This is a genomic window from Archangium sp. Cb G35, assembly GCF_001896145.1.
Taxonomy (GTDB): Bacteria; Myxococcota; Myxococcia; order Myxococcales; family Myxococcaceae; genus Archangium; species Archangium violaceum.
The window spans coordinates 227,659-285,329 of sequence record NZ_MPOI01000013.1 but is presented as its reverse complement, the minus strand read 5'-3'; the positions used below and the strand labels follow the sequence as shown (position 1 = coordinate 285,329).

The 57,671-nt window shown below is 69.6% G+C and carries 48 protein-coding genes and 1 pseudogene (2 of these 49 only partly in view); 28 read left to right on the top strand and 21 right to left on the bottom strand.

The window, feature by feature from the left end; translation table 11 throughout:
* The 12 genes from BO221_RS35895 to BO221_RS35840 all read left to right on the top strand — a co-directional run.
* A protein-coding gene (locus BO221_RS35895) for a pentapeptide repeat-containing protein (protein ID WP_073565531.1) crosses the window boundary here: on the top strand, positions 1-112 show its 3' portion. 524 nt of this gene lie to the left of the window's left edge; only the last 112 of its 636 coding nucleotides appear in the window; its start codon lies beyond the left edge, outside the window; its stop codon occupies positions 110-112.
* An 11-nt stretch (positions 113-123) separates the two neighbouring features.
* Positions 124-798, top strand: coding sequence for a YdeI family protein (locus tag BO221_RS35890; RefSeq protein ID WP_083681869.1), 675 nt, complete (start codon positions 124-126; stop codon positions 796-798).
* Between the two features lie 157 nt (positions 799-955).
* Complete coding sequence (locus tag BO221_RS35885; protein ID WP_073565362.1) at positions 956-1,462, top strand: DUF1993 family protein; 507 nt, start codon at positions 956-958, stop codon at positions 1,460-1,462.
* Positions 1,463-1,885: 423 nt separating this feature from the next.
* Positions 1,886-5,599 carry an FG-GAP-like repeat-containing protein gene (locus BO221_RS35880; protein ID WP_158079971.1) on the top strand — a complete coding sequence of 1,238 codons (3,714 nt, stop codon included), beginning with the start codon at positions 1,886-1,888 and terminating at the stop codon, positions 5,597-5,599.
* Positions 5,600-5,698: 99 nt separating this feature from the next.
* Positions 5,699-6,340: an RNA polymerase sigma factor gene (locus BO221_RS35875; RefSeq protein WP_083681865.1), complete on the top strand. Its 642-nt coding sequence runs from the start codon at positions 5,699-5,701 to the stop codon at positions 6,338-6,340.
* The gene (locus BO221_RS35870; protein WP_073565359.1) at positions 6,337-7,095 is read left to right on the top strand and encodes a hypothetical protein; all 759 of its coding nucleotides are present in this window, start codon (positions 6,337-6,339) and stop codon (positions 7,093-7,095) included. The genes BO221_RS35875 and BO221_RS35870 overlap by 4 nt, the downstream gene beginning before the upstream one ends.
* Positions 7,092-8,792 (top strand): caspase family protein, encoded by a 1,701-nt coding sequence (locus BO221_RS35865; protein ID WP_073565358.1) that lies wholly within the window; start codon positions 7,092-7,094, stop codon positions 8,790-8,792. The genes BO221_RS35870 and BO221_RS35865 overlap by 4 nt, the downstream gene beginning before the upstream one ends.
* Positions 8,793-8,896: 104 nt before the next feature.
* Positions 8,897-12,592 (top strand): FG-GAP-like repeat-containing protein, encoded by a 3,696-nt coding sequence (locus BO221_RS35860; protein ID WP_158079970.1) that lies wholly within the window; start codon positions 8,897-8,899, stop codon positions 12,590-12,592.
* 68 nt (positions 12,593-12,660) lie between these two features.
* The gene (locus BO221_RS35855; protein WP_233166404.1) at positions 12,661-13,449 is read left to right on the top strand and encodes a hypothetical protein; all 789 of its coding nucleotides are present in this window, start codon (positions 12,661-12,663) and stop codon (positions 13,447-13,449) included.
* Between the two features lie 232 nt (positions 13,450-13,681).
* A complete protein-coding gene (locus BO221_RS35850; RefSeq protein WP_073565355.1) occupies positions 13,682-14,347 on the top strand; it encodes a Tfp pilus assembly protein FimT/FimU in 666 nt (221 codons plus the stop codon).
* A gap of 15 nt (positions 14,348-14,362) precedes the next feature.
* Entirely contained in the window at positions 14,363-14,932 is a 570-nt protein-coding gene (locus BO221_RS35845) for a prepilin-type N-terminal cleavage/methylation domain-containing protein (RefSeq protein ID WP_073565354.1), read from the top strand.
* Between the two features lie 2 nt (positions 14,933-14,934).
* Positions 14,935-16,164 (top strand): PilW family protein, encoded by a 1,230-nt coding sequence (locus BO221_RS35840; protein ID WP_073565353.1) that lies wholly within the window; start codon positions 14,935-14,937, stop codon positions 16,162-16,164.
* 12 nt (positions 16,165-16,176) lie between these two features.
* On the opposite strand, the gene BO221_RS35835 is transcribed toward BO221_RS35840, so the two are convergent.
* The 3 genes from BO221_RS35835 to BO221_RS35830 are packed head-to-tail and all read right to left on the bottom strand — an operon-like array spanning position 16,177 to position 17,749.
* A complete protein-coding gene (locus BO221_RS35835; RefSeq protein ID WP_073565352.1) occupies positions 16,177-16,647 on the bottom strand; it encodes an NUDIX hydrolase in 471 nt (156 codons plus the stop codon).
* A gap of 3 nt (positions 16,648-16,650) precedes the next feature.
* A complete protein-coding gene (locus tag BO221_RS56615) occupies positions 16,651-17,043 on the bottom strand; it encodes a hypothetical protein (RefSeq protein WP_233166403.1) in 393 nt (130 codons plus the stop codon).
* Positions 17,024-17,749, bottom strand: coding sequence for a hypothetical protein (locus BO221_RS35830; RefSeq protein WP_233166402.1), 726 nt, complete (start codon positions 17,747-17,749; stop codon positions 17,024-17,026). Before BO221_RS35830 ends, BO221_RS56615 begins: the two co-directional genes overlap by 20 nt.
* A gap of 246 nt (positions 17,750-17,995) precedes the next feature.
* Here BO221_RS35830 and BO221_RS35825 point away from each other — a divergent pair, with 246 nt between their 5' ends.
* The 5 genes from BO221_RS35825 to BO221_RS35805 all read left to right on the top strand — a co-directional run bounded on the left by BO221_RS35825 (position 17,996) and on the right by BO221_RS35805 (position 26,419).
* Positions 17,996-18,523: a hypothetical protein gene (locus BO221_RS35825; protein WP_143195882.1), complete on the top strand. Its 528-nt coding sequence runs from the start codon at positions 17,996-17,998 to the stop codon at positions 18,521-18,523.
* 25 nt (positions 18,524-18,548) lie between these two features.
* A complete protein-coding gene (locus BO221_RS35820) occupies positions 18,549-22,799 on the top strand; it encodes a hypothetical protein (RefSeq protein ID WP_073565351.1) in 4,251 nt (1,416 codons plus the stop codon).
* A gap of 74 nt (positions 22,800-22,873) precedes the next feature.
* Entirely contained in the window at positions 22,874-24,307 is a 1,434-nt protein-coding gene (gene proS, locus BO221_RS35815; RefSeq protein WP_073565350.1) for a proline--tRNA ligase, read from the top strand.
* Positions 24,308-24,448: 141 nt separating this feature from the next.
* A complete protein-coding gene (locus BO221_RS35810) occupies positions 24,449-25,834 on the top strand; it encodes an AHH domain-containing protein (RefSeq protein WP_073565349.1) in 1,386 nt (461 codons plus the stop codon).
* A 21-nt stretch (positions 25,835-25,855) separates the two neighbouring features.
* On the top strand, positions 25,856-26,419 hold the full coding sequence (locus tag BO221_RS35805; protein WP_233166401.1) for an imm11 family protein: 564 nt from the start codon (positions 25,856-25,858) through the stop codon (positions 26,417-26,419).
* Between the two features lie 12 nt (positions 26,420-26,431).
* On the opposite strand, the gene BO221_RS35800 is transcribed toward BO221_RS35805, so the two are convergent.
* Positions 26,432-27,388, bottom strand: a complete 957-nt coding sequence (locus BO221_RS35800; RefSeq protein ID WP_073565348.1) for a YafY family protein — start codon at positions 27,386-27,388, stop codon at positions 26,432-26,434.
* Positions 27,389-27,497: 109 nt separating this feature from the next.
* Between BO221_RS35800 and BO221_RS35795 the strand changes: the two genes are divergently transcribed.
* Entirely contained in the window at positions 27,498-27,953 is a 456-nt protein-coding gene (locus BO221_RS35795; protein WP_073565347.1) for a GFA family protein, read from the top strand.
* Positions 27,954-27,968: 15 nt separating this feature from the next.
* Here the strand turns inward: BO221_RS35795 and BO221_RS35790 are convergent, their stop codons facing one another.
* Positions 27,969-29,198 (bottom strand): adenylate/guanylate cyclase domain-containing protein, encoded by a 1,230-nt coding sequence (locus BO221_RS35790; protein ID WP_073565527.1) that lies wholly within the window; start codon positions 29,196-29,198, stop codon positions 27,969-27,971.
* A gap of 4 nt (positions 29,199-29,202) precedes the next feature.
* Positions 29,203-30,453 carry an adenylate/guanylate cyclase domain-containing protein gene (locus BO221_RS35785; protein WP_073565346.1) on the bottom strand — a complete coding sequence of 417 codons (1,251 nt, stop codon included), beginning with the start codon at positions 30,451-30,453 and terminating at the stop codon, positions 29,203-29,205.
* Positions 30,454-30,526: 73 nt separating this feature from the next.
* On the opposite strand from BO221_RS35785, the gene BO221_RS35780 reads away from it, so the two are divergent.
* The 4 genes from BO221_RS35780 (at position 30,527) to BO221_RS35765 (ending at position 34,643) form a co-directional block, all read left to right on the top strand.
* Complete coding sequence (locus BO221_RS35780) at positions 30,527-31,060, top strand: metal-dependent hydrolase (RefSeq protein ID WP_073565345.1); 534 nt, start codon at positions 30,527-30,529, stop codon at positions 31,058-31,060.
* 4 nt (positions 31,061-31,064) lie between these two features.
* Positions 31,065-31,613, top strand: coding sequence for an RNA 2',3'-cyclic phosphodiesterase (gene thpR / locus BO221_RS35775; RefSeq protein WP_073565344.1), 549 nt, complete (start codon positions 31,065-31,067; stop codon positions 31,611-31,613).
* Positions 31,614-31,683: 70 nt separating this feature from the next.
* Entirely contained in the window at positions 31,684-32,304 is a 621-nt protein-coding gene (locus BO221_RS35770) for a YiiX/YebB-like N1pC/P60 family cysteine hydrolase (protein WP_073565343.1), read from the top strand.
* A gap of 29 nt (positions 32,305-32,333) precedes the next feature.
* Positions 32,334-34,643, top strand: a complete 2,310-nt coding sequence (locus tag BO221_RS35765) for a MopE-related protein (protein WP_083681855.1) — start codon at positions 32,334-32,336, stop codon at positions 34,641-34,643.
* A 10-nt stretch (positions 34,644-34,653) separates the two neighbouring features.
* On the opposite strand, the gene BO221_RS35760 is transcribed toward BO221_RS35765, so the two are convergent.
* The 4 genes and pseudogenes from BO221_RS35760 to BO221_RS57700 form a co-directional block, all read right to left on the bottom strand.
* Positions 34,654-35,421, bottom strand: a complete 768-nt coding sequence (locus BO221_RS35760) for a methyltransferase domain-containing protein (protein ID WP_073565342.1) — start codon at positions 35,419-35,421, stop codon at positions 34,654-34,656.
* A gap of 112 nt (positions 35,422-35,533) precedes the next feature.
* On the bottom strand, positions 35,534-36,277 hold the full coding sequence (locus tag BO221_RS35755) for a hypothetical protein (protein ID WP_073565341.1): 744 nt from the start codon (positions 36,275-36,277) through the stop codon (positions 35,534-35,536).
* Between the two features lie 124 nt (positions 36,278-36,401).
* Positions 36,402-36,851, bottom strand: coding sequence for a hypothetical protein (locus BO221_RS56610; RefSeq protein WP_233166400.1), 450 nt, complete (start codon positions 36,849-36,851; stop codon positions 36,402-36,404).
* A 534-nt stretch (positions 36,852-37,385) separates the two neighbouring features.
* Positions 37,386-37,571: pseudogene (locus BO221_RS57700) on the bottom strand (PQQ-binding-like beta-propeller repeat protein); the annotation flags it as partial.
* Between the two features lie 1,106 nt (positions 37,572-38,677).
* Here BO221_RS57700 and BO221_RS35745 point away from each other — a divergent pair.
* Positions 38,678-39,673, top strand: coding sequence for a hypothetical protein (locus BO221_RS35745; protein ID WP_073565339.1), 996 nt, complete (start codon positions 38,678-38,680; stop codon positions 39,671-39,673).
* A 49-nt stretch (positions 39,674-39,722) separates the two neighbouring features.
* Here BO221_RS35745 and BO221_RS35740 read toward each other — a convergent pair whose 3' ends face one another.
* The 5 genes from BO221_RS35740 to BO221_RS35720 are packed head-to-tail and all read right to left on the bottom strand — an operon-like array spanning position 39,723 to position 44,534.
* Positions 39,723-40,478: an ABC transporter ATP-binding protein gene (locus BO221_RS35740; protein WP_073565338.1), complete on the bottom strand. Its 756-nt coding sequence runs from the start codon at positions 40,476-40,478 to the stop codon at positions 39,723-39,725.
* Positions 40,475-41,326 (bottom strand): ABC transporter ATP-binding protein, encoded by an 852-nt coding sequence (locus tag BO221_RS35735; protein ID WP_369865926.1) that lies wholly within the window; start codon positions 41,324-41,326, stop codon positions 40,475-40,477. Before BO221_RS35735 ends, BO221_RS35740 begins: the two co-directional genes overlap by 4 nt.
* The gene (locus BO221_RS35730; protein WP_073565336.1) at positions 41,326-42,390 is read right to left on the bottom strand and encodes a branched-chain amino acid ABC transporter permease; all 1,065 of its coding nucleotides are present in this window, start codon (positions 42,388-42,390) and stop codon (positions 41,326-41,328) included. The genes BO221_RS35735 and BO221_RS35730 overlap by 1 nt, the downstream gene beginning before the upstream one ends.
* A gap of 8 nt (positions 42,391-42,398) precedes the next feature.
* Complete coding sequence (locus BO221_RS35725) at positions 42,399-43,328, bottom strand: branched-chain amino acid ABC transporter permease (protein ID WP_043412982.1); 930 nt, start codon at positions 43,326-43,328, stop codon at positions 42,399-42,401.
* Positions 43,329-44,534, bottom strand: coding sequence for an ABC transporter substrate-binding protein (locus tag BO221_RS35720; RefSeq protein WP_073565335.1), 1,206 nt, complete (start codon positions 44,532-44,534; stop codon positions 43,329-43,331). It abuts the gene before it with no gap.
* A gap of 246 nt (positions 44,535-44,780) precedes the next feature.
* Between BO221_RS35720 and BO221_RS56605 the strand changes: the two genes are divergently transcribed.
* Positions 44,781-45,497, top strand: a complete 717-nt coding sequence (locus tag BO221_RS56605) for a hypothetical protein (protein ID WP_073565334.1) — start codon at positions 44,781-44,783, stop codon at positions 45,495-45,497.
* On the opposite strand, the gene BO221_RS35710 is transcribed toward BO221_RS56605, so the two are convergent.
* The 4 genes from BO221_RS35710 to BO221_RS35695 form a co-directional block, all read right to left on the bottom strand.
* Positions 45,494-46,990: a serine/threonine-protein kinase gene (locus BO221_RS35710; RefSeq protein WP_198956255.1), complete on the bottom strand. Its 1,497-nt coding sequence runs from the start codon at positions 46,988-46,990 to the stop codon at positions 45,494-45,496. The genes BO221_RS56605 and BO221_RS35710 overlap by 4 nt on opposite strands.
* A gap of 64 nt (positions 46,991-47,054) precedes the next feature.
* Complete coding sequence (gene dnaK, locus BO221_RS35705) at positions 47,055-48,887, bottom strand: molecular chaperone DnaK (protein WP_073565332.1); 1,833 nt, start codon at positions 48,885-48,887, stop codon at positions 47,055-47,057.
* 6 nt (positions 48,888-48,893) lie between these two features.
* Positions 48,894-49,904, bottom strand: coding sequence for a nucleotide exchange factor GrpE (gene grpE / locus BO221_RS35700; RefSeq protein ID WP_073565331.1), 1,011 nt, complete (start codon positions 49,902-49,904; stop codon positions 48,894-48,896).
* A gap of 103 nt (positions 49,905-50,007) precedes the next feature.
* A complete protein-coding gene (locus BO221_RS35695; RefSeq protein ID WP_073565330.1) occupies positions 50,008-50,499 on the bottom strand; it encodes a transcriptional regulator in 492 nt (163 codons plus the stop codon).
* A 112-nt stretch (positions 50,500-50,611) separates the two neighbouring features.
* Here BO221_RS35695 and BO221_RS55070 point away from each other — a divergent pair, with 112 nt between their 5' ends.
* The 4 genes from BO221_RS55070 (at position 50,612) to BO221_RS35680 (ending at position 55,094) form a co-directional block, all read left to right on the top strand.
* Complete coding sequence (locus BO221_RS55070; RefSeq protein ID WP_158079968.1) at positions 50,612-50,767, top strand: hypothetical protein; 156 nt, start codon at positions 50,612-50,614, stop codon at positions 50,765-50,767.
* A 54-nt stretch (positions 50,768-50,821) separates the two neighbouring features.
* Positions 50,822-53,173, top strand: coding sequence for a putative Ig domain-containing protein (locus BO221_RS35690; RefSeq protein WP_073565329.1), 2,352 nt, complete (start codon positions 50,822-50,824; stop codon positions 53,171-53,173).
* Positions 53,174-53,304: 131 nt separating this feature from the next.
* The gene (locus tag BO221_RS35685; protein WP_083681853.1) at positions 53,305-54,174 is read left to right on the top strand and encodes a DUF1206 domain-containing protein; all 870 of its coding nucleotides are present in this window, start codon (positions 53,305-53,307) and stop codon (positions 54,172-54,174) included.
* 71 nt (positions 54,175-54,245) lie between these two features.
* Positions 54,246-55,094 carry a DMT family transporter gene (locus BO221_RS35680; protein WP_073565328.1) on the top strand — a complete coding sequence of 283 codons (849 nt, stop codon included), beginning with the start codon at positions 54,246-54,248 and terminating at the stop codon, positions 55,092-55,094.
* A 342-nt stretch (positions 55,095-55,436) separates the two neighbouring features.
* On the opposite strand, the gene BO221_RS35675 is transcribed toward BO221_RS35680, so the two are convergent.
* Positions 55,437-57,116: an FAD-dependent monooxygenase gene (locus tag BO221_RS35675; RefSeq protein ID WP_073565327.1), complete on the bottom strand. Its 1,680-nt coding sequence runs from the start codon at positions 57,114-57,116 to the stop codon at positions 55,437-55,439.
* Between the two features lie 64 nt (positions 57,117-57,180).
* Positions 57,181-57,671 carry the 3' end of a dipeptide epimerase gene (locus tag BO221_RS35670; RefSeq protein ID WP_073565326.1) on the bottom strand. The gene runs 586 nt beyond the window's last position, so the window shows 491 of its 1,077 coding nt (coding positions 587-1,077); its start codon lies off the right edge, out of view; it ends in the stop codon at positions 57,181-57,183.

Genomic DNA, 57,671 nt, shown 5'->3' with positions numbered 1-57,671 from the left:
CACCCACGTCCCCGTCGAGACCGCCGTGCTCCTGGCCCAGTCGCTCGGCATGCGCGTCACGGGGTTCAACGGTGACGCGGGCGAACGCACCAGCCGCAAGAAGTCCCGATAGCGAGCCCAGCCATGAGCCCGATGAAGAAGGCCGCGCCGAAGAAGGCCGCTGCGAAGAAGGCCGCGAAGACGCCGGCACCGAAGACGAAGACGCCGGCCACGAAGGCGGCCCCCGCGGAGGAACCGCCGATCATCCCCTTCGCGAAACCACGCGACTGGGCGGACTGGCTCGCCAGGAACCATGCGTCCTCGCGCGGCCTGTGGGTGAAGCTCGCCAAGAAGGACTCCGGCATCGAGTCCATCACCTACGCGCAGGCGCTCGAGGTGGCGCTCGCGTGGGGGTGGATCGACGGACTGAAGCGCAGCTTCGACGACACCGCGTGGATCCAGAAGTTCACCCCGCGCGGCCCCAGGAGCATCTGGTCGAAAATCAATCGCGACAAGGCACTGGCACTCATCGAGTCGGGAGAGATGAAGCCACCCGGGCTCGAACAGGTCGAGCGCGCGAAGCAGGACGGACGCTGGGAAGCGGCCTATGACTCGCAGAGCCGCGCGACCGTGCCCGAGGACCTGACGGCCGCCCTCGCCGCCAACCCCCGCGCGGCCGCGTTCTTCGCCACGCTCAACTCGGCCAACCGCTACGCCGTGCTGTTCCGCATCCACACCGCGAAGAAGGCCGAGACCCGCGCCAGGCGCATCGCCCAGTTCGTCGAGATGCTCGCCCGGAACGAGAAGCTGCATCCCTGAGCGGCACGGACCGCGGGTGCGCGGCTGGGACCGAACGGGACAATTTGCCCCAGGGCCACCAGGAACAACGCCATCCGGCGCGTCTCCTTCTGTTGACAGGCACCGGTCCGGCTCACATACCAGGGCGGCATTTTCCTTCCCCTGCCGGAGCCAACCCATGTCCCTGTCCATGTATCAGGCCTCCATCCCCGTCTTCATCCGCATGTTGGGCAACCTGTCGGCCATCCTCGAGAAGGCCGCCGCCTACGCCGCCGCGAAGAAGATCGAGCCGTCCGTGCTCATCAACTCCCGGCTGGCCCCCGACATGCGCCCGCTGTCCTTCCAGATCCAGATCGCCAGCGACATGGCCAAGGGCTGTGCCGCGCGGCTGGCGGGAATCGATCCTCCGAGCATGGCCGACACGGAGAGCACCTTCCCCGAGCTGCAGGAGCGCATCAAGAAGACGATCGACTTCCTGCAGACCGTGAGCGCGGCGCAGGTGGACGGCAGCGAGGAGCGCGAGGTCATCCTCAAGATGCGCGGCACCGAGATGCAGTTCAAGGGGCAGCCCTACCTGCTCGGCTTCGTGCTGCCCAACTTCTACTTCCACGTCACCACCGCCTACGCCATCCTGCGCCACAACGGGCTGGACATCGGCAAGGCGGACTTCCTCGGCGTGCGCTGAGGCACGGAGGACCTCAGGCTCCGGGCGTGTCTTCCAGCGCCACGGAGCCTCCGGGAAGCGGCCCCTCCACACGGTGCAACTCCAGCTCCCCGCGCCGCGCTCGCGTTCAGCGCCTCCCCCCTCGATGGAACGGTTCACGGGAGGTAATCCCGCGTCCCGAACAAAGTCCGTTCAGGGGTGAGTGAGTCCGCCTTCCGGGCGCGCTCTTCATGAACTTGTCCAACAGTTGGACAAGTCTGGCGAGACCGCGCCCGGAGGGTCCCTCCTGCTTTCGAGCTGAGGACAGACCCCTGAACGGACCTGCTTCGGCTGGCTCAGGCCGCCATGGGACAAAAATAAATACCCCACAACCAGACTCGCGGGCTCGCTCCGTATCCAGGGCAACCGATGCCGTCCTTTCGATTCGCCCCGAGGGGGGGAGCCGTGTCCCGTCGTGCGTCCCATCGACTGATTCCGTTGTTCCTCGCCCTGCTGGTGGGCACGGGCGGTTGTGAGGGCCTGGAGCCCATCACCACCGAGCCCCCCACCCCAGAGCCCACTGCGCCCTCGGCCCCCGGGCCGGTGGAGGCGCTCGCCGAGCCGGGCGCGGTGACGCTCTCGTGGAGCCCTCCAGAGAATGACGGAGGCAGTGCCCTCACCGGCTACCGGGTGCACGGCGAGCCGCAAGAGGCCACCCTGGCCATCAAGCTGGACGGCGCCACCGCCCGCGTCACCGGCCTGCGCGCGGGCGCCTCCTACCGCTTCTCCGTCACCGCGGTGAACAAGGCGGGTGAAGGACCAGCCAGTCTCTCGGAATCCATCACCCTGCCCGACGTCCCCGGGGCTCCGCCCCAGCCGTCCGTGGTGCGCGGCGATGGCCTGGTGCGGGTGAGCTGGACGGAGCCCGGCTCCGATGGGCGCTCGCCCATCATCGGCTACCTCGTCACGACTCATCCCAAGGGCACGCACGTGACGATGGATTCCAGCGCGCGCTCCGCCGTGGTGGGGGGGCTGAGCAATGGCGAGCCTTACACCTTCACCGTGCGCGCCCTCAACGCCGTGGGCCTGGGCCCCGACTCACTGGCTTCGGAATCCGTGGTGCCAGCCACCGTGCCCTCGGCCCCCGCCAGCGTCGAGGCCACCGCCGGCATCCGCCAGGCCACCGTCACCTGGAGCGCCCCCGCGAGCACCGGCGGCCTGTCCGTGCAGGGCTACGTGGTGACGGCCACGCCGGGCGGGGCTTCTCGCGAGGTGGACGCCGGCTCCCGCGGCGTCACCCTCGGCGGGCTGGAGAACGGCACCGCGTACACCTTCTCCGTTTCGGCGCGCAACGAGGTGGGCACGGGCCCGGGACTTCTCTCCGCCTCCGTGCGCACCCCCGGCGTGCCCTCGCAGCCCGTCTCGGTGGGCGTCACGGCGGGCCCCCGCATGGCCACGGTGACGTGGGAGGCTCCGGCCGATGACGGCGGCAGTCCCCTCACCGGCTACGTGGTGGAGACCCTTCCCTCCGGCGCCCGCGTGACTCTGGACGCCTCGGCGCGCACGGCCACCTTCACCAACCTGAGCAGCACCCGGGCGCACACCTTCACCGTGTCCGCCACCAACACCACCGGCAACGGCCCCGCCACTCCTCCGGCCTCCGTGCTTCCCCGTCCCGCTCCCGCCGAGGTGACGGACCTCCAACTCGACACCTCGGACGAGGGCTGCCTCACCGTCTCCTACGCCCTGCGCCAGCCGGATGGCGTGCGTGCCCATGTCTCCGTGGAGATCGACTCCACCGGCAGCGGCACCTTCGCTCCCGCCACCCAGGCCAGCGCCCTCGCCGAGGACGGCTCGTTCACGCATGAAGGCACACGCGCCCGCTCCTCCTCTCCGGAGGGCCTCCCCCACCTCTTCCGCTGGAACCGGAGCCTCGACGTTCCCGGCGCCGCCACCGTCCGTGTGCGCCTGAGCGCCCGCGTCCCCGGCACCACACCCGGCTCGGCGATGATCGAGCGCACCCTGCCCGCCCCCGCCCGCCGCTGCGAGCTCCGCCTGCCCACCAGCACCGTCCAGTCCCTGACCGCCACGCCCTCCAAGAGCGTGAGCGGAGACCTCGACGGGGATGGCAGGCTGGACCTGGTGGCCGTCCCCGACTCCGGCGAGACCGTCTCCGTCATGCTGGGGCTCGGCAACGGAAGCTTCCAGTCTCCCTTCGAGCTGAAGCTCCGCGGCAGCCCCAAGCGCCTGATCACCGGGGACATGGATCGCGATGGCCTGGACGAGCTGCTCTGGATGGACACGTCCGGGTACCTGTGGGTCATGCGACGGTTCGGCGAGCCCGTCTCCTACCCCCTCGGGTCCGCCAGTTTGAGCGACACCTCGACCCGGCCGATCGCCATCGCCGACTTCGACGGAAACGGCAGCCCCGACGTGGCCACCCTGGGCGGGTCCAGCTCCTCCTTCCCCTTGCTGGGCATCCTCGCCAACGCGGGGGACGGCACGCTGGGCAGCTTCACCCCCAAGGCGTACGTGCCGAGGGATGCCATCCTCGAAGTGGCCGACCTCGACGAGGATGGCCGGATGGATCTGCTGGCCATCGGGCGGAACTGGTTTGGAAGCTCCGCCCTGCTGTCCAAGGGGGATGGGACCTTCCGCCAACAGGCCATCCGTCTTCCCGCTCCCCCCACCACCTCCGTGGCCCACGCCCTCGCGGTGGGAGATCTCGACGGCGACGGCAACACGGACCTGGCGCTCGCCTGGAAGGACGACTCCGCCGGCCGCGTCCAGGTCCACGTGCTCCGCGGAGATGACAAGGGAAGCTTCTCCGCGGCGGAGCTCGTGGCCTCGCTCACGGACATCAGCCTCGCCACGTCGCCGCTGGCCCTGGCGGTGGTGGACATGGACCACGACGGCCTGAAGGACCTGGCCGTGGGGCTGTACGACATGGAGTCCATGCACAACCTCGCCGTGCTGAAGAGCCGGGGCGCGGAGGGCTTCGCGCCCTCGACGAGGCTGCCCTCGGGACGCGGCTCCATCTCCGCCACGACGGCTGACTTCGACGGGGATGGCAGGGAGGACCTGGCAACGGTCCAGTCCTCCAGCCGGGACCTGCGCGTCTGGCGCAGCAACCCCGAGGCCCTGTCGCTGCCCGAGGGTCCCACCGGCGCCATCTCCCAGGGAGACTTCAACGGGGATGGGAAGATGGACCTCATCAGCGTCCCGGCGCCGGAGACCGTCCAGGTGCACCTCGCCGGTGGCCCGGACGGCCTGAGTGCCCTGCCGCCCATGCCGGCGGGAAGCTGGGTGCACCGGCTGGTGGTGGGCCACGTGGACGAGGACGCGTCCCTGGATGTGGTGGTGCTGAGCGGCGAGAGCGCCAACAAGACCATCGGGCTCCTGCTGGGCAATGGCGACGGCTCCTTCCGCCTCACCTCCCCCGTCTCCGTGGGAGGGCAGACCCGCCACGCGGTCCTCGGCGATGTGAACGGGGATGGACGGATGGACCTCGTCTGTCAGGTGAGCCGCTCCATCGAGCCCGGCTTCTCCTCGGAAGAGGTGCGCGTGCTGCTCGGCCAGGGCTCGGGAACCTTCGGCCCCGCCACGCTCGTGACCACGAGCCCCAGTCCGGGCGCCCTCGCGTTGGGAGACCTCAACAAGGACGGCGTCCTGGACCTGGCCGTGGCACAGACTTCCTCCGGGGGCGGGGTGCTGACGCTCAAGGGACAGGGGGATGGCACCTTCCTGCCCCCCGTCCTCACCACGGACAACGCGGGCCAGCGTGGCGGCCACATCGCCCTGGCGGACATGAGCGGGGACGGCGTCCCGGACATCGTGCGCAGCAGCGATGGCAACGTCTACGTGCTGACCACGTACACCGCCACGACCTGGGGACGCTGGGAGGGCTGGAGCTACCCCGCGGGCGGCGACTGCTCCTCCTTCTCCGTGCTGGACTTCGATGGGGACGGGCGAAAGGACGTGGTGTGCGCCAACCCGGGCTCGGACTCGGTGTCGCTGCTGAGGGGCAAGCCCTACGGTCAGCTCGCCGGGCCCCAACTCTTCGGGGTGCGCCCCGGCGTCATCGGGCTCGGGGTGCTCGACGTGAACGCGGATGGACGCCCGGACATCGTCCTGGGGGCCGCCTCGGATTCACGGAGCACCCTGCTGCTCCAGCGCTGACCCGGGCCCTCCTCCAGAGGGCGGGGCGATTTTTCTTCACACCGGACGACCAGACTGGCGGGCTCGCTCCGTATCGAAGGAAAAGGGAGTGGGAGACACGTGCTGCCAGGAGACGACCGGAGCGTGCTGCAGGCCTTCCGGGAGGGGGATCGCGCCACCCTCACGCGCGTGTATCGCACCTACTCGCCCCAGGTGGCCCGCTACCTCGCCCGGCGCTTCTCCGTCCGCTCCGGCTCGAGCGTCCACAGTGTCTCCCTCGGCGCCCTGGACCTCGACGCGGCGCATCAGGAGACCTTCGTCCGCGCCTTCCGGCCCGCCATGCGCCAGGCCTATGACGGGATACGGCCCTACCTCGGCTTCCTCCTGACGCTCGCGCGCTCCACCGCCGTGGACCTCCTGCGCGCCTCGGGCCGCATCGCCCGCGAGGCCGTGCCCCTGGATGACGCGCCCGAGCTGGCCCACGCCCCCACCGAGGAGCACGGCCCCGAGGAGCAGGCACTGCGGGCCGAGGTGCGCACCCTCGTGCGTCAGTTCCTCGATGGGCTGCCCGAGGAGGCCCGGGCCCTCGCCCAATTGCGCTTCATGGAGGGCCTCTCCCAGGAGGCCGCCGCCGCGCGCCTCCAGCTCACCCGCGGAGAAGTCCGCGTCCGGGAGCGTCACCTGCGCACGCAGTTCACCGAGCACCTGTTGGCCCGGGGTTGGTTGGACGTCCCCCTGGGTGGAATGGAGAAACTCCCATGAGCTGGTTCGACCCCCACGTGGACGGTCTGCTGGCGCGGTGGGCCGAGGGCACCCTGTCCCCGCGCCAATCCGCCCGCCTGCTCCGCCATGCCCACGCCTGCGAGCGGTGTGGCGCGTCCTACGAGCGGCTCGTCCGGGCCTCGCGGCTGCTGGAGCACGCCGACCCGTACGTCCCCACCGGCACCGAGCTCGCGGCCCTGGCGGACACCGGGCTCGCGGCGGCCCTCGCGGCGGCGGAGCCGGAGGCCTCGCGCATCCGCTGGCCCTCGCTCTCCCTCGCCGGAGGCGCGCTCGCCGCCGTGAGCCTCGCGGTGCTGGTGGTGCTCGTCCAGCCCCAGGAGGAGACCGGCTCGTTGCAGGCCCGGGGAGGCTCGGGCCGTCCCGCCCGTGCCGCGCTGCGCGTGTTCTGCGCCGCGAAACAACAGCCCCTGCGCGAGCTGGAGCCCTCCCAGGCGTGTCCTCCGGGCGCGCAGCTGGCCTTCGCCGTGGGTGCGGATGCACCGCTCTCCCATGTCGCGGTGGGCCTGCACACCCGGAGCCTCCAGTCCATCGAGGGCCCCTTCTCCGTCACCGGCCGCCCCGGCGCCGAGCATCCCCTGGAGACGACCCTCCCCCTCCAGGTGCCCGCCGGTGAGGTGGAAGTCCTCGCCGCCTTCGCGGACTCGCCCCGGGAGGCGCTCGCGGCCCTGCGCGGCGAGACGCACCAGGGGGCCGTGGTCCTCCGGCTGCCCCTTCGGGTAGAGGAGACGCCATGAGACTCCGCCTCTCCGGCGTGGTGCTCGCGACCACCCTGCTGCTCGCCACCCTCGCCTCGGCCGCCCCTCCCGTTCGCCGGGCGCTCGTCATCGCCCACAACACCAGCGATGACCCGTCCCTCCCCGCCCTCCGCTACGCGGACGATGATGGCGTGCTGTGGACGGAGACGCTGCGGCGGCTCGGCGTGGAAACCACCCTCCTGGTGGACGCGGACGAGGAGACACTCCGGACGGACGCCGCGGTGCTGAGTGGGACAAGGCCTCCCACCCTCGAGGAAGTGTCCCGGGCCGTGGCCGCGCTGCGCGAGGACGTCCAGGCGGACCACGCCCAGGGGCGGCAGACGGACGTGCTGCTCATCTACGTGGGCCACGGCAACACGGATGCGCTCGGACGCGCCTACTTCACCCTGCTCGGCAGCCGGTTGGACCGTTCCGCCTTCTACACGCGGCTGGTGGATCCGCTCGGGGCGGACTTCGTCCACGTGGTGGTGGATGCATGCCGGGCCTCGGGCGTGGTGGGCAGCCGGGGCAAGCCGGACGTGGCGGTGCTCGCGGAGCTGCGCGGGGTGCTGGAGCGCGAGCAACTGGCCACGCGGCCCCACGTGGGCGCCACCTTCGCCGAGAGCGACAGCGGCGAGACGCACGAATGGTCCCGCCTGCGCGCCGGCGTCTTCAGCCACGTGGTGCGCTCGGGCCTCATGGGAGGCGCGGACGTCAACGGCGACGGCGCCGTGGAGTACAGCGAGCTGGCCGCCTTCGTCACCGCCTCGCTGCAGGAGGTGAAGGCCGTCCCCATCCGCCTCTCCGTGCACGCCTACGCCCCGTCCCGCGAGCCGCGCCGCCCGCTGGTGGACTCCGCGCCTCGCGGGCCCAGCCTCCTGCTCCCGGCCGGGCTCGAGCACGCGCGCATCTCCGTGGAGGACGAGGGGGGCCGGCGGCTGGCGGACGTGCGCCGCGCGGACCACCAGACGGTGTCCCTGCGCCTGCCCGTCCGCGACTCCTACTGGGTCCGCACCCCCACCGCCGAGGCCCGCATCACGCTCGCCCAGCTCGGCAACGGGCTGCCCCGGCTCAACCCCCGCGAGCTGCGCGAGCGCGGCCCCGCCGAGGACGCCCTGCGCCGCGGCCTCTTCGCCATCCCCTTCGACCGGAGCTTCTACGAGCAATACGTGGCCACCTCCTCCTTCGTCCCGGTGGACTTCTCGCCGGACGCCAGAGCGCCGCTCGTGGTGCATGCCGAGCCGCGGCCCGTGCTCGCCTGGGAGGCGGGACTCGTCACCCAGCGAGCCCCGCTCGGACTCTCCCCCTTCGTCACCGGGCCGGGCGTGGCGCTGCGCTACGGGGGAGCGCCGTACACGCTCGGACTGCGCGCCACGTACGTCTTCTCGCCCCTGACGCGGGACGACGTGTCCCTCCATCGGCTGTCCGTGCAGGGGCTGCTGGGACTTCAGGCCTCCGGGCCCGTCGCTCCCTTCATCGAGGCCTCGGGCGGCTGGAGCCTGGTGCGGGTGAGCTACCCCGGTGCCACGCAGGGAGACCCCACCGTCTTCTCCGCCCAGCTGTCCGGCGGCATGGTCGTCCAGCAGGAGCGTCTGCGGGTGCGCGTGGCCGGCTTCCTCGGCGTGGACGTCCTCACCGCGGACGGCCGGGAGCGGGGAGACCCCATCGCGGGCGTCGAAGTGGCGCTCGGGTATTGAAAAAAGCAGGGGCGAACGACCAGGCGCGCGGCCTCATTCCGTATCCAGGACGACCGATGCCGTCTTTTCGATTCGTCCCGAGGGGGGAAGCCGTGTCCTGGAGCATGTCCCGTCGACTGATTCCGTTGTTCCTCGCCCTGCTGGTGGGCGCGGGTGGCTGTGAGCTGGAACCCATCACCTCCCAGCCACCCGGCAACCCGGCGCCCGGCAACCCGCCGCCCGGCAACCCGGAGCCCACGGTGCCCTCGGCCCCGAGGGTGGTGGAGTCACATACCGAGCCGGGCACGGTGACGCTCTCCTGGAGCCCACCGGAGAGCGATGGGGGAAGCTCCGTCACAGGCTACCGGGTGAGCGCCGCGCCGCGAGAGGAGGCTCAATCCATCGAAGTGGACGGCACCACCGCCCGCGTCACGGGCCTGCGCCCGGGCGCCACCTACTTCTTCTACGTGGCCGCGGTGAACGCGATGGGTGAAGGCCTCTCCACCCGCTCGGAGGCCGTCACCCTGCCCGACGTCCCCGGGGCTCCGCCCCGGCCGTCCGTGGTGCGCGGCGATGGCCAGGTGCGCGTGAGCTGGACGGAGCCCGGCTCCGATGGGCGCTCGCCCATCATCGGCTACCTCGTCACCGCTCATCCCCAGGGCACACACGTGACGATGGATTCCAGCGCGCGCTCCGCCGTGGTGGGCGGGCTGAGCAATGGCGAGCCTTCCACCTTCACCGTGCGCGCCCTCAACGCCGTGGGCCTGGGCCCCGACTCTCCCGCCTCGCTCAGCGTGGTGCCCGCCACCGTGCCCTCGGCCCCCGCCAGCGTCGAGGCCACCGTCACCATCCGCCGCGCCTCCGTCACCTGGAGCCCTCCGGCGAGCACCGGGGGCGTTCTGGTGCGGACCTACGTGGTGACGCTCGAGCCGGACGGACTCTCCCGGGAGGTGGATGCCGATACCCACAGCTTCGAGTACAGCGGCCTGAAGGACGGCACCGCCTACACCTTCACCGTGGCGGCACGTAACGAGATGGGCGAGGGACCGAAGCTCCGCTCCGCCTCCGTGCGTACCCCCGGCGTGCCCGCCCAGCCCGGCGCGGTGAGCGTCACGGCGGGTATCCGCTCGGCCACGGTGACGTGGGAGGCCCCGGCCGAGGATGGCGGCGCGCCCCTCACCGGCTATGTGGTGGAGGCTTCCCCCTCCGGCGCCCGCGTGACGGTGGACGCCGCGACGCGCACCGCCACCGTCCCGGGCCTGAGCAGCACCCAGGCCCACACCCTCCGCGTGTCCGCCACCAACATCCTGGGCAGTGGCCCCTCCGCGTCCTCGGCCGCCGTGCGTCCCCTCCCCGCTCCCGCCGAGGTGACGGACCTCCAGTTCGACACCTCGAACGCGGGCTGCCTCACCGTCTCCTACGCCCTGCGCCAGCCGGATGGATTGCTCGCGGATGTCTCCGTGGAAGTGGACTCCACCGGCAGCGGCTCCTTCACTCGCGCCACCCAGGCCGGCAGCGCCACCCATGCGGGACTGCTCGCGCGCTTCACCGCACCGGAGGGCAGCACCCACCAGTTCCTCTGGGACCGCGGCTTCGACGTGCCCGAGGCCGCCACCGTCCGCGTGCGCCTGAGCGCCCGCGTCCCCGGCACCACGCTCAGCTCGGCGACGCTCGAGCGCACCCTGCCCGCCGCCGCCCGCCGCTGCGAGGTCCGGCTGCCCACCCACAGCGTCCAGCCGCTGAACGCCACGGCACGCCGCGCCGTGAAGGGAGACTTCAACGGAGATGGCAAGCTGGACCTGGTGGTCGCCCCCGCCTCCGGCGAGACCGTCTCCATCCTGCTGGGGCTGGGCAACGGAAGCTTCCAGCCTCGCATCCAGCAGACGCTCCGCTCCCAGATGAACCGCCTCACCACCGGGGACCTGGATGGCAATGGCACGCAGGATCTGATCTGGCCGGACGGGTACGGGAGCCTGTGGGTCGCGCGAGGCGGGGGTGGATTCTTCGCGCCCCCCGTCTCCTACCGCATGTCGTTCGCCGATTTGACCACCACCGTGGACGACTCGATCGCCCTCGCCGACTTCGACGGCAACGGCAGCCTCGACGTGGCCACGATCGGAGGATCCGGCACCGCCCTTACCCTGGGAATCCTCGCCAACGCGGGCGATGGGACGCTGGGCGCCTTCGTCAGCAAGTTGAGCGTGACCGCCAACACCCTGATCGCCGCGGCGGACCTCGACGAGGACGGCCGGAAGGATCTGCTGGCCATCGGGCGGGGCTGGATGGGAAGCGTGGCCCTGCTGTCCAACGGGGATGGGACCTTCCGCACGCGGAGCATCACCGCTCCCGAGGCCCACACCCTCCTGGTGGACGATCTCGACGGCGACGGGCACCTGGACCTGGTGCTCGCCCGGAAGGACCTCTCCAAGGAACTCCAGGTCCACCTCCTGCGGGGAGATGGCCAGGGAGGGTTCTCCGCGGCGGAGCTCGTGGACACGCTCCTGGACGCCAACGGGTTCTCGACGGCCCTGGGCCTCACGACGGTGGACATGGACCGTGACGGCCTGAAGGACCTGGTGGTGGCACTCGAGTGGAAGGATGCCCTCGCCGTGCTGCGGGGGAAGGGAGCGGGGAGCTTCGAGCCGGCGGTGCTGATGCCCGCGGGACGCGGCCCCATCTCCCTCCTCACCGGCGACTTCGACGGGGACGGCCTGGAAGACGTGGCGTCGGTCCAGGGCCACAGCGAGGACGTGCGCGTGTGGCGCGACGGCCCCGGGAGCCTGTCGCTGCAAGAGGCCCCCGGAGGCGCCCTCGCCCAGGGAGACTTCAACGGGGATGGGAAGATGGACCTCGTCAGCGCCCCGGTGAAGGACAGCGTCCAGGTGCACCTCGCCGGCGGCCCGGAGGGCCTGCGGGCCCAGACGCCCGTGCCGGTGGGAAGCCCGGTGTGGAGCCTGACGGTGGGCCACGTGGACGGGGACGCGAACCTGGACGTGGTGGTGCGGCGCGGCATGGGCGGCGCCATGACGCTCGGGCTCCTCCTGGGCAACGGCGACGGCACCCTCCGCCCGGCCGCCGACATCCCCGTGGGGGCCAACCCGGGCCACGTCGCCCTGGGCGATGTGAACGGGGATGGGCGGACGGACCTCGTCTGCCAGGTGTCCTACTACCTCGAGCCCGGCTACTACACCCAGGAGGTCCGCCTGCTGCTCGGCCAGGGCGACGGCACCTTCGCGTCCCCCACGCTCGTGACGACGAGCCCCAATCCGGATGCGCTGGCCCTGGGAGACCTCGACAAGGACGGCGCGCTGGACCTGGCCGTGTTGCAGGATTCAACCAGTGAAGGGGTGCTGCTGCTCAAGGGCCGGGGCAATGGCACCTTCCTTCCCCCCGTCCTCGTCTCGACCCCCGGGGCGGGCCGGTACGGCGGCCACCTCATCCTGGTGGACATGAATGAGGACGGTTTCCTGGATGCCGTGCGCAGCAACAGCATCGACAACAGCGTCCACGTGCTGCTGGGCTGGGGAGACTGGGTGGGGTGGAATGCCCGGAGCTACCCGGCGGGCGGCAACTGCGCCTCCATCTCCGTGCTGGACTTCGATGGGGACGGCTCTCGGGACGTGCTGTGCGCCAACCCGGGCATGGACTCGGTGTCGCTGATGAGGGGCGATGAGTACGGATGGCTGGCCGCGCCCCGGATCTTCGGGGTGCGCAACGGCGCCCACGAGCTCGCGGTGTTCGACGTCAACGCGGATGGGCGCCCGGACATCCTCTCGGGAGCCCCCATGTACCCCCAGGGCACGCTGCTGCTCCAGCGCTGACACCGGAGCCCGGTGTACGCTCGGTACCCATGGCCCGCCGCGTCTGGGATGTGCTCCTGCGAAACCGGATGCATCGGATAGAGCTCGAGCACGGGTACTTCACGGGGCGGCGCCGGCTCACCGTCGATGGACGGACGATCCTCGAGCAGACTCCCGGCATCATCGACTTCGGGAGCGAGCATCCGTTCGAGGTCGCCGGAGTTCCGTGCGAGGTGGTGATCACCGGGAACGGAATCCGCTTCCAGTACCACCTGATGGTCGACGGGGCGGCCCATCCTCACGGCGGGCAGGTGCCGCGACCCATCCGGCGCAAGCGCGCGGGAGGGGTGCTCGCCGTCGTGAACCGATGCGCGAAGTACATGGCCGTGTTCCTGGCTGTCCTGGGCCTCGCGTTCCTCGCGCTCGGTGTCCAGTCCCTGGCGAGGCTCGTGTCGTTCCCGGAGCACCCGCCCCGGGTCGCGCTCGCCACCGCGGGCACGCAGCCCGACGACGCGTGGGTGACGCTCGAAGGCCTGCGCATCGACTGTGGCTCGGCCCCCATTCGTCGCCACGGGACGAACTACTACCTCGCGGGCCAGGACGGCGGCGGGGTGCCGGTCGTCGTCGCCGTCGACGACGAGAGCTGTCCGGGCGAGCAGGCGAGCGGCGTGCTCCACGAGATGGGCGGCAGGAATGGTGCCGAGTTACGCCGCCGCACCGGCGCGCCGAAGGTGCTCGTTCTCTCGACCTGGGGTGGACCGGCGCATGAGCTCGCCGGAGCCGCCGTGTTCTCCCTCATGGCGCTCCTCGGGCTCGGTCTGGCGTGGCTCTTCGCCCTGCACGCGTACGACGTGTCGCGCCCACGCTCCGCGGACTGACGCGCACCGGACGTTCCACGTCCATGCATCGGAGCCGGGGGCAGGCGGGCGTGCAATCGTTACAAGAGTGGAAACGCCTTTCCCAGTAGAAAGGTCAGCCCGAGGTCACTCCTCCGGTCACGCGAGGTAACGGGCTTCCCTCTCGTTCCAAGGGCTTGGACAGGGTGTGCCTGCCCCATGGGGTGGGTGGGCCACGCTTTGCACGAGCAGCCGGGCGGAAGGAGTCCTCCGCGTGTCCGCCCGTTCCCGCCCGGCTGGTTTCACTCTCATCGAAACTCTCATCGTCCTCGCCATCGTGGGCGTCCTGGCGGCGCTCGCGAGCCTCGCGGTGTTCCACGGCACCACCCGGGTGCGCGTGAGCAACGCGGCCTTCGAGGTGGGGGCTCTGTACACCGCCGCACAGATGCGGGCCACCAGCATGGGCGTGCCCCACTACGTCGTCTTCCACGACGACGGCTCCGAGTTCGGCGTCTACCTGCTCGAGCGCGCGGACGCCGTGGGCCCCTTCAACTGGTCCCGCGAGGACGTGCTCGACGCCGCCAGCGTGGGCGGCGTCCGCCACGAGCAACTGCGCCTCTCGAACGAGGGGGGCCTGGGCTTCCTGGACATGAGCGTGCCGCGCACGGAGTTGAGCTTCCTGCCCGCGCCCTTCTCCGCCATTCCGCTCACCCCCTCCGGCGAGGGCCGGCTGCTGGGGGGCTGCACCTTCTGCACCGAGGGTACCGGCGGCGCCCGGGGTGTCCTCCGCTTCTCTCCCGATGGCACCGTGCGCGTGATGACGGGCGGCTCGGACGCGGGCGGCGTCATCGCCTTCGCCCCCGAGTCGAGCGGCGGCCAGGACAGCCCGGCCCGCTGGGTCGTCATCGCCGCGCCGGCCGGTGCCATCCGCGTCTACTAGGAGGAAACCGTCACCATGTCTCCGACTCCCCGCGCCTGGCGCGCCCGAGGCTTCAGCCTCATCGAGGCCATGGCGGCACTCGCCATCTTCTCCATCGGCCTGCTGGGCGTGCTGCACATGAACGTGCTGGCCAGCCAGCAGAACGGGCTCGCCCGGCGCCAGTCCACCGCCAGCAAGGTGGCGAGAGACCTCGTGGACGCCTTCGAGCGGCTGCCCTACGAGCACACGCTGCTGTCCAACGAGAGCACCCTGGACCCGGCGGACCCGGGCTTCTCGCGCTTCGAGGAGGCGGATGGCTGGGTGAAGCTGGAGGACACGTTGGCGCTCATCGGGGAGCGGCCGCTGCTCGGGGCGGCGCAGGCGAGCGTGAGCACCGGGGGCGGCACCGGCACCGAATCCATCTACGAGGTGGCGTGGCGGGTGGCCCCCGTGAAGAACGCGGAGGGAGACACCGAGGCCCGCCGCATCCTGGTGATGGTGCGCTTCCCCACCACGGCGGGCGCGTACAAGCAGGTCAACGTCTGGGCGGTGAAGGCCAACCCCCAGGCCATGGGCCGGGGCGCCGCGGCCATTCCGGAGATTTGAGCATGCGCACGCCCCGCCGTCCTCGTGGCTTCACCCTCGTCGAGCTGCTCGTCGGCACCGCCATCGGAGCCCTGGTGCTCACGGGCATCGGCCTCGTCTTCGTCTCGCAGGCCTCGCAGTACCAGGCCCACGCGAGCCGCCGCGCGGTGCAGTCCAGCGTGCGCCAGGCCATGAGCTTCATGGAGCGGCACGTGCGCAACGCGGGGTACGGCGTGGACCCGGACCGGGCCATCCTCGCCTACGACTCCTTCGACGCGCTCGGCAACACGCGGGGAGTGGGCTTCCCGGATGGCATCACCGTCCACGCGCGCGACCTGTACTTCCGCCGCCGCGCCACCGAGGTGGGCACGGACTTCCTGCGCTTCGACACCGAGCTCCAGCGGCCGCTGCGCAAGGGGGAGATTCTGTTGGTCCTCTGCCCCGGCGCGGTGCGCTACGCCTACGTGACGGTGGGAGAGACGGCGCCCGCGAAGAGCTTCTCCGTCAAGCTGGACACCGCGCCGGCGCCGATGGACTCGCCCATGGGGCCTCCGGGCGCGCTCTTCCGCGAGCTGGACACGCTGGACGGCGAGGCCTGCTTCCACGACACGGAGCCACCGGTGGTGGTGCGGGTGGAGCGCAACAGCTTCTACGTCACGGCCTTCGACGATGACGGGGACCCGGCCACTCCCAGCAGCACGCCCTACCTCATGCTGCACCGTGGGGTGGACCTCAACGACGACGGCGCCATCGACGGCGAGGACGCCACGCCCATCGCGGTGGGCGTCGAGCAGTTGCAGGTGGCATACATCCTCAACACCCTGGGCGACGCGCCGCCTCCGCTGGTGGGCGTGAACGACGATGACGTGCCCTGGGGCGAGACGTGGCACATCGCCACGCCCGAGTTGGATCGGCCGCGCATGGAGGATGCCTATTCCTCGCCCCGGCGCCTGGGCTCGCACCCGGCCAACATCCGCCAGGTGCGGCTCACCCTGGTGGCGCGCAGCACCAAGGCCGATACGGCGCGCCCGGGGGACGACGTGCTCACGCCTGGGGCGCCGAGTGACGGGAGCTCCGCGCTCCCCACCAGCCCGCCCACGTGGCGGCCGCTGGAGAACCTGGGCACCACGCCGGCCCGTGCCTTCGAGCCGCGCGGCGGTGGCTTCTCCCGCGCGGTGCTGCGCGGCGCCATCGCGCCCAAGAACCTGCTGATGCGCTCCCAGTTCACCCCCGTCCACCTGGGAGGAGGGTGAGCGAGCATCTCCTCAGACTTCCTCGTCAGGCAGAAGCGTGAGCAGCAGCTCGTCGTCGGGCCCGCGCGGGAGCCAACCGGGCGGCGGTGGCGTGGCCAGGAGTGCATCACCCGCCCTGTCGGCGCGCTCCTTGTGGGTTTCTGGGGTGTACGCGAACCAGCGCCCCATTGCCTTGGCAACCTTGAAGCGGTTGGCATGGTCCAGCACAGTCGGCCACCCATCGGGAAGACTCTGGGACAACATGCGCACGAGCACATCCCGCACGAAGCGAGTGACCTGCTTGCGGTGTTCCGCCTCGGCGAGCAATCCGCTCAGCACCTGCACTGCTGCAATGTCGTCCTTTCCTAGCTCTTCGGCCAACAAGTATAATGGGACAGCAGGGCGCGCCTCGGCGAAGGCGGTGAGCGAGTCGTAGCCGCGCTCGCGGACCCGCTCATACAGGCGCACCTTCCAGTTACCCTCCCAGGAACGTCCGTCGGTCATCGCTCAGCTCCCACGACAGCGGACGAAGTTCATCGGGATGTCATAGTCCCTCATGCTCTCCGCGACGATGTCCAGAACCTCATTCCGCGTCAACATCTGGCCCGTTTTGGACTCGGCTTTGCGCAGAGCTTCCATGATCATCCGGTTCCATTCACCGGGCCACGTGCGTCCCAACTTCCAGTTTCCACCGCCGTGAATCGCCTGATGGTGTGCCTGCTGCATCGTGACGCAGAACCTCTCGATGCTCATCTTGCCGGTGAAGCCGCGCTTCTCGAACCACTCGCGGAACTCGTTCGGCATGACGTGGTGACGCGGGGGCTCGGCCATGCCGGCGCCTGTCTTGCCCGTCACGCGCATGGCCCGCACCTCGGGCGAGTCACCCAGCGCGTCGCGCACGCCCCTCGGGAGGTCGCCGTGCCCCTGTGCCATCATCACGTGGCCGGCCTGAATCCGCACGGCGGCGCTGATGGCGGGCAGGGAGAGGACGCCCGCGCGCACCAACTGGCGCATCATCTCCACCCACTCGGCGGACACCACCATCGAGGCGCCGGGAGAGTGCTGCGTCGGCGAGGGTGAGGAAGTCGACCCACACGGCCAGCAGCATGGAGCCCATCATCGCGGCCTCCAGCCGTGGGCCGGCGAGGCGCAGCAGGGCGAGCTGCATCTCCGGATCCTCCACCTCCGACGCGGCGGCGGCCACCTCCGTGGTGGCGGCAAGCTCGGCGTCAATCCACCGCAACCGGGCTTCGCCATATTCGACGTAGCGGACGAAGATGCCGTTGCCCGCGCCGGCGATGCCCGAGCCGCTGGCCTTGAGTCTGGAGAGCTCGCTGGAAACGCGAAGGCTGGAGCCGGACACCTCACGCAGGGCGCTGCGAAAGGCCATGTGGGTCGCGAGGGCGCTCTGCCGCACAGTCGCGTCGGAGCTGCCAGGGCCCGCCGCCATCACTCCGGCCACGGCGAACCTGGTGGCACCGTGCGGGGAGTAGCGCAGGCTCCGCCCCGGGCCAGGCGGTGGCGTCAGCGGCACACAGGCGTTGGACAGGAGGGCCAGGGCAAGCAGCAGTCCCGTCCCCTTCGCCCCTGACGAATCAACGCGCATGGTCCACCCCCAGGCCCATGCCCGGGACACACGGCTCGCCTCCGTCAGCCGGGAGCAGGCAGGCGTGCAATGGTTACAAGAAGGGAAATTCCTTTCCCAGTAGAAAGGCCAGCCCAAGGCAACTCCGGCGGTCACGTGGGGTAGCGGACTTCCCTCTCGTTCCAAGGGTTTGCGCAGGGAGTCCCTGTCCCGTGGGGTACATGGGCCACGCTTTGCACAAGCAGCCGGGCGGAAGGAGTCCTCCGCTTGTCCATCCGGTCCCGCCCCGCTGTGTTCCACCACACCACCCGTTCCCTTCCCAACGGTCCCCGCGGCATGGCCCTCGTGATGGCACTGCTCGTCGTGGTCCTCGTCACCCTCCTGGTGGCCGGCGCCATCTCCTTCACCGGCACCGAGCGCAATGCCTCCGTGCTCCAGACGCGCGACGACGCGCTCTCGGCCTGCACCCAGGCGGCTCGCAACCTCTTCCTCGCCCGCCTCCGGGTGCTCACCCCCGGCAGCACCGCCCAGGTGCACCTGGATGATGCGTACGGCCAGGGCATCATCCGCGCGGGCCACTTCACCGGCTCGACACCGGCCCCCACGCTGACACACGTGGAGCGGCTGCCCGCCAATGCCGTGGGCGCCTCGCGCGACGCGGCCCGCGACATCAGCAACACGCTCGGCGACGCCGCGGAGGGCGCCTACTGGTACTCCGTGACGGCGCTCTGCCTGGAGTACCCCGGCGGCCCCGAGCGCGAGGTCGAGTTCGTCATCCGTGTCGGCCTTCAGTAGTCCCTTCCTCCGAGGAACCGATTCCATGAACGCCCGGAGCCACCTCCGCCGCCTGTCCGCCGCCGCGCTCCTGCTCGCCTCCGCCACGGCCGCCTCCGCCACGGCCGAGGACCCCGGAGCGAAGGCCGCATGCTGTCAGCTCACCACGTCGCTCGCCGCCGAGGCCCTGCGAGGCCAGGACATCACCGGCGACGAGCGCTTCTTCATGAGCGAGGGCACGCCGCCCAACGTGCACTTCCTCATCGACACCTCGGCGTCCATGCGCGAGCTGCCCCAGGTCAACGAGGGCAACCACGAGGCCTTCTTCGCCGCCGGGGACGGCTGCTCCAATCCGGACGTGCTCGCGATGCAGGCGGCCAACGGGTGGAACCCCACCACGGCGTACCCGGTGCCGGACGCGGACCACCCCGGCCTGTTCCGCGACGACAAGTTCTACGCGTACATGTTCTGGGAGGACCTCAACGCGCCGGCCTCGCAATGGAACACGAAGGAGGAGGTCTGCGCGTACCAGCACCCGGAGAGCGCGGACCCCACGCGGGCGCTCTACAACGCCTGCCTCTCCTGCATGGAGACGAAGGGCTTCTACAAGCGGCCGGGGGCCACGGGCTCGAGGCCGGGCACGGACCCGAGGCGCTACACGTATGCCTTCTCGGGCCGCTTCCTCAACTTCAACCCGCCCAAGTACGTGACGGCGAAGGCGGTGCTCAAGGCCATCCTCCGGGACATGCGCCAGGTGCGCGTGGGCCTCAGCTACTTCGACGCGGACAACACGGTGCACGGCGCGCTCATGTCCATGCCGCAGGGCCCCTCGTGCGAGCAGCTCGGCGCGGACCCGCGGGCCTTCGAGACCGTGCGCCCCAGCTACCTCGCGGCCGTGGACGCGCTGCGCTTCAAGGCAGCCACCCCGCTGGCCGAGTCGCTCCTCAACCTGGGGCAGTACTTCTCCTCCAGCAACGCCGTGTACACGGACGTCTTCGGCTTCGACTCGAGCTTCCTCAAGAGCGGCTTCCAGAACGCCTCGCTCTCGCGTCCGGAGCGCAGCTGGTGCTGGGGCTGCCAGGCCACCTCCATCGTCATCGTCACGGACGGCGAGCCGAGCGCCGACGAGCACGTCCCGGCCGGCACCATCGAGGCCCTCAATGGCGGCGCGGTGGAGTGCCCCGCCTCGGAGCCTTGCCCGGAGGACGCGCTGCACAAGCTGGATGACGTGGCGAAGCTGCTCGCCACGAAGGACCTTCAGACCGGCGGCCCCGCGGTGGTGGGGGACTTCGACACCGGGGGCCGGCAGAGCCTCACCGTCCATGCCATCGGCTTCGGCATCAACGCCAACATCCTCAAGAACGCGGCGCGCGTGGGAGGCGGCCTCTACTACCAGGCCAACGACGGCGCGGGGCTGAAGCAGGCGCTGGAGGACATCATCGCCAACGTGAACCGGCGCTCCACGTCCTTCTCCGCGGCATCCACGTCCGGTGGACAGCTCGGCTCGGCGAGCGGCACGCTGGTGCCCCGCCTGCGTCCGGGCCGGGACCGGGAGGAGCCGTGGCGCGGCTACCTCTACCGCTACAAGCTCGCCTCGGAGCTGCTGCTCGGCTGCAAGACGGCGCTCGCCGCCTCGGGCGGAGACGCGTGGGACCTCAACCACGACAAGGACTGTGACGACGTCCACCTCATCGACATGGACGGGGACGCCGTGGTGGAGAACGAGGCCGGTGACTTCGTGAAGCTGAAGGACCGGCTGGTGCCCGCCAGGCCCTTCTGGGAGGCGGGCCAGAAGCTCAAGCCCTCGGCGGTGGCGTCCCAGCGGTGGAAGACGCGGGACATCTACACGCTCGTGGACAACGGTGGCCCCTCGGGCGGACCGGATGGGAAGCTGGACTCGCACGACACGCCGGTCGCCTTCACCGAGGCCAATGCGTCCGTCCTGCGCGAGGTCCTCGGCATCAGTGCCAGCGGGTGCACCGTGGCGGGCGAGAAGCTGGGCCCGGACGACTGTGCCCGTGCCGTCATCCGCTACTACCGGGGCGCGGACGTGCTGAACACGGACAAGACGCGGCGCGACTTCGACCGGCCCTTCCTGCTGCATGACATCTTCCACTCGGCGCCGCAGACGGTGGAGCCGCCCATGCCGCGGGAATTCTGTGGCTTCTCGACGCAGTGCCTGCAGACGCTCTACGCGGGCCGCACGGAGCAGAAGCGCTACACGGAGACGGGCACGGGCCGCACGCGCGACGCCTATGACGAGTACGTGGCGCGCCACGAGCAGCGGGACAGGGTGGTGCTGGTGGGCTCCAACGGCGGCATGCTGCACGCCTTCCACAATGGCGTCCGCACGGGGAAGGATGCGCTCACCGGCCTGCCGAAGCACGACGAGGGCACGGGCGAGGAGCTCTGGGCCTTCATCCCCCCGGACCTGCTGCCGAAGCTGCTACCCAAGCTGGGCCAGCACGGCTGGTTCGTGGACGGCACGCCCATGGTGCGCGAGGTGTGGCTGGACGGGGTGGGCGCCGCCGGGGACGCGGAGGCGGACGGGAAGAAACAGGCCAGCGAGTTCCGCACGGTGGCGGTGGTGGGCTCGGGCACGGGCGGGGTGCACCGCTTCGCGCTGGACGTGACGGCGCTGATGAACAGCCCGGGCGTGGGACAGACGGGCCGCCCGCCCAATCAGCAGGGGGACTTCCTGTGGATGTGGCCGCAGCCGTGTGACGCGCTCGCGCTCCAGTTGGGCGAGAGCGATGGACACTTCGCGCCGCGGCCTCCGCCGATTGGCCCGGTGGCGCTGGCGGACCCGGACGGCCCGTGGCGCGTGGCGGGCAAGCCGGCGCGCGAGGAGTGGGTCGTCATGCTCAACGGGGGATATGACCGCTCGCACAACCGGGGCCGGGGCCTGGCCATGGTGGACATGAAGACGGGCGAGACGCTGTGGAGCTTCTTCCACGGAGACGGCAGCGTGCGCTCCGAGCACCTGCGCCACCCCTTCGCGGCCAGCGTGGCGATGATGGACATTGGCGGCGAGCTCAGCTCCAAGCCGGATGGAGATCTGCTCTTCGACACGGCGACGGTGGCGGACTACGGGGGCCAGGTGTGGACGGTGCGCTTCTGGCAACCCGGGGAGCGGCCCGCGGGCGGAGGCAAGATGGCCAACTGGTTCGCCGCTCGCGCCTTCCAGGTGAAGCCCCCGGAGACGGTGGCGAGCCCCGGCGCCGACACGGTGCGGCCGGCCTTCAGCTACATGACCTCCAACACGGTGCAGTCGGACACGGGCTACCTGCGCACCTTCGTGGGGACGGGAGACCGCTACAACCTGGCGGAGAGCGGCGGGACGACGTGCCGGCTGTCCAACCCGCTGGGGTGCGCGCAGCTCGGGTGCCGAGCGAGCCAGACCGTCACCGTGCAGCGTGGCGGCTCGACGCTCTGGAGCGCCAGCACCACCTACGAGGGCTACCAGTACACCCCGAGCACCCCCACCCCGGCGACGGAGGGGGGCACGTGCGGCTCGACGAAGGTGGCCCTGGACTGGGACTACGACGCGGCCAACGGCTGCACGGCGAGCAGCTCGGGGCGGCTGGAGTACACCTGTGACGCCAGCGGCTGCCGGGTGACGAAGGACGACTGGGTGCCCGTGGCGGCGACGAAGCCCCTGCCGGCCACCAGCGTCAACCGCTTCTACGGCTTCTGGAGCTACGGGGTGAAGAAGGCGCGCACCTTCGACACGGCGGCGGCGGCCACGGCGTACGAGGCCGGCATGCTGACGGAGGACTCGCTGGTGGACGTGTCCCAGTTCGGGGCGGACGGGCGGGTGACGACGGGTGAGAAGGAAGCCGGCTCCCTGGAGGCCGGGTGGTACGTGCGCTACGGGGCGTCCCGGGAGCAGACGGGGAGCGGGACGTCCATCGTCAACGGGTGCGTGCTGTGGAACAGCTTCGAGTCCGGGGCGTCCGGGGGGATGTGCGCGGCCTCGGGGGGCCATCGGGCCCGGGTGTACCAGGCGGGCTTCGTGGGAGGGGCGGCGCGCTGCGCCGAGGGCTTCGCCACGGTGGCGGGCACGACGGGCGGGCGGACCTGGAAGCGCTTCGAGGAGCGGAGCGTGATGGCGGCCCCGGCGGATCCAGTGCCCCAGCGGGGGCTGGAGACGGTGGACATCCTGCTCAACGAGCCGGGGACGGGCCCCCGGCGGCTGGGGGTGTCCCTGGAGAACGAGGCCCTCCAGTCCCTCTACCAGCTGGAGTTGGACCGTTCCGGCCATGACTGCCGGCACGAGGCCACACGCTGCGAATAGCCCGCAACCATTGATTCCGGGCGGGGGCTGGCGTAGGCAACGGCCCTCACTCATTTTCGAAGGATTTCAAGCAGATGGCCGAGAAGCTGGCACCGCGCGAGAAGGGCTTTTCCGAGTGGTATGTGGACCTGGTCCAGAAGGCGAAGCTCGCCGACTACTCGGACGTGAAGGGCTGCATGGTCATCCGGCCCAATGGCTATGCCATCTGGGAGAACATGCAGCGGGTCCTGGACAAGATGTTCAAGGACCTGGGGCACAAGAACGCCTACTTCCCGCTGCTCATCCCCGAGAGCTACCTGAAGAAGGAGGCCGAGCACGTCGAGGGCTTCAACCCGCAGCTGGCGGTGGTGACGCACGCCGGTGGGTCGAAGCTGGAGGAGCCGTACGTCATCCGGCCCACGTCCGAGACGATCATCAACCGCAGCTTCTCCAAGTGGATCCAGAGCTACCGGGACCTGCCGCTGCTCATCAACCAGTGGGCGAACGTGATGCGCTGGGAGATGCGCACGCGCCTGTTCCTGCGGACGACGGAGTTCCTCTGGCAGGAGGGACACACCTGCCACGAGACGGAGGAGGACGCGGAGAAGGAGACGCTGCAGATGCTGGAGGTGTACCGGAAGTTCGCCGAGGACTACATGGCGATGCCGGTGATGACGGGGCGCAAGACGGAGTCGGAGAAGTTCGCCGGCGCGCTGCGCACGTACAGCATCGAGGCGATGATGCAGGACAAGAAGGCGCTGCAGGCGGGCACGAGCCACAACCTGGGGCAGAACTTCGCCAAGGCGTTCGACACGACGTTCCAGGGGCGGGACGGCAAGCAGCACCACGTGTGGCAGACGTCGTGGGGCGTGTCCACGCGCCTCATCGGCGGTCTGATCATGACGCACTCGGATGACTCGGGGCTGATCGTTCCGCCGAGGCTGGCGCCGACGCACGTGGTGATCATCCCGATTGCCGGCAAGGCGACGGACGCGGAGAAGACGCAGGTGATGGAGAAGTCGCACGCGCTGGCGGCGGACCTGAAGAAGGCGGGCCTGAGCGTGGTGGTAGACGACGACGACACCAAGGCTCCGGGCTGGAAGTACAACGAGCACGAGCTGATCGGCACGTGCCTCCGGATCGAGCTGGGTCCGAAGGATCTGGCGAAGGGCTCGTGCGTGATGGTGCGGCGGGACGTGAAGCAGAAGGAGTTCATCCCGCTGGACCAGGCGGTGGGCAAGGCCCAGGAGATGCTCGAGCAGATGCAGACGGCGCTGTTCGAGAAGGCGAAGAGCTTCCGGGAGGCGAACACCTTCGAGGTGAACAGCTACGAGGAGATGAAGGAGAAGGCGGACGCGGGGTTCCTGCTGGCGCACTGGAACGGGGACGCGAAGGTGGAGGCGCGGATCAAGGAGGAGACGGGCCTGACGACGCGCAACCGGCCGTTCGCGCAGAAGCAGGAGGCGGGCAAGTGCGTGGTGACGGGAGAGCCGTCGCCGGGCCGCATCGTCTTCTCGAAGGCGTACTGAGCCAAGAACCCCTCTCCCGCCGGGAGAGGGACGGGGTGAGGGTGCCACGGGTCCCAGGTTGGACCCGTGTGAGCCCCCTCTCCCCTTGGGAGAGGGCTGAGGTGAGGGTCTACGCCCCGCCCGAGCCCTCTTCTTCTTCCCGTGAAGCATCCTCTGCGCATCAAGCTGTTACTGGTGCTGTACCTCGCGGTGACGACGGCCTGCGCCTCCCCTACGGAGGCGGTGAGGGACGACGTCGACCCCTCCGTGGAGGAGTTCTCGTGCGACGTGCGCCCAGAGGGCTCTTCCCGTGAGTCCGCGCTGCCACTCGTGCGTATGGAGGTATTACCCAAGGGCGGTGTCCGGCTGTACCTCCCACAGGCGAAGACAGAACCCTCGTTCCAGCGATTCACCCGGGAAGACGCCCAGCGCATCCTCCAGCGGTTCCATGAAGACCTGGCCGAGTTGAAGCAGCGCGAGCGGTGGGTGGCATCCGCGGCACCTGTGTTCGCCTCGGTGCGGCAACCCGACTCGGAGAAGGTTCTCCTGAAGGAGTACACGGAGCGTTACGGAGAACCCCGCCTCCCGCTGCCGGAATCCCTGCGCGACAGCCCTTTGCTCATGGCACTGAGGCTCTCCCCCCAATACATGCCGGAGGGCATGCGAGAGGGAGCCGAGGAGCTCTTCCGCGATCCCGCCTTCCTCGCGGGAGTCGCTGTCTCACTGGTGGTCTACGTCACGTCATGGGCAGCGCCGGAGCCACTGTTCACGAAGACCTTCGCGGTCGGAGTGACAGTGGTGCTCGTGTCCGCCTTCTCCCTTGCGGAACTGGCCCATGCGGGAGGAGCCGCCCTGAAGCTGTACCAGGCCACGCGCGACATCCACACCCTGGCGGAGGTGGAGGAGGCAGCGAAGCACTTCGGCCGGTACGCGGGCGGAGCAACGCTGCGAGTGCTGGTCACCGTGGCGAGCTGGGGAGTCGCCAGGGTGGTGCCGAAGCCGGTCCCGGGTGGGCTGGGGACGACGTGGGCCGGACTCAAGGACGTGCTCCGGTTGCCCCAACGTTTCGCCCTGCCACAAGGAGCGGGGCTGCTCGAAGCCACGGCATCGAGCACGGTGCGAGTGGGCATGAAGCAGGGAGTGCTCCTCATGGCGGGAGTGGCCACGGGCGCGACCGGTGCATCGCTCCGTTCAGCCTGCGGAGACGGCCTCCTCGAGCTGCTCGGGTACACCTGGCACCACCTCGCGACGAACAAGAACAGGATTTCAGATGCGCGAGGAGGACCCTGGACGCCACTCTTCGAGCGCATTTTCGCCAAGGCGGGAATGAGCCTGGAGGATGCCGCGAACAAGGTCTATCTGCTGAAGCACGCGGGGCCGCATTCCGAGGCGTACCACACGGAAATCTTCGTACGCCTCAGCGATGCCGTGCGTAAATGCCCGAACAAGGACGCCTGCAAGATCGAGCTGAAAAAAGAGCTCAACATGATCGCGGATGAAGTCTGTACCCCGGGCACCAGGCTCCACCAATTGGCAACCACGCCATGAGCGCCATTCGAGGAGGGCGGCTTGAAGTATTTCAAACTGTCGGACGACATGCGCATCCTGGATCGCTGGGCGCTGAACGATCCCATTGAGGGGAACGGCCAGGAGCTATGGCATGGGAAGATGACCGACGGGCTGCCCATCTCGGTGCAGCAGCCGGCTCACATCGCTCTGTATGTCCCCGGGCGCGCGCTGGACTTCTCGACCAACGCGCTCAGCATCCCCATCATCCACGGCAAGGTCAAAGCGCTCTTCGAGCAGCTCGAGCTGAACAACCAGATGCAACTGTTCCCCATCACCGTTGAAGGACAGCCAGAGCCCTATTACGTGATGAACCTGCTCCGGGTGATTCGCTGCATCGACGATGCGCGCTGTGAGGAGGTCGCGTATCGAACCATCGAGGACGGTTACGAGGACAGGATCGGCGAGTACCGGAAGGTGGTCGGCATGCGCATCGACCCCAGCAAGGTGGGGGAAACCGAGATCTTCCGTCCATGGGGCTGGCAGACGATCATCATCGTCTCCGAGCGCGTCAAACAGGCCCTGGAGGAAGCCGGCGTAACGGGTACACGCTTCACGGAAGTCTGAGCCAAAACCCCACTACCGCTGTGCGGCCCGGGCGAGCCGCTCGGACAGGCGGCGCAGGTGCTCGATGAGTTCCCTCGGCTCGTGCACCTCGAACTCGAACCCGAGCCACGCGAAGTAGAACGCGAGCGCCTCGAGGCTATCGCCACCGGCATGCACCAGGCAGCGCTCCGCATCCAATTCCTCGATGCGCCCCGCCACTCCCGACAGCCGCTCGGACACCACACTCGCGGGGGCATGCACCGTCACCCGCGCGCGGAACCGGTACGCATCCGTCGAGACGGATTGTGAGACATAGGCGGCCACGTCCTCGGACGGCAGCGGGCGGGGCTTGAAGGAGCGCCCGGTCCTCGGTCCAGGCCCGATACGGTCCACCCGGAACGTCCGCCACGCCTCCCGGTCGAGATCATAGGCGAGCAGGTACCACCGGTAGCTGGTGTGCACGAGACGATAGGGCTCGACGGACCGCGCGCTCGCCGTGCCCTCGCGGCTGCTGTAGTCGAAACGCAGAAGCTCCGAGTCACGGCACGCATTGGCGATCACCGCCAGGGCCTCGGCATCGACCCGGGGCGCCGAGTCGCCGAGCCGCACGCTCACGGCTTGAAGTGCATTCACCCGCCGCCGGAGCCGCTTCGGCAGCACCTGCTCCAGCTTTCCGAGCGCCCGGACCGCGGCCTCCTCCAGCCCCTTCACGGGCCCGCTCGCGGCCACACGCAGCCCCACCGCGACGGCGACCGCCTCCTCGTCCTCCAACGGAAGCGGGGGCAACTCCTTCCCAGCGCCCAGTTGATACCCACCGCCAACCCCCGCGGCCGCATGCACCGGGTACCCAAGGCTCCTCAACCGGTCCACGTCCCTCCGGACGCTGCGCTCGGTGACCCCGAGCTCGCGCGCCAGGTCTCCGCCGGCCCAGAAGCGCCGGGACTGCAACAGGGACAGGACCTTGAGCAGCCGGGCGGACGTCTGAACCACGGTACGCCTCCTCTCATCGCGGACCGAATCTGTCCGCGACCCTTCCTACCTTTTCTTCATCACACGGGCGAGCCCAGCAAGCCCGCCCCGAACCGAGGAGCATCCCGCCATGAGCCACACCCCCTCCGCGCAGAGCCCCCTCACCCCTGGCCTCCGGACGTACAAGGGCAGCTGCCAGTGCGGCGCCGTGCGCTTCGAAGTGGACTTCGACCCGAGCCAGGGGACGACCCGGTGCAACTGCACCATCTGCACCAAGACGGCGTGGTGGGGCATCAACGTGAAGCCGGGGGCCTTCCGGCTGCTCTCCGGGAAGGAGGTCCTGGGCGACTACTCGAAGTCCGAGGCCGCGCATTCCCGGTTCTGCAAGGTGTGCGCAATCCGCGCGTTCGGGCACGGGCACATCCCCGAAATGGGCGGGGACTACTACTCCGTGAACGTGAACTGCCTCGATGGGGCGGACATGACGGGCATCAAGGTCACGTACCTCGACGGGCTCCACGACACCTGGGAGCAGCTCGCCGTGGCGCCGTACGTGAGTCCGTTCTCCGCCGGAGCGCGCGCCTGAGCGAGGAGGCCGCCCTCACACCGTGGCGCGGAGCGCCTTGCTGGCCGGGACGAAGGTGGCCACGGGCTCCTTCTTGCCGGCCACCGGGAGCGGCGCCGCGGCCTCGAAGTGGAACTCGTCGCCGCAGCGCGACAGGGTCGCCTCGGACACGAGCATGGGCACGCCCACCTTCTTCGTCAGCCCCTCGATGCGGCTGGCGAGGTTCACCGCGTCTCCAATCACCGTGTACTCGCGCCGCTGCTCCGGGCCCACGTCCCCCACCACCACCCGGCCCGTGTGGATGCCGATGCCGATGTTCAGGGGCTCCTCGCCCCGGGCGCGGCGCTCGGCGTTGAGCGTCTCCAGCGCGTCCAGCATGGCCAGCCCGCACGCCACCGCCGCCTGCGGATGTCCGGCCATCTCCAGCGGCGCGCCGAAGTACGCCAGAATCCCATCCCCGATGAACTTGTCGAGCGTGCCCCCATGGCGGAACACCACCTCCACCATGTGCGCCAGGTACTCGTTGAGCAGCCGCACCACCTGGGGGCTCTCCAGTTGCTCGGACATGGCGGTGAAGCCGCGGATGTCCGCGAAGAGCAGCGTCACCTCGCGGTGCTCGCCCACGGACTCGTTGGTGCCGCGCTCGGAGATGCGGCGAGCCACCTCGGGCGAGAAGTAGCGGCCCAGGCGGTTGCGGCGGATCTCCTCCCGGCTCACCTCGCGCACGAGCCCGCGCACCTGGCGGCTGGCCAGCGAGGAAATGGCCGCGACGATGAGCAGCACCAGCACCACGCCCGAGGCCCGGCCCGCCGTGAAGATGTCCAGGCGGGACATCAACACCAGTTGCAGGAAGCACGCGAGCACGGTGGCGGCGCCCACGCTCACGTACGAGTCGCTCAGGGTCGCCACGCCCATCACCAGGCAGCCGGCGGCGCAGACCGTCAGTCCGGCCGTGAAGGCATTGTCCGGGGAGACGGCCAGCCCCATGAACTGGATGAAGAAGAAGAGGGGCATGTCCACCAGCAGCAGGCCGGACTCGGGCCGCCGGAGCAGCACCGGGAGGAAGCCGCTGCCGAGCCACAACCCCACCGCGAGCAGCAGGTAGAAGGCCACCGCCTTCAGGGGGACGCTCCAGTCGAACGTGAAGGCCACCAGCCACCAGGCCAGCACCACCTGGACGCGGAGGCGGTACGTCCAGCGGCCGACCCGGGCGCGCTGCGCCTCGAACCGCTGCTGGAGGAGCTCTTCGAAGTGAGAGGAATCCATGGCGTCACCCCGCGGCACGGAACCCCTTGTGGGACGGGACGAAGGTGGCCACCGGCTCGCTCTTGCCGGATACCGGGAGCGGCGCCGCGGCCTCGAAGTGGAACTCGTCGCCGCAGCGCACGCGCGTGGCCTCGGAGACGAGCAGGGACACCCCCACCTTCTTCGTCAGCCCCTCGATGCGGCTGGCGAGGTTCACCGCGTCTCCAATCACCGTGTACTCGCGCCGCTGCTCCGGGCCCACGTCTCCCACGACGACGCTGCCCGTGTGCAACCCGATGCCGATGCTCAGGGGCTCCTCGCCCCGGGAGCGGCGCTCGGCGTTGAGCGTCTCCAGCGCGTCCAGCATGGCCAGCCCGCACGCCACCGCCGCCTGCGGGTGCCCCGTCAGCTCCAGCGGCGCGCCGAAGTACGCCAGAATCCCATCCCCGATGAACTTGTCGAGCGTGCCTCCGTGGCGGAACACCACCTCCACCATGCGCGCCAGGTACTCGTTGAGCAGCCGCACCACCTGGGGGCTTTCCATGCGCTCGGACATGGAGGTGAATCCTCGGATGTCCGCGAAGAGCAGCGTCACCTCGCGGTGCTCGCCCTGGGCGCCGTCGGAGGTGGCGCCGGCCTGGAGGATGCGGCGGGCCACCTCGGGCGAGAAGTAACGGCCCAGGCGCGTGCGGTGCGTCTGCTCCTGGGACACCTCGAGTACCAGCTTGAACATCTGCCGGCGCGTGTACTGCGCCGCCACGGCCGCGAGGATGAGCACCAGGGCCACGCCCGGGAGGTTGTCCGCCACGCTCCGGCCCGTGCGCTGGATGAGCGCCGTCTCCAGGGCGATGCCCAGCAGGGTGGCCAGGGCCAGGGCCACGCGCGAGCCGCCCAGCAGGGCCATCAGCATCACCAGGATGATGTAGACGCCCACCGTGACGCCGGAGAGCACCTGGCCGTTGATGGAGAGGGCCGCCGCCGGGGCCTGGATGACGAAGATGGCGGGCATGTCGAGCACCAGCACGGCGAGCTCCGGCCTGTGGCGGAGCAGCGGGACGAAGCGGAGGCCCGCCCACAGGGCCACGGAGAGGAGCACGTAGGCGCTCACGCTCCTGAGGTGGATGCTCCAATCGAAGACGAACGCACAGGCGAGCCAGCCCAGGGCCCCCAGGGCGCGGAAGCGGTACACCCAGCGGCCCATCCGCACACGCTGTGCGTCGAGCCGCTGGCGAAGGATGTCGTCGACGACGGACTCGGGAACGGACTCGGTGGACACGAGCCGGGGAGGCTAGTCCAGCCCCCGCGTGTTCTCCAGAGAGCGGCCGTGTTGGACTATCCTCGGAGCTCCAATGGCAAGCTTCGGTCACGTCGCGGTGGGAATGGCGCTCGGACGCCTGGGGGTGGGGCAGGCGTCCCCGAGGCGCGTGGGCCTGGCCATGCTGGGGATGTCCGCACTGGCCATGCTGCCGGACGCGGACGTCATCGCCTTCGTGCTGAGGATTCCCTATGCGGCGACGTGGGGGCACCGGGGGGCCTCGCACTCGGTCCTGCTCGCGGCGGCGGTGGCGGGGGTAGTGGCGGCCGGGACGCGGCTGGCGCGGGGACCGGCCCTGAAGACGGGGCTGCTGACCCTCGCCGCCCTGGGCAGCCACGGCCTGCTGGACGCGATGACCACGGGTGGCCTCGGCGCGGCGCTCCTCTGGCCACTGGACGACACCCGCTACTTCTTCCCGCTGCGTCCCATTCCCGTGGCCCCCATCGGCGCGGGCATGCTCTCCCGGCGCGGCCTGTACGTCGTCCTCGTGGAGCTGCTCCTCTTCCTGCCCTTCTGGGCCTATGCCCTCTGGCCTCGCCGCCGCGCCGTCCGGCCAGTGGAGGGATGACGCCATGCGCCTCTTCGTCGCCGTCACCCTGGGACCCGGCATCGAGTCCCAGGTCTCGGCCGCCCTCCCGCGCCTCAAGGCCCTGGCGCCACACGCGCGCTGGGTGCCCGCGGCCAACCTGCACCTCACGCTGAGCTTCCTCGGAGAGGTGGAGGCCGAGCGGGTGCCGGCCGTGAGCGACGTCCTCACCCGCGTGGGCCCGGCACACGCCCCGCTGGTGTTGCGCATCGAGGGCGGAGGCGGCTTCGGCTCGCCGGCCCACCCGCGTGTCCTCTGGGCCGGCGTGAGCGGGGATACCCAGGCCCTGGGGGCACTGCAGGCGGACGTGGCGGAGGGGTTGAAGCCGCTGGGCTTCGAGCCCGAGCACCGCGAGTACGCCGCGCACCTCACACTGGCGCGGGCGAAGATGCCCCGGGGAGACCGGCAGCTGGCCGAGTGCGTGCGCGTGCTCCAGGACGAGAAGTGGGGCGAGGCACGGGTGGACCGGCTCCTCCTCTTCGAGAGCCTGGGTGGCAGATACCACCCCCGCGCCGAAGTCCCCCTGGGCCGCTAATCCCCTGGCATCCACCGTGCAGTGAAACCCGGCGAGGCGCGGTGGACGCGCCCGAAAGGACCGGGTTTCCATGCGTTGGCTGAAGCTCTCGCTGCTGTCGCTGTCACTCCTGGCCCACACCGCGGCTGGCGCGCCACGCCCCCTGGAGGGCGAGCTGCGGACGGGGGACCTCGTCTTCCACACCTCGCGCTCGCAGCAATCCGCGGCCATCCAGGCGGCGACGGACAGCCCCCTGTCTCACGTGGGACTGGTGGAGGTCACCCCTGGGGGCGTGTACGTGGTGGAGGCGGTGCAGCCGGTGAAGCGGGTGCCCTTCGCCAAGTGGAAGGCGCGGGGGGTGGGCGGCCGTCTCCTGGTGCTGCGGCCCGAGCAGCTCCCCGAGTCCCAGCGCGAGGCGGCCGTGAAGGAGGCCAAGCGGCACCTGGGCAAGCCCTATGACTGGCGCTTCGAGTGGAATGATCGGGCCATGTACTGCTCGGAGCTGGCGCGCAAGGCGTACTCGGCCGCCGCGGGCGTGGACTACGGGAAGATGGAGCGCCTGGGCACACTCGATGTGAAGAGGCTGGGGCCGGCGCTCCAGCAACGCTACGGCGGGAAGGTGCCCCTGGAGCTGGAGCTCATCACCCCCGCGAGCCTCGCCGCGGACGAGCGCCTCACGGTGGTGCATAACGACTTCCCCAAAGTCCGCTGAATGCCCAAAAGGAGGCATAATGGGGAGCCATGTCCCCGCGTCTCGTGCTCCTCATTGGCCTCCTGGCCCTTCTTGGCACCGGCTGCCGCAACAATGAGGGGGCGGTGAAACTCACCGTCTCGTACTCGGGCTTCAAACCCACGTGCATCCGGGTGGGGGTGAGGGACGCACAAGGCGCGGGCGAGCCGCGCACCACGCAGCTGCCGGGCAAGGGCGAACCGCGGAGCGGCTCGGTGACGGTGGCCGCCTTCCGCGAGTCCGGCTGGGGCACCACCCTGATCGTGACGGCCGAGGCCTTCGAGGAGAAGGAGTGCTCGGGCACCCCGGTGACCATCAAGGCCGAGGAAGTGACCGTCACCCCGGGCGAGGTGACCGCGAAGGAGCTGCGGCTGGAGGCCACCGACGCGGACGGGGACGGGTACGTGTCCATGGCCACCGGCGGCACCGACTGCGACGACAGCAGCCAGGAGCGGAACCCGGGCGCACAGGAGCTCTGCAACGACCGGGACGACAATTGCGACGGCAGGAAGGACGAGCCCTTCGACGTGGGCCAGCTGTGCGAAGCGCCCAACACATGCAAGGGCGTCTGGACGTGCAATCCCCAGGGCGCGCGCGCCTGCGTGGAGCAGCCGGGCCAGTGGCGCAAGGACGCGGACAACGACGGCCAGGGGGAAAAGAATGGCACGGGCCTCACCAGTTGCAGCCAGCCGCTCGGCTACGTGGCCAATGACTACGACTGCGACGACACCAATCCCCAGCGCTACTCGGGCGCGCCCGAGCTGTGCAACGCGGTGGACGACAACTGCGACGGCGTGCCGGATGATGGGCTGCAGCTGAACGCCGACTGCACGGGCGAGGGCAGCTGCATGGGCAAGCGCGTCTGCGGCACGGATGGCGGCGTCATCTGCAACAACCCCAAGCCCACCACGCTGTACGCCGACAACGACTCGGACACGTACGGCGCGGCGGACGCGGGCGTGATGAACTGCGGGCCCACCCGCGCCGGCTACGTCGCCAACGACAGGGACTGCGACGACACGCGGGCCCAGGTGAACCCCGCCGCGCGGGAGCTCTGCGACACGCTGGACAACAACTGCGACGGCACCCAGAACGAGGGCTACTCCGTGGGCACCGCGTGCAGTCCGGGCTCCAACTGCCCGGGCGCGACGGCGTGCGCCGCGGATGGCGGCACCCGGTGCGTCTTCACCACCGATCCTTCCAACTACTACCTGGACGAGGACCTCGACAGTCACGGCAAGCCGGACGCGGGGGTGCTGACGTGCACGCCGGACGCGGGGTACGTCCCCCTGGGTGACGACTGCGACGATGGCAACCCCTTCACCTACGCGAATGCCCCCGAGCTGTGCGACCAGGTGGACAACAACTGCGAGGGCACGGCGGACGAGGGCGGCGTGTGCCCCGCGGGCGGTGGCGATTGGGTGAGCCAGTCGACGACGACCTCGGAGAACTGGCGCTCGGTGACGCTGTGGGGCGATGGGGGCGTGTGGGTGGCGGGAGGCGGCAACGCCCTGCGCTCCCGGCCGCCCGGCGAGACGGCGTTCCGCAACTTCGACGGACACTGCGCGGGTGACTGGTACGGCATCTCGGTGGACCCCGTCTTCAAATACGCCGTGCTCGTGGGTCAGGGTACCGCCGTCGCCTACCATGGCCCCACCGACGCGTCTTGCATCCCCGCCCCCGCCGCCACGGACAACAACGCCCGGGGTGTCACCATCTTCTCCCTGGCCGATGGGAGCACCGAGGCGCATATCGCCGGCATCTCCGTGGCCAATAGCGATTACGGGCGGGTGGTCTCCAGAACGCTCGGCGGAGATCGCTACAACCTCACCACCATCGGTCCGCTCATGGACGTCCATGGCCTCTCGCGCGACGCGCTGTTCGCCATAGGGGGATATGTGCCCGGCCAGGGCGCTACCCCTCGCGTCTATCGCTTCCAACCGGCGGACAACGACTGGAAGACCGAGAACGTCCAGGGCATCCCCAGCGTGGTGAACGACCAGCTCCGGGGCGTCTGGGTAGTGAACTCCAGGCTCGCCTACGCCGTGGGAAACAAAGGCTCCGTGCTCATGTGGAACGGCAGCACCTGGAGCAAACACTCGTCGCCTTCGGGGGATGACCTGCTGTCCGTGGTCGCCTTCGGGAAGAGCTCCATCTACGTCTCCACGGGTAACGGCAAGGTCTTCCGGTACAACGGGAGCACGTGGAGCGCGATGCCGGCGACGGGGGGTGGAGGCGCCCTCAATGACATCGCCGCCTCACGCCCGGACGACATCTGGGTGGTGGGCAGCGGGGGGCGCATCCTGCACTGGCCGCAGTGAGCGCGGCGCCTCAGGAGGGGCGTACGGCCACGACGAAGCGCCGGTGGAACAGGAAGGGCGTGCCGTGCGCGGCCGCCGGGTAGTCCTGGCGCAGCAGGGGCCGGAGGGCGTCGAGGAAGGCCTGGTCCTCGCCAGGGCCGAGCGCCGCGAGCACCGGCCGCAGCGTGGTGCCGAGCAGCCACTGAAGCACGGCGTCCTCGCCGGGGAGCACGTGGAGGTACGCCGTCTCCCAGGCATCCACGGCGAGGCCGAGCCCAGCGAGGTGGGCCTCGTAGAAGGCGAGTGACTCCGCGTGCCCGCGGCGCACGGAGGCGAGCGCGGGGGCGAAGCGGGAGAGCGCGCGCACCTCGTCGATGCGCCGATGCGAGGGCTCCTCGAAGTTGGCGGGCACCTGGAAGGCGAGCACACCGCCTGGAGCGAGCAGCCCCACCAGCCGCGAGAGCAGGGCGCCATGGCCGGGCAGCCAGTGCAGGGCGGCATTGGAGACGAGCACGTCGAGCGGCGAATCCGTCCGCCAGTGCGCGAGGTCGGCGAGCTCGAAGCGGACGTGCGCGGGAGCGGGGCGGCGAAGGGCCTCGGAGATCATCGGCTCGGACGAGTCGACGCCAGAGACGTGGGCACCGGGCCAGCGCTCGGCGAGGGTGAGGGTGAGGTCCCCCGTGCCACAACCGAGGTCGGCGACGAGCCGGGGAGCGGAGGCGGGCACCCGGGCGAGCAGCTCGAAGAAGGGGCGCTTGCGCGCGTCACGGAAGTGCTCGTACTGCTGGGGATCCCACATGGCGTTGCCTCCGCGGGTCCAGCTGAAGCGGGTGGCCCGGGGGAGGAGGGACTCACGCCGGGCGGCCAGGACACGCGAGCACCGAAGCGTCGCGTGTCCCGGACGGGAGGGACTACTTGCGCGGCGTGGCGGTGCCGGCGTCGGTGGGAGGCGTGGTGCCCGCGTCGGTGGCGGGGGTGCCCGCGTCGGTGGCGGGAGTGCCGCCGTCGGTGGCGGTGGCGGAGGTGGCCGGGGTGATGGCGGGCGGCGGGTTCACCAGCTCGAGCGAGGTGAGGAAGGCATCGGCCTGGGGAGCGCCGATGCTCGGGTTGAAGAGGACGAGCAGGGTGTAGAGGCGGGGCCCGACGAGGAAGTTGCGGGCGCGCACCTCACCGTTGTCGGAGGAGACGGTGAAGGACTTGCCGGGGTAGCCCTGGAGGGTGATGTCCTCCTCGGCCTTGATGGTGCCCTTGAGCTGGTTGACGAGACCGGTCTTGCCCTCGTTGAGGAAGGCGGCGGAGGGGTTGGCGGCGACGATCTTCTCGGGATAGTCGGCGGTGCTGATGGAGTAGAGGACGCCGCTGGGGTCGGAGATGGTCCAGGCGGCCGTGTTCACCTTGCCACCGGGGATGGCGACCTCGCCGCGCTGGGGCTGGGGCTCACCGGGGAACATGACGTTGAAGCCCTCGGGAGCGGAGAGCTTCTGGAGCTGCGTGGCGGGCCGGGCCTCCTCGGCGGGAGGGGTGGTGCTCCCCTCGTTGGGGACCTCTTCGACGGTGGAGGAGGCGCCAGTGGTGGAGGAGCCCTGGGTGGCGCAAGCGGCGCCGAGCAGGGAAACGGTGACGAGGGCGGCGAACAGTCGGGACAGCGATGACATATGAGCGAGTCCTGAAGGTTGGGGGTTGAAGACGAATGGCGGCGGACCCTACGACGAGTCCATCGCCGGTGCTACGGGGGAGTATTCGCAGTGACGGCTTTCACGAGGAACAATCCGTCACCGCTCAAGGGCACGACGTGATGGGAGTGGCCGGGTTGCCGGTGTTGCGCGAGTCGTGCTGGTACTTGGGCCACGGGGCCGAGGTGTCCAGGCCCCGGCTGTCCACGACGAAGGCGTACAGCTTGCCCCCGGCGGGGACGTAGAGGACGCCATGAGTGCCCGCCACCAATGAGCCCGAGGCATCACGCGGGCAATCGAGCGTGGGCGAAGCCTCCACCGCGCCCAGACTCGGAGTGAGCGTCCATCTCGGAGTCAGGGTATCGGCGATCCATGCCCTGACGGTGCCGTTGGTCGTAGCGGTGTAGACGTTGCCATTCGCCCCGACGACTGGAGTGGCGCGAATGGCCGGGTTGCTCGAAACAGGCTGCAACGAAGCAGTGGTCAAGTTGAACCGATTGAAGTTGGTGCTTCCGGTTGGCTCCGAGCCAAAGAAGACGTTGTCCGGAGTTTCCAACGCGCTCCCCACCGCCAAGCTGAAGACCCGCGAAGACCAAGATGCACCTGCTGGGTACAGGCGCGTTACATCCGCAGCACCGGCCTGCGGGAGCTTGAACAGCCCACCAGCGACAAAGTCAGTAGCAGCCGCCCCACCGATAACGTCAGATCCAACTAGCACCAAGCTGCGCGTCACGGCAGGGGGGTTCACCGGCCAGTTACTGCGAGGGACGCTAACACCGAAAACATAACTCGTAATCTTGGGGGCACCCGATGCGGCACCAGCGAAGAAAATATTGTCGTTCCGCATTACAACTGGAGTTCCTGCGGTAAGCACAGGAATCGGCTCCCCACTGCCAGGACTCTCAATCAACGGGCAAGGCACAGAAGTTCCAGGCCTGATGCCAACGACGATGGCACTGCTATTAGAGTTATAGACACTGACCGCAGTCTCCGCCTGGGCCGTGCCGGTCGTGCCCAGTGCCAATGCACCTTCAAAGGCACCATTTGATGGAGTGCATGTCTGCCGCGTTCCGCCGTCCTCGCTTTGAAGGGCATACAGCGTTCCATTGCTGGTACTGTTAGCCCCCACGTACACCAACTCAGTGCCCCCATCAGAAGCCCCCACCACGGGACCGCCAACAACCGCACCAACCTGCGACTCCCAGAGCTGAGTTCCTTCTGGAGATAGGGCGAACACCTTTCCGTTAGTGTTTGCATTCGTACCGAAGTAGACCATTCCCCGAGCGCCGATAGCCGGAGGAGCTTTGATGGCAAACGTTCCGCCAGCGCTAGCATCAAACGTCCACTTCCAACGCGTGACATTGATGTTTTCGGAGCCACTGCCCGAATTGCCGACCGTATCCCTGCCCTGCACAGCAGCAGTCATCGTGCCGCGGAATGCATCAAAGGGGGGCTCCCACAGATTCAACTGAGCCACGCCGCAGAAGCCCGCGTCACAAGCCCCGCTCAAGGCGGTAACCGCAACCGCGGGCATGGTTCCACCATCCGTGCCCGTCAATGCGACTGTCACGGTGCTGGGGTCCAGGCGCGGCTCGTTCGTCCGAATCTCCACCGGCACGACCTGATCGCGGCGCCACGCGTTCGCCAGAGACGGATCCCCGTAAGTCGTCCCTCCAGCAGCCACGCCCGCATCCGACGGAGGCACGAACACCACGAAGGCCGGCCCCGTCGTGTCCGCCGTCAAACTCACCGTGGCACTCGGGCCTCCATCCTGCGGGTGCGCCGCCGTCAGCCGGAACTCCCCCTCCCCCGCCGGTGTCCACTGCGTGCTGTAGACGCCCTCACTCCGCGTCACCGTGGTCAGCACGCCACCCGCTCCACCATCGCTCGCCACCACACGGAAGTTCAGCGTCTCGGGGAAGTTGCCGACGAACCCCGAGCTCACGACCAACTCCGCCGTCACCGGCACCGGGCCCGCCCCCACCACCCCTCCGTCCCCTGGCGTCACCACCAGCCCCGTGTACCGGGGGACACAAACGTTCGATAGCGTGCACGCTTCATACGGCGCACACGCCGGCTCGCACGAGCCACCTTCCGCGCTCGCCGAGTAACACAGCTTCCGTTCCGGATCGCACGTTCCACCGTTCGGACAATCAGCGTCCGTCTCGCACACGCGAAGCGGTGCGGTGCATCCAGCGAGTGCTCCCACCAGCAGCACCGTTCCGAGGACCTTGCGAAGCATCACGCTCATCTCCCCAAACCCATTTGACGGCCCACCTCTGGTGGATAGCATGGTGCCCCTACTCGCGGAAGTTGCGCTCCCTGGCCATCTCCACTCGATGACCATTCCGCGAACGACCTGTCCCTTCTCGGGGGTCCTCCGTGAAACATCTCCCCACCCCGCGGCCCCTCCTCCTCACGCTCGGCCTCCTGCTCGCTCCCGCCGCCTCGGCCCAGACGGACTCCGTCGCCCTGCACCCGTGCGCCATCGTCGGCGAGAAGGACAAGAACAAGGTCCAGGACCTCCAGGCCACCTGCGCCACGGAGATCGCCCGCGGCGACATCCAGCTCGTTCCCTCCGACCAGGTCCGCGCCTTCCTCGACAAGGAGCCCAGGAAATCCTGCGCTCCCACCAAGAAGCCCGCCGAGTGCCTCGGCAGGCTCGCCACCGCCACCCAGGCCAGCCGCGCCGTCCTCATCACGCTCAATCCCGGCCAGCTCACCCGCGTCTCCGGCCTCGTGGTGAACGCCCAGGGCGAGGTGGTCGATCAGAAGAGCATCCAGATCCGCAGCCGGGGTCAGCCCCAGTCCGAGCTCGTCCGCACCGCCATCACCCGCCTGCGGGAGCAACTCAACCTCGTCCCCCTCAAGGTCACGCCCCTCGTCGAGCAGCCGCCTCCCCCGCCGCTCGTGGCGGCCACGCCAACGCCCGCCCAGGAGCCCACCCCAAGCACGAAACCGTCCGAGGCTCCAGCCGTGTCCGCCCCGCCGCCGGCCGTCGGCGTGAGCAAACAGGTCTCGAGCGATGGGCGCACCTGGAAGACGCCCCTGGCCTATACGTCCGGAGGCGCGGGCATCGTGGCGCTCGGGCTCGCGGGGTTCTTCGTAGTCAGCGGCAACAACGCGATGATCGAGTCCAACAAGCCCTACGCCGACAACCGCTACCCGCCCCAGTCCGAGCTGGCGAACATCAGCCAGTTGCGTCAGCAGGCCACCACCCAGCGCATCCTCGCGGGCGTGAGTGCTGGCGTGGGGGCCGCGCTCGTCGGCACCGGTGTCTATCTCTGGCTCAGCGATCGGAAGGCTCCGCCCGCTCCGGGTGTCGCCGCCTTCTCGGTGGGCCCCGGTGGGGTGAGCGTCCTCGGCGTCCTGCCCTGACGCGGAAGACCCTCACCCCAGCCCTCTCCCAGAGGGAGAGGGAGGGCGGCTACTCGCCCAGGTAGGCCTTGCGGATCTCCGGGCTCTCCAGCAGCGCCTTGCCCGGACCCGCCATCACCACCTCGCCCGTCTCCAGCACGTAGCCGTAGTGGGCGAAGTTCAACGCCAGGTGCGCGTTCTGCTCCACCAGCAGGATGCTCACACCCGAGGCGTTCACATCCCTCAGGTTGCGGAAGATCGTCTCCGTCACCTGCGGCGCCAGCCCCAGCGAGGGCTCGTCCAGCAGCAGCAGCTTGGGCCGGCTCAGCAGCGCGCGGGCAATCGCCAGCATCTGCTGCTCGCCTCCCGAGAGCGTCCCCGCGAACTGCTTGCGCCGCTCCTTCAGCTTCGGGAAGAGCGCGTAGCTCTTCTCCATGTCCGCCGCGATGCCGTCCGCGTCGCTGCGCAGGTACGCGCCCAGCTCCAGGTTCTCCAGCACCGTCAGGTTCGGGAAGATGCCCCGGCCCTCGGGCGCGTGCGCCATGCCGCGCGGCACCAGCGTGTGCGCCTTGGCGCCCGTGGTGTCCTCGCCCCCGAAGGAGATGCGCCCGCCCACCGGCTTGAGCATCCCGCTCACCGCCCTCAGCGTGCTCGTCTTCCCCGCGCCGTTGGCGCCGATGAGCGCCACCACCTCGCCCTTGCCCACCTTCAGCGTCACGCCCTTGAGCGCCTGGATGGCCCCATAGGACACCTTCACCCCGTCCACCGCCAGCAGCGGCGCGAACTCCTGGCGCGCGCCCAGCACCTTCACCTGTGCCTCGCTCACGCCGCGCCTCCGTGCGACTCCAGGTAGCTGTCTCCCAGGTACGCCTCGATGACCTTCCGGTCGCTGCGCACCTCTGCCGGCGCACCCCGGGCGATCGTCTCGCCGTGGTCCAGCACCGTGATCTTCTCGCAGATGCCCATCACGAGCTTCATGTCGTGCTCGATGACGAGAATCCCCAGGTCGAACTCGTCCCGGAGCTTGCGGATGAGCACCATCAGGTCCGCCTTCTCGCGGGTGTTCATACCCGCCGCCGGCTCGTCCAGCAGCAGCACCTTGGGCCGGGTGCCCAGCGCGCGAGCAATCTCCAACCGCCGCTGCTCACCGTACGGCAGGTTGCGCGCCTCCTCGTCGCGGCGGTGCGACAGCCCCATCACCTCCAGCAGGTGCTCGGCCTGCCGCGTGAGCTCGCGCTCCTCGGCCAGGAAGCCCGGCGTCAGCATCAGCGCCCGCCACCAGTCGCGGTAGTTGAGCAGCGCCCCGCGGAACTTCGCGCCCGGACCCACGCCCTCCGCGTGCAGCGCGGCCTGGCCCCGGCACGCCACCTTCACGTTGTCCAACGCCGTCAGCGCCCGGAACAGGCGGATGTTCTGGAAGGTGCGCGCCAGTCCCAGGTGGTTGATTTGATGCGGCAGCCGCCCGTTCACGCGCAACCCGGATACGCGCACCTCGCCCTGGGTGGGCTGGTACACGCCCGTCAGCACGTTGAACGCGGTCGTCTTGCCCGCGCCGTTGGGGCCGATGAGGCCTTGCAGGTCTCCCTTGTGGATGGCGAGGTTGAAGTCCGAGAGCGCCTTGAGGCCTCCGAACTGGATGCTCACCCCCACGGCTTCGAGCAGCGGGCCGCTCATCACATCCCCTTCCGGCGGCGAGGAATCCATCGCGGAATCACTTCCCACAGCTCCTTCGTGCCGAACAAACCCTGCGGGCGCGACAGCATCAGCACCACCAGCAGCAGGCCGTACACGGGCATGCGGATCTGATCCACCTGCTGCGCCAGGTTGCTCTCGGAGCCGAAGGCGGCGAAGGCCGAGCGCAGCGCCTCGGGCAGCAGCGTGAGGAACACCGCCGCCACGATGGCGCCCGTGGTCGAGCCCAGCCCGCCCAGCACCACCATGACGACGATCTCCATCGACTTCACGAAGGTGAAGGAGCCCGGGTTGATGATGGGCACGAAGTGGGCGAACAGCCCGCCGGCGATGCCCGCGAAGAAGGAGGAGATGACGAAGGCGCGCACCTTGTAGCCCGTGGTGTTCACGCCCATGGCCTCGGCGGCCACCTCGTCCTCGCGGATGGCCCAGAGGCTGCGGCCGTGGCTGGAACCCGCGATGCGCCGCGACACCAGCACCACCAGGAACACCCAGAAGCCCACCATGGCCACCGTGGACGTCTGGGGGATGCCACTCAGGCCCAGCGCCCGTCCGAAGGCCTCGGTGTTCGTCACCACCACGCGGATGATCTCCCCGAAGCCCAGCGTCACGATGGCCAGGTAGTCACCCCGGAGACGCAGGCTGGGCAGGCCCACCAGGAAGCCGGCCAGCGCCGCGGAGATGCCGCCCGCCAGCAGCGCCACCACGAGGAACACCTGGTCACTCACCGCCACCGGCAGGAAGGAGATGGCCACGTCCTTGAGCGCCAGTGACGTGACACCGGCCAGGTAGGCCCCCACCGCCATGAAGCCCGCGTGGCCGATGGAGAACTGGCCCGTCATCCCATTCACGATGTTGAGGCTCACCGCGAGGATGATGTTCACCGCCATGATGGACAGCAGGTAGCTGGCGAACGGCGAGTCGCTCAGCATCCACTCCAGCACCAGCAGCACCGGCAGGGCCACCAGCACGGGGAGGATGCCCCGGAGCGAGGCGGGAACCCCCGAGGAGCTCCCGGACCCAGAGACAGCGGAAGCGGTTTGCATGGGCGGCGTCAGACCTTCTCCGCCGCGACCCGGCCGAAGAGACCGCCGGGCCGGACGAGCAGCACGAGGATGAGGAAGCCGAAGGCCACCGCGTCACGCCAGGTGCTCGCCGCGTAGCCCACCACGAACTCTTCCACCAGGCCCAGCAGCAGCCCGCCCACCATGGCGCCCGGCACGTTGCCGATGCCCCCGATGACCGCCGCCACGAAGGCCTTCAGGCCCACGTACAGCCCCATCAGCGGGCTCACCGACGTGTCCTTGATGGCGTACAGCAGGCCGGCGCCCGCCGCCAGCGCGCTGCCGATCATGAACGTCACCGAGATGACCCGGTCCGTGGGGATGCCCATCAGCGCCGCCACGCGGTGGTCGAACGACACCGCCCGCATCGCCCGCCCGAAGCGCGTGCCGTAGACGAGGTACTGCAGGCCCGCCATCAGCGCCACCGCCAGCACCAGGGAGATGACCTGCCAGTTCCACACCACCACGTCCGGGAACTCGGGGTCGCCCAGGGTGAACCACTGCGAGGGCTGGATGATCTGCGGGAAGGCGCGCGGCGCCGAGCCCGGCAGGAAGCCGATGTCGAGCTGGAAGCCGTACGACAGCGTGAACGAAATGCCGATGGCGGTGATGAGCGCGGTGAGCCGCGGCTTCTCCCGTAGCGGCCGGTAGGCGAAGCGCTCGATCAGGAAGCCCATGAGCGCGCAGCCGCCCATGGCCACCAGGAAGATGAGCAACACGCCCCAGGCGGAACTCTGCGCCTGACGCCCCAGCCCGAAGGCCGTGGCGTAGCCCATGTACACGCCGACCATCATCACGTCGCCGTGGGCGAAGTTGATGAGCTTGAGAACGCCATACACCATCGTGTACCCGAGCGCGACGAGCGCGTAGATGGTACCCGCGGAGATGCCGTTGATGAGGTGCTGGATGAACTCGGACATTTACGGATTGATGGTGGTGACGAACTTCGTCGTGCCGTTTTCGATCTGAAGGATCGCCGCCGACTTCACCGCGTTCCGGTCCTGGTCCAGGGTGATGTTGCCCGCCACACCCGGGAAGTCCTTCGTCTGGGCGATGGCATCACGCACCGCCGGGCCGCTCATGTCCTTGGCCCGCTCGAGCGCCGCGATGGCCACCTTGGCCGCGTCGTAACCGAGCGCCGCCAGCGCGTCCGGCACGCCGCCGTACGCCGCCTTGTAGTCCGAGATGAACTTCTGCACCTTCGCATCCGGGTTGGACGGCGAGTAGTGGTTGGAGAAGTAGCTGCCGTCCAGCGAGTTCCCGGCCAGCTCGAAGAGCTTCTCGGAGTCCCACCCGTCACCGCCCATCAGCGGCACCGACACACCCATCTCGCGCGCCTGGCGGGCGACGATGCCCACGTCGTTGTAGTAACCCGGCACGTAGATGGCCTGCGGCTTCTCCTTCTTGATGGCGGTGAGCTGCGCGCGGAAGTTCGTGTCACCCTGCGAGTAGCTCTGCGTGGTGACGATCGCCCCGCCCATCTCCTTGAACTTCGCCGTGAACACGTCCGTGAGGCCGATGGAGTAGGCGCTCTTGTTGTCCTGGAGGATGGCCACCCGGTCCGCCTTCAGGTTCTCGCGGGCGAACTTCGCCATCACGAAGCCCTGGAAGGGATCGATGAAGCACACGCGGAAGATGTACTCGCCCTTCTGCGTCACGGAGGGATTGGTGGAGGACGGGGTAATCATGGGCACCCCGGCCGCCTGGGCCTTCTCGGCCATGGCCAGCGAGTTGGACGAGGCCACCTCGCCGAGGATGAGCACCACCTTGTCCTGGGTGATGAGGCGGGTGACGGCCTGGGCGGCCTCCTCGGGCTTGCCCTGGTCGTCATAGACGATCACCCGGAGCTTCTTGCCCTTCACCCCACCGGCCTCGTTGGCCTCCTTGATGGCCAGGTCCACGCCATTACGGGTGGAGACCCCGAAGGTGGCCTGGGCGCCGGTGAGGCTGCCCACCTCGCCGAGCACGATGGTGTCCGAGGCCGCGGGAGTGCCACCGCCGGCCGCCGGCTGGGCCGCCTGTCCGCCCGGCGCTCCCTGGCCAGAGGGAGCGGGCTGGGTCTTCTTCTCGCAGGCGCCCGCGAACAGCGCGAACGCGGCGAGCATCATCGGGGCGAAACGGCGCATGAGGGGCATCTCCTGGGTCGGGCCACGGAAAAGCCCCGGTTTTCTATGGGGATGCGAAAGAGGGGTCAAGCTCGCAACACCTCGCCAGCCCGCTCCCCCCCGGGTTTTTCCACCCGGAGTCCCAGCCCTTCCCCCCTCGAAGGACCCCCGAGCCGCCGAGGCCCTCGCCCCTCTCCTCCCCGGAGGATGCCCTCCCCCGCCCCGGTCCCCACCTTTCCAGGAGACGAACATTCCCAGGAGGCCGACATGTATCAGCGAGGCGACATCAAGGAAGGCATGACGGTCCGCAGCATCGACGGCCACAAGCTCGGCAAGGTGTATGCCGTCGGGGACATGGAGTTCCATATCGAGAAGGGGTTGTTCTTCCCGAAGGACTACTCCGTCCGGTACTCGGAGATCAGCGACCTGCGCAACGGGGAGATCATCCTGGCCCATGGCAAGGACAGCCTCCGGGCGTTCTCCGACGAGGTGCCCTACGGCTCGGACACCATCGCCCAGCGCGAGGGCATCGGGAACGGCCGGGTGTCGGGGACGGACAGCGCATGGATGAACCAGGGTGAGCGCACGGGGCTGCCCTTCAACGCGCGCCCCGAGGAGTTGCGCACGCAGGACCTGGGGGCCCAGGAGATCGGCCCGTACAACACGGAAGGCGCCCGGGCCAGCCCCATCCTCACCGAGGAGGACCGGAACCGGGGCATCGGCATCCCCATCCCGCGCGAGGGGGTGGACCGGCCCGTGATGCGCGCCACCTACGAGGAGACGGTGGTGACGTCCACGCCCCTGCGCGCCGAGGAGGAATCCGCCCGGGAGCGCGTGATGACGGATGACGAGCTGCTGCACGTCCACGACGAGCTCTACGGCGACGGCCACATGCGGACGGCGGTGCGCCGGGACGACACGGAGGGCACGCGCAAGCTGGACCTCAGCGGCGAGAACGATCCGAAGAACAAGCGCGGCATCTAACCGCGCGAGCGGCTCGTCGTGGCGGGGCGCAACCGCGTCTCCCCCACGGCGGGCGTGTTCGAAGCGAGGTGGACGCGCTCCAACCGCTCGAACCCCCGCAGGCGCTCGGGGAAGTGCGTGGCCATGAGCCGGCCCAGGTCCCCCTCGCGCGCCGGGGCACACGCCTCCGCCAGCGCCTCCGCCATCTCGAGCGCGTTGGCGAAGCGGTTGCCCGGCTGCTTCGCGAGCGCCACATCCAACACCTCCCACAACGGCAGGGACAGGCTCGCTGGACGGCTCAGCTTGTCGTCGCAGATGGCGTGCATGGACTCCAGCTCGTCCCCCCGGTCGAAGGCACGCTTGCCCGTGAAGGCCTCGTAGAGGATGAGGCCCATGGCGAAGAGATCGCTGCGCGCGTCCAGGCGGTCACCCCGCGCCTGCTCCGGCGACATGTAGAGCGGCTTGCCCTTCACGATGCCCGGCAGCGTCACGGTGCGCTGGGCGCGTGCCTTGGCCACGCCGAAGTCCAGCACCTTCACCCGCCCGTCGAAGCCCACCATCAGGTTGTGCGGCGACAGGTCCCGGTGCACCAGCCGCAGTGACACGCCGTCCTCGCCCCGCGCCTGGTGCGCCGCGTGCAGCCCGTGCAGCGCCTGCAGGACGATGGCCACCGTCATGTCCGGCGAGGGCCGCGCCGTCTTCAGCACCCGGTCGAAGTCCACCCCGCGCACCAGCTCCATCACCAGGTAGTAGGCGCCCTGCGACTCGCCGAAGTCGTGGAAGGTGACGAGGTTGGGGTGGCTCAGCCGCAGCCCGATGCGGGCCTCGTCCAGGAACTGCTTCACGATGTCCGGGTCCGAGGCCAGGTGCGGCAGGATCCGCTTGAGCGCCACCAGCCGGCCGAGCCCCTCCGGGCCCCGCGTGCGCGCCACCAGCACCTGCGCCATGCCCCCGGTGCCCAGCGGCGTCACCAGCTCGTAGCGGCCGATGCGCCCGCGCGGCCCCGTGAGGGGATCATCCTCGGGGGCCAGCTCGTCCAGCCGCTCCAGCACGCCGCGGCCGTCGGTGAGCGACAGGAAGGCCAGCACCGCGTTGTCCAGCTGGTCGCCAATGGCCTCCACCAGCTTCATCACCAGCCAGCCGCCGTCCTCGAAGCGCCCCTCCACCACCAGCCCCAGGGTGCCCAGCTCCAACCGCCCGAGCGCCAGCGGCGCGCAGAACAACATCCGCGTGTCGGACAGGGGGTGGGCGCCCTTCCAGGTGGCGGCCTCGAAGACGTCCACGCCGGGCTGGCCGAGCACCCGGGTGAGCACGGGGCCCGCCGTGCCCCGGAGGCTGACGAAGCCCGCCGACGCATGCACCAGCCGCGCGCACTGGGTGAGGAAGACATCCACCGCCGCATCGAGGCTCAGCCCCCGCTCCAGGCAGTCCTCGAGGATGTCGTCCGCCATCCGCACCACGGCGTTGAGGCCGCGCAGGAAGGCGACTTCGGCTTCGAGCGAAGGGAATTCCACGGTGCGGATTGAACAACGAGAAGGAGGGCTCCGGGAAGAGCCCTCCTTGAAGCTCGGGAGAGAATCAGGAACCGGACTTCGACTGGTCCGCGTAGAGCGCGTCCGCGATGCGGTAGGCGCTGGTCTCCAGGCGCTGGTAGGCCTCCTTGATGGCGGCCGCGTCCGTGCCCTTGAACAGCTCCTTGAGGTGCTCCACGTCCGCCTTGATTTCCTCGCGGTCCTTCTCCTGGAGGACGTTGCCGTACTCCTCCAGGCTCTTCTCCGTGGTGTAGATGAGCGAGTCGGCGTTGTTGCGCAGCTCGGCCAGCTCCTTCTTGAGCTTGTCCGTGGACTGGTTGGCCTGGGCGTCGGAGATCATCGTTTGGATCTCCGCCTCGGACAGGCCCGAGTTGCCCACCACGCGCACCTGCTGAACCTTGCCGGTGCCCAGGTCCTTGGCGCTCACGTGCACGATGCCGTTGGCGTCGATGTCGAAGGACACTTCGATCTGCGGCACACCACGGGGCGCCGGGGGAATACCCACCAGCTCGAAGCGCGCCAGCGTCTTGTTGTCCACCGCCATCTCGCGCTCGCCCTGTAGCACGTGCACGCTCACCAGCGGCTGGTTGTCCACCGCGGTGGAGAACACCTGGCCCTTCTTGCAGGGGATGGTGGTGTTCTTGTCGATGATTTTGGTGAAGACGCCGCCGGCCGTCTCCACGCCGAGCGACAGCGGCGTCACGTCCAGCAGGAGGACGTCCTTCACCTCGCCCTTGAGCACGCCGCCCTGGATGGCCGCGCCCACGGCGACGACCTCGTCCGGGTTGATGCCCTTGTGCGGCTCCTTGCCGAAGAAGTCCTTCACCTTCTGCTGCACGGCCGGCATGCGCGTCATGCCGCCCACCAGCAGCACCTGGTGCACCTGCTGCGCGGAGATGCCCGCGTCCTTGAGCGCGATGCGGCACGGCTCGATGGAGCGATCCACGAGGTCCGCCACCAGCGCCTCGAAGGTGCTGCGCTCCACCGTCTCGGTGAGGTGCTTGGGGCCCGTGGCGTCCGCGGTGATGAAGGGGAGGTTCACCTCCGTCTCCGTCGCGCTGGACAGCTCGTGCTTGGCGCGCTCGGCCGCCTCCTTCAGGCGCTGCAGCGCCATGCGGTCCTTGCGCAGGTCCAGGCCGTTGTTCTGCTCGGCGAAGCGCTTGGCCAGGAAGTCGATGAGGCGCTGATCGAAGTCCTCACCGCCCAGGAAGGTGTCGCCGTTGGTGCTCTTGACCTCGAAGACGCCCGAGCTGAGCTCCAGGATGGAGATATCGAACGTGCCACCGCCCAGGTCGTAGACGGCGATGCGCTCGGAGCCGGAGTCGCGCACCTTGTCCAGGCCGTAGGCGAGCGCGGCGGCGGTGGGCTCGTTGATGATGCGCAGCACGTTGAGGCCGGCGATGCGGCCCGCGTCCTTGGTGGCCTGGCGCTGGCTGTCGTTGAAGTAGGCCGGGACGGTGATGACCGCCTCGGTGACGGGCTCGCCCAGGTAGTCCTCGGCCGTCTGCTTCATCTTCATCAGCACGATGGCGCTGATTTCCGGCGGGCTGTAGCCCTTGCCGCGGATCTCCACCCAGGCGTCCCCGTTGGGGCTGGGTGCCACGCGGAAGGGACTCACGCTGATGGCCTTCTTGGCCTCGGGCGAGTCGAACTTGCGGCCGATGAGCCGCTTGACGGCGAACACCGTGTTCTCCGGGTTGGTGATGCCCTGCCGCTTGGCAATCTGGCCCACCAGACGCTCACCGGACTCGGTGAAGCCCACCATGGAAGGCGTGGTGCGACTGCCCTCGCTGTTGGGGATGACCACCGGCTCGCCGCCCTCCATGACGGCGACGCACGAGTTGGTCGTCCCCAGATCGATTCCAATCACCTTGCCCATGGCGTTCTACTGATTCTCCGAAGGAGTGGTTCCGCTCTGCTCGGCGGTGGTTCCCCCCGTGGGTCCACCCTCCGGCGTCGTTTCTGAAGAGGTTGCCTCGGCCGCGGGCGGCGGGGCGGCGGGCGCACGCGCCACCACGACCAGCGCGGGCCGCATGAGCCGCTCGTTGAGCGTGTAGCCGCGCACGGCCTCGTAGAGGACGTGGCCCGCGGGCACCGCCGCGCTCTCCACCTGCTGCATGGCCTCGTGCAGGCGGGGATCGAACGGCTGGCCGGCGGCGGAGAAGCCCTTCACGCCGTGCTTGCCGAACGCGCTGTCGAACAGCTTGCGCGTCATCTCCACACCGGTGCGCAGGCTCTCGAAGTCCGAGGACTTCTGGGCCGCCTCCAGCGCGCGATCCAGATTGTCCACTACCGGAAGGAAGTCCTTGAGCAGGCGCTCGGAGCCGAACTTCTGGACCTCCTCCTTCTCCTTCTGGGCGCGCTTGCGGTAGTTCTCCAGGTCCGCCGCGGCGCGCAGGGCCCGCTCGTGGGTGTCCTTGAGCCGGTCCATCGTCTCGCGGCTGCGGGACTGGCTGAACTCGAGTTGCTGGCGCGCCTCTTCCAGCTCGCGGCGGCTTTGAGCCAGCAGCTCACGCGCCTCGTCCCGCGCGCGGCGCATCTCCTTCAAATCCCGATGGGCGTCATGCAACGCGGCCCGGAGCCCGCCATCATTGGGAGCCGCGGGAGGCTCGGGCTCGGTGACACAACCCTCGGGGATCGCCACTTCCATGGTGACCCCACCCTCGGGGATCTCCATCTCCATGGTGACCACGCCCTCGGGACCATCCATGTCCATGGCGACCCCGCTCTCGGGGAGGTCCATGGACATGGTGGTGATGGTCTCGGGCACCTCGCCCTCCCGCTCCAGGGCGGGAGACTGGACGTGACGATCGACGCTTTCGAGCGCCGCGTCGATGACGTCCTGCGAGATGTCCGTCTGGAAGCTGCCCTTCTCGTCTCGGTTGGAGCCGGCCACGGGCGCACTATGTCATGGGGCGCAGGTTGATCCAACGCCCGGTGCGGCCTGACGCAGGCCGCCCATGTGCCCTCCCTAGAGGATTCCAGCGGATGAAGGCTCCTCAGGAGGCCGGACGGGCGGGCTTCTTGCGGCCGATGGACTTCTTCGTGCCCGTCTTGGCCGCGGCCTTCTTCGCGGGGGCCTTGGCGGCCGTCTTCTTGCGGCCGATGGACTTGGCGCCCGTCTTGGCCGGGGCCTTCTTCTCCGCGGGGGGCGCGGCGGCCGGGGGCTGGGCCTTCGCCTTGGGGGCGGCCGTCCCGGGAGGCGGGCCCGCCGGGGTGGAGGCGCCCTTGTTGCCCTCGATGGCGCCCTCGATGGTTTGCTCCACCTGACGCACGGCGGACTCGAGGCGCTCGGCGACCTGCTTGCCCGCCGTGACCGCGAAGGTACGCAGGTTCTCGATGCCCTCCTTCACCTTGGCCTGCTTGGCGGGGTCCTTCACCTCCACCATCAGCCGCTGCGCCTCGGTCTTGAGCTCCTCGCTGGAGCGCTTGAGCTCCTCACCGGTGCGCTTGAAGAAGTCCATCAACTGCTTGTCCCATTTCTCGGCCATCGGTCTCTTCTCCCTCACGGACAGTGCGGTCCGCCCCGGCGAGCGCAGACCACCTCATCAGACTGCACCCCCGACTGGAGCGCAAAAGCAATCTTCACCCCCGCAGAGACGGATGAGAGCGGCCCTGATTGCCGCGGCGGTCCCGCTCGCGGTGCCGGCCCTGGCGCGGAACACCGGGAAGGGCTTCAAGGACGAGCGCGAACGCCTCCTGACAACGTCCACCCCGTCCGCCGTGTCACGCTTCTGTGCCGGCCCGCTGACGGGCTAGAATCGGGCTTCCCCGCGGGGCTGGAGATGCCCCGAGTCCGGAGCCCGACCCGTCATGCCGTTCGCCCGCCTGTTGGGGATGCTCGCCGTCCTCACCCTCCTCGGTGCCTGCCCGGAGCCCACGCCCCCCGAGCCCGAGCCCCTCCAGCTGCCCGGCCTGGAGCCGATGGAGACCACCGCGGGCGCGTCCTTCCAGGTGGAGCTCGGCGCCACCGGAGGCATCCCGCCCCTGCGGCACTCGTTGGAGAAGCTGCCGCCCGGCCTCTTCTTCTCCACCGGCGACGGCCTGCTGAGGGGCGCCACCACGGTGGCGGGCCCGTACACCTTCACGGTGCAGGTGAAGGACGCGGCGGGCACCACGGAGACGGGCACCTACCAGCTGCTCGTCCACCCCGCTCCCACTGTCACCACCGTCTCGCTGCCCGCCGCCACGACAGGGGAGATGTACACCGTGCGGCTCGCGGCCACCGGAGGCAAGGGGACCCTGCGTTGGTCTCTGATGGGTGGGGCGCTGCCCTCGGGCCTCGTGCTGAGCGAGGACGGCCAGCTCACGGGCGTGCCGCTGGAATCGGGCTCCTTTTACCCCACCGTGCGCGTGCAGGACGTCCACGGCGCACAGGCCGGGAAGGTGTTCGGGCTGGTGGTCCACGCGGGCACGGCCGGCGGCAGTGACGGCGGCACCGATGGCGGCGGTGGAGGGACGGACGGCGGTGGTGGAAGTGACGGTGGAACGGACGCGGGCATCCCCCCGCTGCCCTTCAGCGCGGCCAACTGGAACGTCGAGTGGTTCGGCTCCCCGGCCGGCGGTCCCACGGACGACGCCTTGCAGGTCCAGAACGTGAAGACGGTCATCACCCGGACGGACGCGGACTTCTGGGGCCTGCAGGAGCTGGTGGATGCCACGGAGTTCAACGAGCTGAAACAACTGACGGGCTACGAAGGCTTCATGGCCAACGACCCGCTCGTCCTGTACGGCAGCACCTACTACTACGACGGAGAGCAGATGGTCGGTATCCTCTACCGGCCGGGCGTGGTGAGCGTGCTGGACGCGCGGATCATCCTCACCTCCTACAACTACGAATTCGGCACGCGGCCGCCCCTGCAGGTGAAGCTGCGCATCACGCGCGGCGAGACGAGCGTGGACGTGGTGGCCATCGTGCTGCACATGAAGGCGCTCAGCGACACGACCTCCTACAACCGCCGCAAGGGCGCGGCGGCGGCACTCAAGGGCTACCTGGATGCCCTGCCCGCGGACACGTCCGTCATCGTGCTCGGCGACTGGAACGATGACGTGGACATCTCCATCACCAAGGACTCCACGAGCGGCGCCTACATGCCCACGCCGTACCAGAACTTCGTGGATGACTCGGCGGACTACGCCTTCCTCACCCAGCCCCTGTCCTTCGCCAACGTGCGCAGCACGGTGAGCAACACCGAGTTCATCGACCACCAGCTCGTCAGCAACGCGCTCCGGGCGGGCTACGTGAGCAACTCCACCCAGGCCCTGCGGCCGGACACCTATATCTCCCAGTACAAGGACACCACCTCGGACCACTACCCGATCTTCAGCCGCTTCACGTTCAACGTGACGCCCCCGCCACCGCCACCCGTGCACATCACCTCGCCCAACGGCGGTGAGCAGCTCGCATCGGGGACCGTGCAGACCCTCACCTGGACGGCGGAAGACGTCAGCTCGGTGAATCTCGATTTCTCACCGGACAACGGCGTGACGTGGCAGGTGCTGGCCTCGAGCGTCCCCGCGGAGAGCGGGCAGTACACGTGGACGGTCCCCTCCGTTCCGGCGACGACGGCGCAGGCCCGCGTGCGGGTGAGCGATGCCGCGGCTCCGGCGGCGGCGGACCAGAGCGACACGGCGTTCACCGTGTCCTGGCCTCCGCCGGTGTTCATCAATGAGTACCTGCCCCACGAGCCGCCCGTCTCCGGTGGCACCGACCGTGACTACGCGCAACAGTTCGTGGAGCTGGTGAATGGCTCCACGAGCACGGTGGACCTCGGCGGCTGGGGGGTGAACGACCGCGGCAGCTATGGGCTCCCGGTGCCCCGGCACGCTTTCCCCTGGGGGACGTTGCTCGGTCCAGGCAAGTCCGTCGTCATCTACTCGGGCGCCACCGCCATCCCCCCGGGAGCGACGAACGCGGTGGCGGCCTCGAGCGGCGGGCTCTTCTTCAACAAGGGCACCAACCACGGCGGCAGCGGTGACGCCGTCTACCTGCAGAACGGCGCGAAGCAGCTCGTGGACAGCACCACCTACGACGCCTCCATCGAAGCCGTCTCGTACAACCGGAGCCCGGATGCGAACCGCACCGGAAGCTTCGTGTTGCACAACGTGCTGAACCCGGGGCTCGGCTCCTCGCCGGGCAAGCGGGCGGAGGGGAGCGACTTCTAGCCACCGGTCCGGGGAGCGGGCTTGCGGCCAGGCGCTCCCCGAGACATGTCGCCTCGTGTGCCTACCTTCCGAAGGGATGCACCGCACCGCCGGACAGTGGCTCCGGCGCTCCGGTGTGGGAGGGAGGAGCGATGGTGAACGGACTCGGCCGGAAGGCCTCGGAGTTGAAGCAGCAGGGTGACCGTCTCGGGGCGAAGGCGATGCACCACCCGTGGATGGTGCCACTGGCCCGCCTGGGCTACCTGGCCAAGGGCGTGGTGTACGCGGTGATTGGCGTGCTCGCGCTCCAGGTCGCCTTCGGCTCGGGAGGAAAGACGACCGACACGAAGGGCGCGCTGGCCACGCTCGCCCAGGAGTCCTGGGGCAAGGTGCTGCTCGCCGTGGTGGCGGTGGGCCTGGTGGGCTACGTGCTCTGGCGCGTGGTGCAGGCCTGGATGGATCCGGACGGCAAGGGCACCGGCGCGAAGGGGCTCCTCCTCCGGGGCTTCTACCTGGTGAGCGCCGCCATCCACACGTTCCTCGCCCTCGCCGCCTTCCGCCTCGTGCTGGGAGCGGGAGGCGCCGGCTCGAGTGGAGACCAGAGCGCCCAATCCTGGACGGCCCGGTTGATGTCGCAGCCCTTCGGACAGGCGCTGGTCGCCGTCGTGGGACTCGTCATCGCCGGCATGGGCGTGTGGCAGGCCTACAAGGCCTGGAAGGAGAAGTTCCGCAAGAAGCTCCGGCTGGACACGCTGCGCCCCCAGCAGGCGGAGTGGGCGGTGCGCATCTCCAAGCTGGGCATCCTCGCGCGTGGGCTCGTCTTCGTGCTGATCGGCGGGTTCCTCGTCCAGGCGGCGCTCACCGCCAACCCCCGGCGAGCCCGGGGACTGGACGGCGCCCTGGAGACACTCGCGGCCCAACCCCACGGAGCCGTGCTGCTCGCCGTGGCCGCCGCGGGGCTCGTGGCCTACGCCGTCTACATGGCCGTCGAGGCCCGGTACCGGCGATTCCTCGGCGCCTGACCGTCCCCCTGAACGCGCCCGCGCGGGTGGCTTTCCCCGGGTGACCGGCATATGAGTCACCCGCGCGTCCCATGGTTCGCTCCCGCCTCTACCTGCTCGCCGCCGCCGTGCTCTGGTCCACCGCCGGCGCCGCCGTGAAGCTCTGCTCCCTGACGGCCTGGCAGATCGCCTCTGGCCGCTCGCTCATCGCGGCGCTGGTGCTCGCGCTCGCCTTCCCCGCCGGCCGCAAGCTCCCCTCCCGGAGAGGGCTCGTGGCCGCGCTGGCCTACGCCGTCACGGTGGTGTCGTTCATCATCGCCAACAAGCTCACCACCTCCGCCAACGCCATCTTCCTGCAGGACACCGCGCCGCTCTACGTGCTGCTCCTGTCCCCGCTCGTGCTGCGCGAGCGCCCCTCGCGCGGTGAGCTCGCCGCCGTCCCCGTGTTCCTGCTCGGCCTGAGCCTCTTCTTCCTGGATCAACTCGCGCCCGGGCAGCTCTGGGGCAATGTGATTGCCCTGGGCTCGGGCGTTGCGTTCGCCATGGCCATTCTCGGGCTGCGCGCGGTGGGCGAGGAGGGATCGTCCGTGCTCGTGTGGGGCAACCTCATCGCGGGCTTCAGCGTCCTGGTGCCCTCGCTCGGTGGTCCCACGCCCACGGCCCTGGATGCCGGGCTGCTCCTGTTCCTCGGCGTATTCCAGCTCGGCCTCGCCTATACGCTCTTCCATCGCGGCCTGCGCGAGACACCCGCGGTGGAGGCCTCGCTGCTCATCCTGATCGAGCCCGTGCTCAACCCCGTGTGGACCTTCCTCCTCGCCGGGGAGCGGCCTGGACCGTGGGCCCTGGTGGGCGGCGCCATCATCCTCCTGGCCACCGCGTGGCGCACGCTGCTGGGCGCCGGCGCCTCCGCGCGGACTCCGGCGCGAGAAGCCCAGGGCTGAGAAGACTCCGGCCGGACCCATTCCACTCGTCACCGGTGACCAGTGAAACGCACCGAGGCCATTCCGCTTGTCACCGGTGACCAGTGGATTGCGCCGGATCCATTCCGCTTGTCACCGGTGACAAGTGAAACGCACCGAGGCCATTCCGCTTGTCACCGGTGACAAGTGAAACCCGTCGCTCTCATTCCACTCGTCACCGGTGACGAGTGGATTGCCTCAGGTCCATTCCACTCGTCACCGGTGACCAGTGAAACCCGCCAGGCAAGCAAGAGCACCGGACTTTTGTGCTCCTGACGGCAGGAAGACCCTCACCCCAGCCCTCTCCCAAAGGGAGAGGGTGTTTCAGCTCGCGACGCGCTTCTCGCCGCCCGCTCCGGGTGGACCCATCCGCCGGGCGAGCTCCGCTTCCAGCCGCTTCGGCTCGATGGGCCTCTCCCGGTGCCCCACATACCCGTCCGGCCGGACCAGGTAGAAGCACTCCGCCCCCGCCCCGAAGCGTCGATGCAACGCCCCTTCCCCATCGGCCAGCACGAAGGGCCCCGGCGTTCCCTCTCCCGCCACCACCACGCGCGCCCTCAGCAGCGGCCCATACGCCTCCTCCAACCGCCTCGCGAGCGCCACCAGCCCGCTCCGCGCCTTCGCCTCGGGCTTCAGCCCGGTGAACAGCAGCAGCGTGTGCTGGGGGCCGCGCAGTACCTCGTGCAGGCGCTCCACCCCCTCCCCCTTCACCGGCAGCTCCGGCACACGCTCCCCGGGCGCGGGGCCCTCCTCCAACCGCACGCCGCCCACCTCCTCGCCCCAGATGCGCTCGGTGGCCAGCGGGCTGCGCCTGTAATGGATGGCGAGCTGCGTGACGAAACGCGCCATGAGCCGCTGTGTGTAGGAGCCCCCAAGCACCCTCTTCGCCACCCGGGGCACCACGTACGTCCGCAGCAACCGGGAAGGGGTCCCTCCCTGAGCCATGAGGCCAAAGAGCCGATCCGTCCCCTTCAGCAACGTCTGCCCCACCGGATGCCGCTCCAGCTCGTAGGTGTCGAGCAGCGACTCCGGCGCACGCCCCTTGCTCACGAGCGCCAGCTTCCAGGCGAGGTTGTACGCATCCTGGATGCCCGTGTTCATCCCCTGCCCTCCCGCCGGGCTGTGGATGTGCGCCGCGTCCCCCGCGAGGAACACCCGGCCCTGCCGGTAGCGCGGCACGCCCCGGCGGTGCAGCCGGTAGCGCGTCAACCAGCGCGGCTCGCTCACACGCACCGGCACGTTCGACATGCGCTCCAGGATGCGCTGCATCTCCTCCAGCGTGAGGGGCGTCGTCTCGTCGCCCTCCGGGAGCATGTCCCTCGGCATGATGCAGAACAGCCGGTAGCGGTACTCCCCCGGCATGGGGAAGGCCCCCACCACGCCGTGCATGGACGGCATGAGGACCAGCTCCCCCTGCCCCAGCGGCCACTCCACGCGCACGTCCGCCAGCACGCACGCGTCGTCATACGTCTCGCCCTCGAAGGGGATGCCCGCCCCCTTGCGCACCCGGCTGCGCGCGCCGTCACACCCCAGCAGCCAACGCGCCTTCACCCGCTCCACTCCCCCCTCCGCCCGCTTCAGCGTGGCCTCCACGCCGTCCGCGTCCTGCCGGAAATCCTCCAGCGTCAGGCCCCGCTCCACCTTCACCCCCAAGGTGCCCAGGTACTCGGTGAGCAGCGCCTCGGTGGCGTCCTGCGGCAACATGAAGATGAAGGGGAAGCGCGTCTCCAACCACGAGAAGGCCTGCATGGGCACTCGCGTGCGCACGCCTCCCGCGCCCACCACGTTGAAGGCCTCGGTCTTGCGCCCCCGCGCGAGCGCCTGCTCGGCGATGCCGAAGTCGTCGAAGACCTCGAGCGTGCGCGCCTGCACCGCCAACGCGCGCGACAGCACCGAGGGCGCCTCGAGCTGCTCCACCAGCCGGCACCGCAGGCCATGCCGCGCCAGCTCCGAGGCCATCGTCAGGCCCGTGGGCCCGGCTCCCACCACGAGTGCGTCCAACATGCCGTCTCCCCTGCCCGGCTCACACCGCCGGTACGAGCCACCCTGGCACAGGAGCCCGGCTCGCTCAATCCAGGTCCACGCCGTGGCCCGCCTGGACGTGGCCGATGTCCACCCGCCCGTCCTGCATACGCAGGCCGCCACGGAAGGAGTGCTCGCGGATGAAGAGGTGCGTGTCCAGGTCCGCGTAGTCGAAACCGCCCAACCCGGCGGCGAAGTGCGCCGCGCTGCTCATGGCCAGGGTGCTCTCCACCATGCCGCCCATCATCAGCTCCATGCCCGAGGCACGCGCCAGGTTCCACATGGCCAGCGACTCCACCACGCCACTCTTCATCAACTTGAGGTTGATGCCGTGCGCCCCACCCTCGCGCGCCAGACGCAGCACGTCCTTCGCCGAGCGCGCCGACTCGTCCGCGCAGATGGGCACCCGCGACGAGCGCGTCAGCTCCGCCATGCCCTCCCAGTCCTCGCGTGGCACCGGCTGCTCGAAGAGCGCCAGCGGCACCCCCTCGGCCTCCAGTCCCGAGAGGAAGGCGCGCGACTGCGCCACCGTGTAGC

Bases quoted from the DNA above. Each gene is read 5' to 3' on its own strand.
- thpR (WP_073565344.1), top strand. From the start codon at position 31,065: ATGCGCCTCTTCGTCGCCGTCACCCTGGGACCCGGCATCGAGTCCCAG.
- BO221_RS35755 (WP_073565341.1), bottom strand. From the start codon at position 36,277: ATGTCATCGCTGTCCCGACTGTTCGCCGCCCTCGTCACCGTTTCCCTG.
- BO221_RS35680 (WP_073565328.1), top strand. From the start codon at position 54,246: ATGGTTCGCTCCCGCCTCTACCTGCTCGCCGCCGCCGTGCTCTGGTCC.
- BO221_RS35685 (WP_083681853.1), top strand. From the start codon at position 53,305: ATGGTGAACGGACTCGGCCGGAAGGCCTCGGAGTTGAAGCAGCAGGGT.
- BO221_RS35795 (WP_073565347.1), top strand. From the start codon at position 27,498: ATGAGCCACACCCCCTCCGCGCAGAGCCCCCTCACCCCTGGCCTCCGG.
- BO221_RS35730 (WP_073565336.1), bottom strand. From the start codon at position 42,390: ATGCAAACCGCTTCCGCTGTCTCTGGGTCCGGGAGCTCCTCGGGGGTT.
- BO221_RS35760 (WP_073565342.1), bottom strand. From the start codon at position 35,421: ATGTGGGATCCCCAGCAGTACGAGCACTTCCGTGACGCGCGCAAGCGC.
- BO221_RS35885 (WP_073565362.1), top strand. From the start codon at position 956: ATGTCCCTGTCCATGTATCAGGCCTCCATCCCCGTCTTCATCCGCATG.
- BO221_RS35780 (WP_073565345.1), top strand. From the start codon at position 30,527: ATGGCAAGCTTCGGTCACGTCGCGGTGGGAATGGCGCTCGGACGCCTG.
- proS (WP_073565350.1), top strand. From the start codon at position 22,874: ATGGCCGAGAAGCTGGCACCGCGCGAGAAGGGCTTTTCCGAGTGGTAT.
- BO221_RS35735 (WP_369865926.1), bottom strand. From the start codon at position 41,326: ATGAGCGGCCCGCTGCTCGAAGCCGTGGGGGTGAGCATCCAGTTCGGA.
- BO221_RS35820 (WP_073565351.1), top strand. From the start codon at position 18,549: ATGAACGCCCGGAGCCACCTCCGCCGCCTGTCCGCCGCCGCGCTCCTG.
- BO221_RS35690 (WP_073565329.1), top strand. From the start codon at position 50,822: ATGCCGTTCGCCCGCCTGTTGGGGATGCTCGCCGTCCTCACCCTCCTC.
- BO221_RS35845 (WP_073565354.1), top strand. From the start codon at position 14,363: ATGTCTCCGACTCCCCGCGCCTGGCGCGCCCGAGGCTTCAGCCTCATC.
- dnaK (WP_073565332.1), bottom strand. From the start codon at position 48,887: ATGGGCAAGGTGATTGGAATCGATCTGGGGACGACCAACTCGTGCGTC.
- BO221_RS35790 (WP_073565527.1), bottom strand. From the start codon at position 29,198: ATGGATTCCTCTCACTTCGAAGAGCTCCTCCAGCAGCGGTTCGAGGCG.
- BO221_RS55070 (WP_158079968.1), top strand. From the start codon at position 50,612: ATGAGAGCGGCCCTGATTGCCGCGGCGGTCCCGCTCGCGGTGCCGGCC.
- BO221_RS35830 (WP_233166402.1), bottom strand. From the start codon at position 17,749: ATGCGCGTTGATTCGTCAGGGGCGAAGGGGACGGGACTGCTGCTTGCC.
- BO221_RS35765 (WP_083681855.1), top strand. From the start codon at position 32,334: ATGTCCCCGCGTCTCGTGCTCCTCATTGGCCTCCTGGCCCTTCTTGGC.
- BO221_RS35695 (WP_073565330.1), bottom strand. From the start codon at position 50,499: ATGGCCGAGAAATGGGACAAGCAGTTGATGGACTTCTTCAAGCGCACC.
- BO221_RS35870 (WP_073565359.1), top strand. From the start codon at position 6,337: ATGAGCTGGTTCGACCCCCACGTGGACGGTCTGCTGGCGCGGTGGGCC.
- BO221_RS56605 (WP_073565334.1), top strand. From the start codon at position 44,781: ATGTATCAGCGAGGCGACATCAAGGAAGGCATGACGGTCCGCAGCATC.
- BO221_RS35890 (WP_083681869.1), top strand. From the start codon at position 124: ATGAGCCCGATGAAGAAGGCCGCGCCGAAGAAGGCCGCTGCGAAGAAG.
- BO221_RS35860 (WP_158079970.1), top strand. From the start codon at position 8,897: ATGTCCCGTCGACTGATTCCGTTGTTCCTCGCCCTGCTGGTGGGCGCG.
- BO221_RS35720 (WP_073565335.1), bottom strand. From the start codon at position 44,534: ATGCGCCGTTTCGCCCCGATGATGCTCGCCGCGTTCGCGCTGTTCGCG.
- BO221_RS35835 (WP_073565352.1), bottom strand. From the start codon at position 16,647: ATGACCGACGGACGTTCCTGGGAGGGTAACTGGAAGGTGCGCCTGTAT.
- BO221_RS35855 (WP_233166404.1), top strand. From the start codon at position 12,661: ATGCATCGGATAGAGCTCGAGCACGGGTACTTCACGGGGCGGCGCCGG.
- BO221_RS35770 (WP_073565343.1), top strand. From the start codon at position 31,684: ATGCGTTGGCTGAAGCTCTCGCTGCTGTCGCTGTCACTCCTGGCCCAC.
- BO221_RS35840 (WP_073565353.1), top strand. From the start codon at position 14,935: ATGCGCACGCCCCGCCGTCCTCGTGGCTTCACCCTCGTCGAGCTGCTC.
- BO221_RS35865 (WP_073565358.1), top strand. From the start codon at position 7,092: ATGAGACTCCGCCTCTCCGGCGTGGTGCTCGCGACCACCCTGCTGCTC.
- BO221_RS35675 (WP_073565327.1), bottom strand. From the start codon at position 57,116: ATGTTGGACGCACTCGTGGTGGGAGCCGGGCCCACGGGCCTGACGATG.
- BO221_RS35725 (WP_043412982.1), bottom strand. From the start codon at position 43,328: ATGTCCGAGTTCATCCAGCACCTCATCAACGGCATCTCCGCGGGTACC.